The sequence below is a fragment of the Gloeothece verrucosa PCC 7822 genome (assembly GCF_000147335.1).
Taxonomy (GTDB): Bacteria; Cyanobacteriota; Cyanobacteriia; order Cyanobacteriales; family Microcystaceae; genus Gloeothece; species Gloeothece verrucosa.
In genome coordinates this window covers 5,098,783-5,154,980 of sequence record NC_014501.1, presented here as the reverse complement: position 1 = coordinate 5,154,980, position 56,198 = coordinate 5,098,783, and the positions used below count along the sequence as shown (strand labels likewise).

General features: G+C 40.1%; 63 protein-coding genes and 2 pseudogenes (2 of these 65 only partly in view). 27 read left to right on the top strand and 38 right to left on the bottom strand.

The window, feature by feature from the left end; translation table 11 throughout:
* Positions 1-336 carry the final stretch of an AAA family ATPase gene (locus tag CYAN7822_RS23170; RefSeq protein ID WP_013324674.1) on the top strand. It extends 627 nt beyond the left edge of the window, so only the last 336 of its 963 coding nucleotides appear in the window; its start codon lies beyond the left edge, outside the window; the stop codon is at positions 334-336.
* A gap of 163 nt (positions 337-499) precedes the next feature.
* Here the strand turns inward: CYAN7822_RS23170 and CYAN7822_RS23165 are convergent, their stop codons facing one another.
* Together CYAN7822_RS23165 and CYAN7822_RS23160 are read right to left on the bottom strand one after the other, a co-directional pair.
* On the bottom strand, positions 500-766 hold the full coding sequence (locus CYAN7822_RS23165) for a CopG family antitoxin (protein ID WP_013324673.1): 267 nt from the start codon (positions 764-766) through the stop codon (positions 500-502).
* Between the two features lie 166 nt (positions 767-932).
* The gene (locus tag CYAN7822_RS23160; RefSeq protein ID WP_013324672.1) at positions 933-1,169 is read right to left on the bottom strand and encodes a hypothetical protein; all 237 of its coding nucleotides are present in this window, start codon (positions 1,167-1,169) and stop codon (positions 933-935) included.
* Between the two features lie 97 nt (positions 1,170-1,266).
* Here CYAN7822_RS23160 and hflX point away from each other — a divergent pair, with 97 nt between their 5' ends.
* From hflX to darG, 3 genes are read left to right on the top strand one after another with little or no spacing between them, the layout of a single operon-like run.
* Positions 1,267-2,964 (top strand): GTPase HflX, encoded by a 1,698-nt coding sequence (hflX, locus tag CYAN7822_RS23155; RefSeq protein ID WP_013324671.1) that lies wholly within the window; start codon positions 1,267-1,269, stop codon positions 2,962-2,964.
* 19 nt (positions 2,965-2,983) lie between these two features.
* Entirely contained in the window at positions 2,984-3,616 is a 633-nt protein-coding gene (gene darT / locus CYAN7822_RS23150; RefSeq protein WP_013324670.1) for a type II toxin-antitoxin system toxin DNA ADP-ribosyl transferase DarT, read from the top strand.
* A 46-nt stretch (positions 3,617-3,662) separates the two neighbouring features.
* Complete coding sequence (darG, locus tag CYAN7822_RS23145; protein WP_013324669.1) at positions 3,663-4,712, top strand: type II toxin-antitoxin system antitoxin DNA ADP-ribosyl glycohydrolase DarG; 1,050 nt, start codon at positions 3,663-3,665, stop codon at positions 4,710-4,712.
* An 18-nt stretch (positions 4,713-4,730) separates the two neighbouring features.
* On the opposite strand, the gene CYAN7822_RS23140 is transcribed toward darG, so the two are convergent.
* Both CYAN7822_RS23140 and CYAN7822_RS23135 read right to left on the bottom strand, forming a co-directional pair.
* Positions 4,731-5,219 carry a DUF6803 family protein gene (locus tag CYAN7822_RS23140; RefSeq protein ID WP_013324668.1) on the bottom strand — a complete coding sequence of 163 codons (489 nt, stop codon included), beginning with the start codon at positions 5,217-5,219 and terminating at the stop codon, positions 4,731-4,733.
* Between the two features lie 185 nt (positions 5,220-5,404).
* Complete coding sequence (locus CYAN7822_RS23135; protein WP_013324667.1) at positions 5,405-5,986, bottom strand: TetR/AcrR family transcriptional regulator; 582 nt, start codon at positions 5,984-5,986, stop codon at positions 5,405-5,407.
* Between the two features lie 49 nt (positions 5,987-6,035).
* Between CYAN7822_RS23135 and CYAN7822_RS23130 the strand changes: the two genes are divergently transcribed.
* Positions 6,036-6,545 carry a hypothetical protein gene (locus CYAN7822_RS23130; protein ID WP_013324666.1) on the top strand — a complete coding sequence of 170 codons (510 nt, stop codon included), beginning with the start codon at positions 6,036-6,038 and terminating at the stop codon, positions 6,543-6,545.
* Here CYAN7822_RS23130 and CYAN7822_RS23125 read toward each other — a convergent pair.
* A complete protein-coding gene (locus CYAN7822_RS23125; protein WP_013324665.1) occupies positions 6,542-7,384 on the bottom strand; it encodes a phosphate/phosphite/phosphonate ABC transporter substrate-binding protein in 843 nt (280 codons plus the stop codon). The genes CYAN7822_RS23130 and CYAN7822_RS23125 overlap by 4 nt on opposite strands.
* Before the next feature lie 75 nt (positions 7,385-7,459).
* Between CYAN7822_RS23125 and CYAN7822_RS23120 the strand changes: the two genes are divergently transcribed.
* Positions 7,460-8,365 (top strand): c-type heme family protein, encoded by a 906-nt coding sequence (locus CYAN7822_RS23120; RefSeq protein ID WP_013324664.1) that lies wholly within the window; start codon positions 7,460-7,462, stop codon positions 8,363-8,365.
* Between the two features lie 54 nt (positions 8,366-8,419).
* Here the strand turns inward: CYAN7822_RS23120 and CYAN7822_RS23115 are convergent, their stop codons facing one another.
* Complete coding sequence (locus CYAN7822_RS23115) at positions 8,420-9,487, bottom strand: hypothetical protein (RefSeq protein ID WP_013324663.1); 1,068 nt, start codon at positions 9,485-9,487, stop codon at positions 8,420-8,422.
* A gap of 76 nt (positions 9,488-9,563) precedes the next feature.
* Here CYAN7822_RS23115 and scpB point away from each other — a divergent pair, with 76 nt between their 5' ends.
* Positions 9,564-10,046: an SMC-Scp complex subunit ScpB gene (gene scpB / locus CYAN7822_RS23110; RefSeq protein WP_013324662.1), complete on the top strand. Its 483-nt coding sequence runs from the start codon at positions 9,564-9,566 to the stop codon at positions 10,044-10,046.
* A gap of 92 nt (positions 10,047-10,138) precedes the next feature.
* Complete coding sequence (locus tag CYAN7822_RS23105) at positions 10,139-10,462, top strand: DUF760 domain-containing protein (protein ID WP_013324661.1); 324 nt, start codon at positions 10,139-10,141, stop codon at positions 10,460-10,462.
* A 429-nt stretch (positions 10,463-10,891) separates the two neighbouring features.
* On the opposite strand, the gene CYAN7822_RS23100 is transcribed toward CYAN7822_RS23105, so the two are convergent.
* On the bottom strand, positions 10,892-12,253 hold the full coding sequence (locus tag CYAN7822_RS23100) for a proton extrusion protein PcxA (RefSeq protein ID WP_013324659.1): 1,362 nt from the start codon (positions 12,251-12,253) through the stop codon (positions 10,892-10,894).
* 121 nt (positions 12,254-12,374) lie between these two features.
* Here CYAN7822_RS23100 and CYAN7822_RS23095 point away from each other — a divergent pair, with 121 nt between their 5' ends.
* From CYAN7822_RS23095 to CYAN7822_RS23080, 4 genes are all read left to right on the top strand, one after another.
* Complete coding sequence (locus tag CYAN7822_RS23095; protein WP_013324658.1) at positions 12,375-14,594, top strand: hypothetical protein; 2,220 nt, start codon at positions 12,375-12,377, stop codon at positions 14,592-14,594.
* Positions 14,595-14,856: 262 nt separating this feature from the next.
* Positions 14,857-15,855 carry a cytochrome c oxidase subunit II gene (locus CYAN7822_RS23090; RefSeq protein ID WP_013324657.1) on the top strand — a complete coding sequence of 333 codons (999 nt, stop codon included), beginning with the start codon at positions 14,857-14,859 and terminating at the stop codon, positions 15,853-15,855.
* A 28-nt stretch (positions 15,856-15,883) separates the two neighbouring features.
* The gene (ctaD, locus tag CYAN7822_RS23085; protein ID WP_013324656.1) at positions 15,884-17,569 is read left to right on the top strand and encodes a cytochrome c oxidase subunit I; all 1,686 of its coding nucleotides are present in this window, start codon (positions 15,884-15,886) and stop codon (positions 17,567-17,569) included.
* 110 nt (positions 17,570-17,679) lie between these two features.
* Positions 17,680-18,303, top strand: a complete 624-nt coding sequence (locus CYAN7822_RS23080) for a cytochrome c oxidase subunit 3 (RefSeq protein WP_013324655.1) — start codon at positions 17,680-17,682, stop codon at positions 18,301-18,303.
* A 154-nt stretch (positions 18,304-18,457) separates the two neighbouring features.
* Here the strand turns inward: CYAN7822_RS23080 and CYAN7822_RS23075 are convergent, their stop codons facing one another.
* From CYAN7822_RS23075 to CYAN7822_RS23055, 5 genes are all read right to left on the bottom strand, one after another.
* Entirely contained in the window at positions 18,458-19,396 is a 939-nt protein-coding gene (locus CYAN7822_RS23075) for a coiled-coil domain-containing protein (RefSeq protein ID WP_013324654.1), read from the bottom strand.
* 234 nt (positions 19,397-19,630) lie between these two features.
* Entirely contained in the window at positions 19,631-19,873 is a 243-nt protein-coding gene (locus tag CYAN7822_RS23070; protein WP_013324653.1) for a DUF3134 domain-containing protein, read from the bottom strand.
* Positions 19,874-20,042: 169 nt separating this feature from the next.
* Positions 20,043-20,306, bottom strand: coding sequence for a hypothetical protein (locus tag CYAN7822_RS23065; protein WP_013324652.1), 264 nt, complete (start codon positions 20,304-20,306; stop codon positions 20,043-20,045).
* 179 nt (positions 20,307-20,485) lie between these two features.
* Complete coding sequence (locus tag CYAN7822_RS23060) at positions 20,486-20,935, bottom strand: hypothetical protein (protein ID WP_013324651.1); 450 nt, start codon at positions 20,933-20,935, stop codon at positions 20,486-20,488.
* A gap of 161 nt (positions 20,936-21,096) precedes the next feature.
* Positions 21,097-21,525: a hypothetical protein gene (locus CYAN7822_RS23055; protein WP_013324650.1), complete on the bottom strand. Its 429-nt coding sequence runs from the start codon at positions 21,523-21,525 to the stop codon at positions 21,097-21,099.
* Between the two features lie 247 nt (positions 21,526-21,772).
* Here CYAN7822_RS23055 and yidD point away from each other — a divergent pair, with 247 nt between their 5' ends.
* Positions 21,773-22,003 (top strand): membrane protein insertion efficiency factor YidD, encoded by a 231-nt coding sequence (gene yidD / locus CYAN7822_RS23050; protein WP_013324649.1) that lies wholly within the window; start codon positions 21,773-21,775, stop codon positions 22,001-22,003.
* Between the two features lie 3 nt (positions 22,004-22,006).
* On the opposite strand, the gene CYAN7822_RS23045 is transcribed toward yidD, so the two are convergent.
* The 3 genes from CYAN7822_RS23045 to CYAN7822_RS36940 form a co-directional block, all read right to left on the bottom strand.
* Positions 22,007-22,954: a response regulator gene (locus CYAN7822_RS23045; protein ID WP_013324648.1), complete on the bottom strand. Its 948-nt coding sequence runs from the start codon at positions 22,952-22,954 to the stop codon at positions 22,007-22,009.
* Positions 22,941-25,463, bottom strand: coding sequence for a response regulator (locus CYAN7822_RS23040; protein ID WP_245602622.1), 2,523 nt, complete (start codon positions 25,461-25,463; stop codon positions 22,941-22,943). The genes CYAN7822_RS23045 and CYAN7822_RS23040 overlap by 14 nt, the downstream gene beginning before the upstream one ends.
* A 66-nt stretch (positions 25,464-25,529) precedes the next feature.
* Positions 25,530-26,311, bottom strand: a protein-coding gene (locus CYAN7822_RS36940) for an IS5 family transposase (RefSeq protein ID WP_173362888.1) whose coding sequence is annotated in 2 segments (ribosomal slippage) — positions 25,530-25,984 and positions 25,984-26,311 — 783 coding nt in all. Because the reading frame shifts where the segments join, the coding sequence is not laid out codon by codon here.
* Between the two features lie 100 nt (positions 26,312-26,411).
* On the opposite strand from CYAN7822_RS36940, the pseudogene CYAN7822_RS23025 reads away from it, so the two are divergent.
* Positions 26,412-26,747, top strand: a pseudogene (locus CYAN7822_RS23025) (NF041680 family putative transposase); the annotation flags it as partial.
* 115 nt (positions 26,748-26,862) lie between these two features.
* On the opposite strand, the gene CYAN7822_RS23020 reads toward CYAN7822_RS23025, so the two are convergent.
* The 14 genes from CYAN7822_RS23020 to CYAN7822_RS22965 all read right to left on the bottom strand — a co-directional run bounded on the left by CYAN7822_RS23020 (position 26,863) and on the right by CYAN7822_RS22965 (position 34,422).
* Positions 26,863-27,147: a hypothetical protein gene (locus CYAN7822_RS23020; RefSeq protein WP_013324646.1), complete on the bottom strand. Its 285-nt coding sequence runs from the start codon at positions 27,145-27,147 to the stop codon at positions 26,863-26,865.
* Positions 27,148-27,199: 52 nt separating this feature from the next.
* Positions 27,200-27,454 carry a hypothetical protein gene (locus tag CYAN7822_RS23015; protein WP_013324645.1) on the bottom strand — a complete coding sequence of 85 codons (255 nt, stop codon included), beginning with the start codon at positions 27,452-27,454 and terminating at the stop codon, positions 27,200-27,202.
* A 10-nt stretch (positions 27,455-27,464) separates the two neighbouring features.
* A complete protein-coding gene (locus tag CYAN7822_RS23010; RefSeq protein WP_013324644.1) occupies positions 27,465-28,340 on the bottom strand; it encodes a 3'-5' exonuclease in 876 nt (291 codons plus the stop codon).
* Positions 28,341-28,376: 36 nt separating this feature from the next.
* Entirely contained in the window at positions 28,377-29,102 is a 726-nt protein-coding gene (locus CYAN7822_RS23005) for a hypothetical protein (RefSeq protein WP_013324643.1), read from the bottom strand.
* Positions 29,103-29,124: 22 nt separating this feature from the next.
* On the bottom strand, positions 29,125-29,430 hold the full coding sequence (locus CYAN7822_RS23000) for a hypothetical protein (RefSeq protein ID WP_013324642.1): 306 nt from the start codon (positions 29,428-29,430) through the stop codon (positions 29,125-29,127).
* Between the two features lie 66 nt (positions 29,431-29,496).
* Positions 29,497-30,351 carry a hypothetical protein gene (locus CYAN7822_RS22995; RefSeq protein WP_013324641.1) on the bottom strand — a complete coding sequence of 285 codons (855 nt, stop codon included), beginning with the start codon at positions 30,349-30,351 and terminating at the stop codon, positions 29,497-29,499.
* 55 nt (positions 30,352-30,406) lie between these two features.
* Positions 30,407-31,132 carry a hypothetical protein gene (locus CYAN7822_RS22990; protein WP_013324640.1) on the bottom strand — a complete coding sequence of 242 codons (726 nt, stop codon included), beginning with the start codon at positions 31,130-31,132 and terminating at the stop codon, positions 30,407-30,409.
* Positions 31,133-31,203: 71 nt separating this feature from the next.
* On the bottom strand, positions 31,204-32,016 hold the full coding sequence (locus CYAN7822_RS22985; RefSeq protein WP_013324639.1) for a hypothetical protein: 813 nt from the start codon (positions 32,014-32,016) through the stop codon (positions 31,204-31,206).
* 89 nt (positions 32,017-32,105) lie between these two features.
* Positions 32,106-32,300 carry a hypothetical protein gene (locus CYAN7822_RS37895; RefSeq protein WP_013324638.1) on the bottom strand — a complete coding sequence of 65 codons (195 nt, stop codon included), beginning with the start codon at positions 32,298-32,300 and terminating at the stop codon, positions 32,106-32,108.
* A 58-nt stretch (positions 32,301-32,358) separates the two neighbouring features.
* Complete coding sequence (locus tag CYAN7822_RS22980; RefSeq protein WP_041933359.1) at positions 32,359-32,559, bottom strand: hypothetical protein; 201 nt, start codon at positions 32,557-32,559, stop codon at positions 32,359-32,361.
* A gap of 58 nt (positions 32,560-32,617) precedes the next feature.
* Entirely contained in the window at positions 32,618-33,229 is a 612-nt protein-coding gene (locus CYAN7822_RS34820; RefSeq protein ID WP_013324636.1) for a hypothetical protein, read from the bottom strand.
* Complete coding sequence (locus tag CYAN7822_RS22970; RefSeq protein ID WP_013324635.1) at positions 33,229-33,642, bottom strand: hypothetical protein; 414 nt, start codon at positions 33,640-33,642, stop codon at positions 33,229-33,231. Before CYAN7822_RS22970 ends, CYAN7822_RS34820 begins: the two co-directional genes overlap by 1 nt.
* Before the next feature lie 30 nt (positions 33,643-33,672).
* A complete protein-coding gene (locus tag CYAN7822_RS36935) occupies positions 33,673-33,861 on the bottom strand; it encodes a hypothetical protein (RefSeq protein ID WP_013324634.1) in 189 nt (62 codons plus the stop codon).
* A 138-nt stretch (positions 33,862-33,999) separates the two neighbouring features.
* Positions 34,000-34,422 (bottom strand): hypothetical protein, encoded by a 423-nt coding sequence (locus CYAN7822_RS22965; protein WP_013324633.1) that lies wholly within the window; start codon positions 34,420-34,422, stop codon positions 34,000-34,002.
* A gap of 268 nt (positions 34,423-34,690) precedes the next feature.
* Between CYAN7822_RS22965 and CYAN7822_RS22960 the strand changes: the two genes are divergently transcribed.
* The 5 genes from CYAN7822_RS22960 to CYAN7822_RS22940 all read left to right on the top strand — a co-directional run bounded on the left by CYAN7822_RS22960 (position 34,691) and on the right by CYAN7822_RS22940 (position 39,641).
* Positions 34,691-34,918: a helix-turn-helix transcriptional regulator gene (locus CYAN7822_RS22960; protein ID WP_216701556.1), complete on the top strand. Its 228-nt coding sequence runs from the start codon at positions 34,691-34,693 to the stop codon at positions 34,916-34,918.
* A gap of 32 nt (positions 34,919-34,950) precedes the next feature.
* Complete coding sequence (locus CYAN7822_RS39580; protein ID WP_013324631.1) at positions 34,951-35,829, top strand: DNA-binding domain-containing protein; 879 nt, start codon at positions 34,951-34,953, stop codon at positions 35,827-35,829.
* A 157-nt stretch (positions 35,830-35,986) separates the two neighbouring features.
* A complete protein-coding gene (locus CYAN7822_RS34810) occupies positions 35,987-38,221 on the top strand; it encodes an AAA family ATPase (protein WP_013324630.1) in 2,235 nt (744 codons plus the stop codon).
* Between the two features lie 791 nt (positions 38,222-39,012).
* A complete protein-coding gene (locus tag CYAN7822_RS22945; protein ID WP_013324629.1) occupies positions 39,013-39,231 on the top strand; it encodes a hypothetical protein in 219 nt (72 codons plus the stop codon).
* An 11-nt stretch (positions 39,232-39,242) separates the two neighbouring features.
* Positions 39,243-39,641, top strand: coding sequence for a hypothetical protein (locus tag CYAN7822_RS22940; protein WP_013324628.1), 399 nt, complete (start codon positions 39,243-39,245; stop codon positions 39,639-39,641).
* Positions 39,642-39,985: 344 nt separating this feature from the next.
* Here the strand turns inward: CYAN7822_RS22940 and CYAN7822_RS39575 are convergent, their stop codons facing one another.
* Positions 39,986-40,174 (bottom strand): hypothetical protein, encoded by a 189-nt coding sequence (locus CYAN7822_RS39575; RefSeq protein WP_245602621.1) that lies wholly within the window; start codon positions 40,172-40,174, stop codon positions 39,986-39,988.
* 80 nt (positions 40,175-40,254) lie between these two features.
* On the opposite strand from CYAN7822_RS39575, the pseudogene CYAN7822_RS22930 reads away from it, so the two are divergent.
* Positions 40,255-41,379 (top strand): annotated as a pseudogene (locus tag CYAN7822_RS22930) (transposase); the annotation flags it as partial.
* Positions 41,380-41,389: 10 nt separating this feature from the next.
* Here CYAN7822_RS22930 and CYAN7822_RS36930 read toward each other — a convergent pair.
* Together CYAN7822_RS36930 and CYAN7822_RS22915 are read right to left on the bottom strand one after the other, a co-directional pair.
* A protein-coding gene (locus tag CYAN7822_RS36930; RefSeq protein ID WP_173362888.1) for an IS5 family transposase occupies positions 41,390-42,171 on the bottom strand; the annotation gives its coding sequence in 2 pieces (ribosomal slippage) (positions 41,390-41,844 and positions 41,844-42,171; 783 coding nt in all).
* An 89-nt stretch (positions 42,172-42,260) separates the two neighbouring features.
* Positions 42,261-42,518, bottom strand: a complete 258-nt coding sequence (locus CYAN7822_RS22915; RefSeq protein ID WP_013324626.1) for a hypothetical protein — start codon at positions 42,516-42,518, stop codon at positions 42,261-42,263.
* 467 nt (positions 42,519-42,985) lie between these two features.
* Here CYAN7822_RS22915 and CYAN7822_RS22910 point away from each other — a divergent pair, with 467 nt between their 5' ends.
* From CYAN7822_RS22910 to CYAN7822_RS22900, 3 genes are all read left to right on the top strand, one after another.
* The gene (locus tag CYAN7822_RS22910) at positions 42,986-45,283 is read left to right on the top strand and encodes an NACHT domain-containing protein (RefSeq protein WP_013324625.1); all 2,298 of its coding nucleotides are present in this window, start codon (positions 42,986-42,988) and stop codon (positions 45,281-45,283) included.
* A 76-nt stretch (positions 45,284-45,359) separates the two neighbouring features.
* Complete coding sequence (locus tag CYAN7822_RS22905; protein ID WP_013324624.1) at positions 45,360-46,064, top strand: response regulator; 705 nt, start codon at positions 45,360-45,362, stop codon at positions 46,062-46,064.
* Between the two features lie 19 nt (positions 46,065-46,083).
* The gene (locus CYAN7822_RS22900; protein WP_041933358.1) at positions 46,084-47,178 is read left to right on the top strand and encodes a sensor histidine kinase; all 1,095 of its coding nucleotides are present in this window, start codon (positions 46,084-46,086) and stop codon (positions 47,176-47,178) included.
* 139 nt (positions 47,179-47,317) lie between these two features.
* Here the strand turns inward: CYAN7822_RS22900 and CYAN7822_RS22895 are convergent, their stop codons facing one another.
* Positions 47,318-48,601 carry an RNA-guided endonuclease InsQ/TnpB family protein gene (locus CYAN7822_RS22895; RefSeq protein WP_013324622.1) on the bottom strand — a complete coding sequence of 428 codons (1,284 nt, stop codon included), beginning with the start codon at positions 48,599-48,601 and terminating at the stop codon, positions 47,318-47,320.
* A gap of 185 nt (positions 48,602-48,786) precedes the next feature.
* Between CYAN7822_RS22895 and fabG the strand changes: the two genes are divergently transcribed.
* The 3 genes from fabG to CYAN7822_RS22880 all read left to right on the top strand — a co-directional run bounded on the left by fabG (position 48,787) and on the right by CYAN7822_RS22880 (position 51,744).
* Complete coding sequence (gene fabG, locus CYAN7822_RS22890) at positions 48,787-49,527, top strand: 3-oxoacyl-[acyl-carrier-protein] reductase (protein WP_013324621.1); 741 nt, start codon at positions 48,787-48,789, stop codon at positions 49,525-49,527.
* Between the two features lie 223 nt (positions 49,528-49,750).
* The gene (gene groL / locus CYAN7822_RS22885) at positions 49,751-51,415 is read left to right on the top strand and encodes a chaperonin GroEL (RefSeq protein ID WP_013324620.1); all 1,665 of its coding nucleotides are present in this window, start codon (positions 49,751-49,753) and stop codon (positions 51,413-51,415) included.
* 44 nt (positions 51,416-51,459) lie between these two features.
* Positions 51,460-51,744, top strand: coding sequence for a hypothetical protein (locus tag CYAN7822_RS22880; protein WP_013324619.1), 285 nt, complete (start codon positions 51,460-51,462; stop codon positions 51,742-51,744).
* On the opposite strand, the gene CYAN7822_RS38715 is transcribed toward CYAN7822_RS22880, so the two are convergent.
* From CYAN7822_RS38715 to CYAN7822_RS22860, 5 genes are all read right to left on the bottom strand, one after another.
* On the bottom strand, positions 51,728-51,895 hold the full coding sequence (locus CYAN7822_RS38715; RefSeq protein ID WP_013324618.1) for a hypothetical protein: 168 nt from the start codon (positions 51,893-51,895) through the stop codon (positions 51,728-51,730). The genes CYAN7822_RS22880 and CYAN7822_RS38715 overlap by 17 nt on opposite strands.
* Positions 51,896-52,144: 249 nt before the next feature.
* Positions 52,145-52,441, bottom strand: a complete 297-nt coding sequence (locus CYAN7822_RS22875) for an RNA recognition motif domain-containing protein (RefSeq protein WP_013324617.1) — start codon at positions 52,439-52,441, stop codon at positions 52,145-52,147.
* Between the two features lie 258 nt (positions 52,442-52,699).
* A complete protein-coding gene (locus tag CYAN7822_RS22870; protein WP_013324616.1) occupies positions 52,700-53,383 on the bottom strand; it encodes a PEP-CTERM sorting domain-containing protein in 684 nt (227 codons plus the stop codon).
* 331 nt (positions 53,384-53,714) lie between these two features.
* The gene (locus CYAN7822_RS22865) at positions 53,715-54,545 is read right to left on the bottom strand and encodes a sterol desaturase family protein (RefSeq protein WP_013324615.1); all 831 of its coding nucleotides are present in this window, start codon (positions 54,543-54,545) and stop codon (positions 53,715-53,717) included.
* 131 nt (positions 54,546-54,676) lie between these two features.
* Positions 54,677-55,567 (bottom strand): PEP-CTERM sorting domain-containing protein, encoded by an 891-nt coding sequence (locus CYAN7822_RS22860; protein ID WP_049802618.1) that lies wholly within the window; start codon positions 55,565-55,567, stop codon positions 54,677-54,679.
* A gap of 555 nt (positions 55,568-56,122) precedes the next feature.
* Here CYAN7822_RS22860 and htpG point away from each other — a divergent pair.
* On the top strand, positions 56,123-56,198 hold the 5' portion of the coding sequence (htpG, locus tag CYAN7822_RS22855) for a molecular chaperone HtpG (RefSeq protein WP_013324613.1). Its footprint extends 1,931 nt past the window's final position; the window shows 76 of its 2,007 coding nt (coding positions 1-76); its start codon is at positions 56,123-56,125; the stop codon falls past the right edge of the window.

Genomic DNA, 56,198 nt, shown 5'->3' with positions numbered 1-56,198 from the left:
AAATGTCCCTCATCAGACCGATTGAAAGAAATTGTTATTGCTCGTTTTCCCCAATATAAAAAAGTTCTCAAGCCCAACTTATTAGAAAAAGCCGTCAATAAATTTCTAGAATTAAGAGAGAAAATGGAAGCAGATATTGATGAGAGAACATCTACCAAAGTCATTAGTACCAGTGAATGGATTGATTGGGTTCATTTAATGTGCCATAATCCTAAAGAATTTGAATCAATATTGGATAATGATAAAATTCCTTGTGCAGAAGCCTTACTAAAAAGCCTCGAAGAACGGGCTAAATTTTTTATTATTAATAAATATTTAATATTGAAGCCTGCGTAGGCAGGCTTAGTCCGTAGAGCAAGTCCCTTCAGGGTCAGGGAATTTATAAACATGAAACAGCCCTGCCTTAATAAGGGGGGCTTTAAAGGCAATGAAAGAATTATCAATTATTCAAAAGACTTATGATTTAATTAAATATTATGTTCCTAATTAACCTAAATGTTCAATTATCAATTAGCTGACCCGTGACATATTTATGTAAGATGCTAGAGATTAGTGTTTGATAGGGTATGCCTTCCTCTATGGCTTTAGCTTGAAGCGCTTCCAAATCGAGGGAAGACAACCTCAAAGTTATGTTCTTATCTTTAGCAAGGGTAGCTTTTGCATAAGACTGTAACTGAGTTATTCTCTCTGACGTTTTCACAGAATTCCACTCATCATTTTCATAGGAGTCAAAAATTTCTTGTTCTTCTTGATTAAGCTTAGTCATCGCTCTTTTGGCCTCCTAGATACTTTTGAGTTGCTTTTCTTGACGGAATAATAGTTTGTAAAAATATAGCACTACGCCTTTATGGCGCGGACATCATAAGAGATTCCTCGTTACCTCGGAATGACAATCTAAACTTTTAAAAGTGTCCTAATATATTTTGATATTGCTATAGTTCTGAGGACGAATCGATATAGGGTACTAAAAAAGCATAGTTGCTAATTCTCACAACCATCATTCGTTGATTAGGATATTTACCAAGATTAGGATGTACGAGATCGTCAAGGACATCTCCTCGTTCTATTGCCGCCAGTACCATTTCAAACGTTACTCCCCGCTCTCGTTGAAGCTGCCTATTTTTTTCTTGGCTCCATCGGATTGTTTTTATCCCTTTATTATCTGACATTGTACATACAATATCAATTTTCCGCCTGACTCTTTCCTCTGATTTTTAACGAACTCGCTACAATAGATCCACAAACCTTTATTTCTAAGAAAAGCCTATAGATACTATCTACGGAAACCCACAGGGTTTAAAAGCCAGTCAAATTAAGCAGCTACAAAGGCTGTATCATCAACGCTTACCTGGCGATCGCTTAACGACGGGTGAATTTGCCCAACGCTTAGCTGCCATCAGTACCGACATAAATCAACCGGTTTGCGCCTATATTAACCGTCGCGGACAGGTGATCCGAGTTGGGGTAGGAACCCCCAGACAAACCCAAATACCGCCGCTAGAACTTCCTCGTTATGGGGCAGAACGTTTAAGCGGCATTCGCTGTATTGCCACCAAATTAGAACCGGTTCCCCCGAAAGAATCTAGTTTAACCGCAATGGTGCGGCAAAGATTAGATGCTTTAGTGGTCTTAACCCTCAGTGGAATGGGTATGGTTAGACGGGGAGGCGGCGCGACTGGGTATGTCAAAGAAGCATACATCGCCCATCTCTTACCGCAAAGCGAAACCCACAACGATGATCAACCCTATTGGACCGTTTCAGAACCCTTAAGTTTAGATGACCTCAGTCAACAGGACTTTTTAGAATTAGTCGAGGGACTCGAGGCAGAATTTGAACGGGAATTTATCGCCCAACAGGTTGATATTGATCATGACCGGGTGTTAATAGTTGGGTTGATGACCGAAGACAAAAGTGATCAACAATTTGAAGATGGGTTACTAGAAATTGCGCGGCTGGTGGATACTGCTGGCGGCGAAGTGTTACAGACAACCCGTCAAAAACGTCCTCGTCCTCATCCTCAAACGGTAATAGGTTCAGGAAAAGTTGAAGAAATTGCCCTACAGGTTCAAACATTAGGGGCGAATTTGGTGGTATTTGACCGAGATCTCTCGCCGGCGCAAGTGCGGAATTTAGAAAATCAATTTGGGGTGCGAGTAGTGGATCGCACTGAAGTTATCTTAGATATATTCGCTCAACGCGCTCAATCACAAGCAGGTAAATTACAGGTAGAATTGGCTCAATTAGAATATACCTTACCTCGCTTAACCGGAAGAGGTCAGGCCATGTCTCGGTTAGGGGGAGGTATCGGAACCCGAGGCCCTGGGGAAACCAAGTTAGAAACCGAACGCCGGGCCATCGGGCGGCGTATTGCGCGGCTACAACAGCAAGTGAATGAATTACAGGCCCACCGTTCCCGCTTACGCAAGCAGCGACAAAAGCAAGATGTGCCCTCAGTGGCGATTGTCGGCTATACTAATGCGGGTAAGTCTACTCTGCTGAATGCGCTTACCAGTGCAGAGGTTTACACCGCCGATCAACTTTTTGCGACTCTAGACCCCACGACGCGGCGTTTAGCGATTTTAGACCCAGATACGGGTACAACAGAAACAATTTTATTAACCGATACGGTGGGATTTATTCATGAGTTACCGCCGTCTCTGGTGGATGCTTTTCGCGCTACTCTCGAAGAGGTGACAGAAGCGGATGCTTTATTACATATGGTAGATATCTCTCATGCGGCTTGGGAAAGTCAGATTCAATCGGTAAGCACGATTTTATCAGAAATGTCTATGACTCCGGGTCCTGCGCTGATCGCCTTTAATAAGATCGATCAGGTGGAAATAGAAGTGTTAGACCTCGCTAAGGAGAAATATCCTCAAGCGGTGTTTATTTCTGCTGGTCAAGGGTTTGGGTTGGAAACGTTAAAGCAAAAGTTAGCGAGTTTAGTGAAAGTTACAATATAGGATTTAATGATGCTAATTTATGCCGCCTTCTATCTATCACATAACCCATCTTAATAATTTAGCCTCTATTCTCCGTGCAGGGGGATTAATTGCTAATAGTAGGCTCAGACAACAACAAATTAATTATACTGACATTGCCCACGAACAAATTCAAGATAGAAGAGCTAGAAAGCGTCTCCCATGTGGAGCCGGTGGAACATTACATGATTATGTTCCCTTCTATTTTGCTCCTCGTTCTCCTATGCTTTATGCAATTCATACAGGTAATGTTAGAGGATACCAAGATGGGCAAGACTCAATTATTCATTTAGTTACTGATATTGAAGCCCCTTTTTTTGAAGAGGAAAATGCTTTTGTCTTTACCGATGGTCATGCTATTATGGATTATTCGGATTTTTATGATGACCTTAATGCTTTAGATTTCGTCATTGATTGGGAACTGATGAAATCTAAATACTGGTTTGATACAGAAGATTATCCAGACCGTAAATGGCGCAGACAAGCAGAATTTTTGGTTTATGAGCGTTGCCCTTGGGATCTAATCACAGAAATAGGTGTAATTAACTCCACGATACAGCTACGGGTTCAAAACATCCTAAAAAATTTTAGTGACTTGACTCCTGTTAGGGTTTATCCTAATTGGTACTATTAATCGAATTAGTCTTATAATATAGTATATATGTACTTAAACCAGTCAAATGATTGAATTCAAGCAAGGCAACTTACTAGAAGCGGATACAGAAGCTCTCGTTAACACCGTTAATACAGTTGGTGTTATGGGTAAAGGAATTGCCTTGCAATTTAAACAGGCATATCCTGAAAACTTCCGCGCTTACAAAAAAGCCTGTGATGCTCAACAAGTCAAACCGGGGCAGATGTTTATTTTTGTTGCTAATAGCTTATTTAACCCTAAATATATTATTAATTTTCCCACAAAAACCCACTGGCGAGGAAAATCTAAACTAGAAGACATTGAAACTGGATTAAAAGCTTTAATAGAAGAAGTCAAACAACTTGAGATCAAATCTATCGCCGTTCCTCCTCTTGGTTGTGGTAATGGTGGGTTAGATTGGGCTGAGGTTAAACCGATGATTGTCGGTGCTTTTGCCCAACTACCAGAGGTAAAAGTCATTATTTTTGAACCAATAGGCACTCCTGTATCTGATAAAATGCAAGTCAATACTGCTAAACCTGAGATGACTCGCGCTCGTGCTTTATTGATTCGATTGTTAGAACTCTACAACATTCCTGGTTATAGCCTGACTAAATTAGAAATTCAAAAACTTGCCTATTTTCTCCAAGAAGCCGGAGAACCTTTAAAACTGCGGTACGTTAAAGATCAATTTGGACCTTATGCCGATAACCTAAACCATGTTTTGCAACGTTTAGATGGGCATTATATTAGGGGTTATGGAGATAGAAGTCAAAAGTCTCAAATGTATGTTTTACCTGAAGGAAGTGAAGCAGCACACCAGTTTTTAGAACAAGATCCCGATGCTAATATCCGGCTCGAAAGAGTTAGTAATCTTATATTTGGCTTTGAAACTCCCTACGGAATGGAGATGTTAGCAACAGTTCACTGGGTAGCAATCCAAGAAGATACTCAAGCCGCCATAGATCCAGAATGCGCTATTTGTAGAGTACAGCAGTGGAGTGAACGCAAACGTAACATCTTTAAACCGAATCATCTTCGTAAAGCTTGGGAACGCCTACACCAACAAAACTGGTTAAGTAATAGCAACGACTAAACTAGGATTTGATGATGCTCACATCGGCATAGAAGAATGACCCCCCAAAAGCGCAGGACTAAGCATACCAAAAATCATGGCAATATGAGCCACAATTAAAAATATAGCCACAAAAGTTGCATGAAGTTGTAACTTCGATTCTTCTTTTTTTAAGTTGGGAATTAATCCTAACTCAAGTAAACTAATCCCGAATAAAGGAACAACCCCTAACAAATAAAAACCTACAGCAATCACATCAATAATTGTGCGCCATTCTCCCGCTAACGTAATGGGAATAACTGCCTTAAATAGCAAATAGAAAAAAACAATTAAAAAATAAAACCCCACCGTAATACCCGCAATTTTATTGATAGCCCTAACACGACCTTTAAGGTCGCGAGTAAATAAAATATACAATTCAGAAACAGCAATTGTTTCCGCCAAAATCACCGGAATAGCCATAAAAATTAGAAGATTCCAAGGCTGATTATCTGCCAACAACTGCATATAATGAGTCATTTCCATCATCAATCACTCCTGATAAGTAATAAACTTTTGCGTCTATGCGCTAAACAAAAAATAATACTTTTAAAAGCCGCCTAATATAATCTCTGAAAAACTGAGGCTCTATATTCTTAGAATAAATTTTAAAAATGAAATTAGGATGAAATTTTCAAAAATCTCATACCCAAGAGCCACAGAATAGCTAAAAATTAACCTTTAAACAACAAATGTAAAGCACGTCGGACATATTGTGACCAAGATTCAGTAGTAGGCGGAAAAATAAGAGCATAAAGCATAATCCCACTCATAACATCAAACACCAACCCCGAATCTACATCAGCCTGAATTTCATTTCTTGCCTTAGCTCGCTCAATGACAACCGCAAAAGCTTGTCGCCTCGGTTGTAAATATTTCGTCCAATAAATCTCGGCAAACTGAGAATTACTAGAAGCACTGCTGATAATCATCGCAACCGTTTGCCGCCCTAAAGGACTCAGACTAATTTGTGCCGCATTTTCAATAAGCTCATCAATATCGCTCCAAAAACTTCCCGTATCCGGAATGACCACATCTTGTCTAATGCTTTCAATTGCGTCAGCGACTAATTCCTCTTTGCTGCTGTAGCGTCGATAAATCGTGGTTTTGCCTACTCCAGCACGAGCCGCAATAGCTTCGATACTGATAGCTTCAAAGCCGACTTCTCCTAACAATTCCAAGGTAGCTCCTAACATCGCTTGATGAGATTGAACGCTGCGAGGTCTTCCTGGTGTTTTCTTTGTGGTATCACTCATGAGGGTTATAATAAATACGAAACATTAGCGTATCGAAACACAGAGAACAATGGGTCAACGTTTTCGGCCTTGTTATACCCACAAACATAGCACCCAAACTCTTCAGCAAGGATTAGAAGAGTATTATCAGGTAAATTCTCATATCACTGACGTTAGAGAATTGCCAAAAGAATTTGCTCATATTTTAATGGCACACGATGTCTCTCATGTTGTTCTCGGTTGTGAGACGACCATGTATGACGAACTTAAACTATTGCCCTTAACTTTTTGGACCAGCGATTTTAAGTTTAGGGATTATATACGCACCAATCAAGACCCGAAAATCAAGCCAGCAATAGATATTATGTATAATGACTTAATCAAACAATACGGGTTATTAGGGCTATATAGCTCAATTTTGTTGGTATTACCGCCACTGCTACCAGAATTGTTAACCATCTGGTTTAAAAACCGTGTTAGAAGAAAATATTACCCTTTTCTAGATTACGAATCTTTCCTTAACCGCTCTCTTTTAGAAATACGTCAAGAGTACGATTTATTGCCATTGATCAAAATTTAATACAAAGGTGCTGGTTCTTGTTTCACCCGTTCAGAAATTTGCCGCACACGCCCTACTACTTGGATTAAATAGTCATAATTAGGAGGAGCCGCATTAGGAATATAACCGGACGAAGAAGCGATGGCCGAAGACACATCAGCTAAAGCCGCGCGAATTTGTTCTTGTTGTTGAGGAGTTAGGTTAGGCGAGATTAAAACCGCGCCGCTAGGCACTTCGTGAGAGTCAGTAAAGAGAACGCGAAAGCGAGTATTAGCAAAACTGGGGCGATAGCGGTTAAACTCAGCTAAAGACATCGCTCCGGCGTTCACTTCACCATTGCTGATCAACTCTAAAACTCGTTTCGGGGTAGAAGCAAAGCTAATTTTAGCTAAAGTGAGTCCATATAAGTTAAAAATAGGTAAATAATAGCCAGTCGCAGAACCCATTTGTCCTAAAGCAAGAGTCTTTCCCGCTAAATCGGCTAATTTTTTCATCGGACTCTCTTCAAGCACAATAATCACTGAGCGAGTTTCTAGAGTTCCTTCTAGAGGAAAAACCGGGGTATATTTAGACTCGGAAATAGCGATCGCAGCTAACCCAGGAGGGGCAAACACAATATCCCAGGTTTTTCGCTCAATTTGAACAATAGCTTGCACTTCATTGTAAGTGGGTTCCAATTCAATCAAGCTTTTAAGCTCTTGTCCCAAATAATCCTTAAATTCAGCATATTGCTCTACAGATCGCACACTTTCTCCATAACTGACTACTCCCACGCTCAGTTGACCTGGCGGGGAACTGACTTGCTTACATCCTCCTAAAATTAAAATAATTGCCACTACAAAGAAGCGTCTTGTTAACATATTAAAAGAAAGCTTAAGCGTCTAAGATTTTGCATCAATTTATCTTAAGCTAAATTGGTGGGCAGAGGTTAAGAAATGCTAAGAAACTTAAAGTTAGGTGCCAAACTCAATTTACTGTTATTATCAATTTTTATTATCATTGTTTTTTTGAGTGGGCTGTTGATCTCAAAAATTTTAGAGAAAAATGCCGAACAAGTCATCACAGACAAAGCATTCCTACTCATTGAAACGATGGGATCGGTACGCAATTATACCAGCAATGAAGTCAATCCCGAATTAGCTCCTCGATTAGAAACAGAAGCACAGTTTTTGCCGCAAACAGTTCCCGGTTATTCAGCGCGACAAGTTTTTGAAGATTTAAGAAATCGTCCCGAATATCGAGATTTTTTCTATAAAGAGGCCACTCTAAATCCTACCAATCTGAGAGATAAAGCTGATGAGTTTGAAGGAAACATTGTCGAAGAATTTCGCCAGAATGCCAGCCTAAAAGAAAAAGTCGGTTTTCGCTCTCTTCCTGGAGGAGATATTTTTTATATTGCCCGTCCTATATCTGTGTCTAAAGAAAGCTGTTTAAGGTGTCACAGCACTCCTGAAGCCGCTCCGAAAAGTCAACTTGCTACTTATGGAGATCAAAATGGTTTTGGTTGGAAAATGAACGAAATTGTCGGAGCCAAAATGGTTTCTGTGCCGGCTACTAACGTCTTTGAGCGAGCTAGACAGTTACAGATTGTCGTGATTGGGGTTCTGAGTGTATTTTTATTAATAGCTATTTTGTTAATTAATCTTTTCCTCAGACTGACCATTACTAATCCTTTAACAAAAATGGCTCAGTTAGCTAAAAAAGTCAGTACAGGCGATATGTCAGTGGAATTTAAACACAATTCCCAGGACGAAATTGGAATTTTAGCCGCTTCTCTCAATCGCATGAAAGTTAGCTTACAAATTGCCATGAATATGATTGAATCTGAGTCAGAAAATTAACTTAGTTCTTAGTCATTAGTCATTAGTCATTATTGCCTGTTGGCGGTTCCTTAATTAATGGTTAGAATATTCTTGCACCGAAGGTTGAATTTGAGCAGGAGCGGGCGAATAAGGATTAGCCGGAACCGAATTTCCTTGGGGGATAGTCTGATTAAATTGTCCAGAAACGTTAGAGGTTTGAGATTGAGTTGGATAATTATTATAAGGTACTTTAAAAGAATTAGCTTGAGGGGGTGTTGACTGTAGTTGCTGTTGGGGTTGAGTGGAGTAATTATAATTATTATAAGGAGCTTGATAAGGCGCTTGAAAAGAATTATTTTGAGGGGTCGTTGGCTGTAGTTGCTGTTGGGGTTGAGGTTGAGTGGAGTAATTATAATTATTATAAGGAGCTTGATAAGGTTGAGAAGAAGGTTGGACAGGTTGCGCTAAAGAATTATTTTGAGGTAAGACTCTAGATGAATTAAAAGATGTCGTGTTAGATGTAGCATTAGAAGAATAAGCACTATTATTGCTATTTGATTGAGGTAAGCCTGCCGATGAATTAGCCGAATTCAAATTAGAATTATTTAAAGGTGGATTGCTTTGTGATTGCTGATTGAGGGCTTGTTGTAAATGATTTTCTATGACCATAGGAGAAGGCTTAACTGGTACAATGGGCGAATCTCCTAGAGAAATCCCATTAGACTTGGCTTCAGGGATCATGGGGTCAAATAAGGAAGATTTTTGAGGAGAATTTTTATTAGCCGCACTAGATTCACCTGTGGCTTGACGATTAGTGCTATTTTTGTTGGGTAACAAATAATAAGGAAGATCTGTATTACGAGTGAGCGTTTTTGGGTCGCTAGATTCTAGGTTTTTTTCGTCGAGTTGCTCAACCGAGGAAGGAGTCTGAGATTGAGGAGGGGTAGTAAAATCGATTTGACTTTCGGCCCAACTATCTTCTAATGTAGGAGGTTGTTCCTCAAAGCGGCTTAACCATTCAGGATTACTGTTATATTGCCAAACCCCAAAACAGAGCAATCCTACTACAGCTAACGGACCCCAAAAAATTAACTTACCAAAAGGTTGCAGTCCTGCTAGAAAATAGCGATAAGAGGAAGAATTTGTTTTAGAAAATTTCATGACAGTAGAGTTGAACAACTTTTAAATCTATACTAGCTCAATGAACTCGAAATCACCAAATAGCGATCCGACACAGATGACCCAGGTTAAGTTAGCCACAAAAATAGAAGCTATTTTATATCTAAAAGGACAACCTTTATCTTTAGCCGAATTAGCCGATTATGCTCACTGTGAGCGTGAACAAGTCGAAGAAGCGCTCATTGAACTGATGTCAGACTACGCCCATCGCGATAGTGCTTTAGAGGTAGTAGAAACCCCAACCGGTTATAGTCTACAGTTACGGTCGCTATTCGATAATTTAATGTCGGATCTAATCCCCGCAGAATTGGGAACAGGTGCATTACGCACTTTAGCCGCTATCGCCCTCAAAAATCCTATTCTCCAGACGGATCTGATCAATTTACGGGGAAGCAGCGCCTATCAACAAGTCCAGGAGTTGGTAGAATTGGGATTTGTGCGTAAACGCCGTCAAAATGACGGTCGATCTTATTGGTTAGAAGTTACTGACAAATTTCATCAATACTTTGAAATAGAGCAATTATCCCAATTGAGAGAATAATTTTCCCGAGTTGACCCTCTTTAGGAAGGTAGCGATTATACTAAAGAATATGTAACAGTAGAAAGTGAGACGATCTCGCTTTTGGAGTTCTAATGGTATTTAACTTTGACTTTTTGGCTTCTGACCCAGAAGAACAAGACAACAACAGTTTGATGGAGTACCTTCAGCAGCAAAATCCAGAAATCTTGGCGCGAGTGGCTCAGTCAGCAAGTCCAGAAATTAAGGAAATTATTACTCAAAACGTGCAAGGACTGGTAGGAATGCTTCCGACGGGAGATTTTAGCGTTCAAATCACCACTGATCGGGAAAATTTAGCTAATCTTCTGGCATCAGCCATGATGACAGGCTATTTTTTAGGCCAGATGGAACAACGTCGAAATTTAGATGTAACTATCTCGAAAACTGATTCACCGTAGGCAATAAGGTAGCTTGGTATGCTTCCATCTTTCAAGAGGAAGCCCAAGACGCTTAGGTTAACAAGCGTTATTTTATGGTGAAAATTGGTAAATTATTGCACAATAATTTGAATTTAGGGCACAAATAACCGGTAATGGGGAATTAGTTGCTCTTGTTGGCCCATTACCTGATTATTAGTTTGTCAATAATTAGCCGCCTTTGGCAAAAGAAGCCATAACAAGAACAGATAATAAAATTCCCGGAAATAATAAGGCCACTAATAAACCAAACTCATTCATAGGTATTCCCATAGTTGTAAGCTCCTAATAATTTTCCTGTCCTTTTAAACTAAACTCAAATATTGGGAAGTAGAGCGAATTTCATCTTATTTTAATGAAGGCCCCACCCTAAGTAACTAGCCAAAGATGCGGGTGGCGATGGCAGAATTTTTACTCATTCATATTGCGATAAGTTGCCACAGCAGAGGGAGAAATTCGGTTAAGATAACGGAAAATCCAATATTTCAAAACCGTATCTAAAATAACCGGAAAAGTAGCAATAAACAAAAAATTAAAATCGCGATTTTCCGGCAGTCCAAAATGACGAGCGACTCCTTCTAATATGACTTCCCATCCATGAGGAGAATGAAAACCAACAAACATATCAGTAAAGAGAATAATTAAAAAAGCTTTAGCTGAATCACTTAAGCTATACAAAATACTGTCCATGAAAGATTTAACAATTTCAATTTCTTTGCGGCTGCTAACAAGAACTCCGACAAAAGCCAGAAAAGAAAAAAGATCAGCAAAGATATTCGCAATGGCATCAATACCTTGATAACGGTAAGCTTCAGATATTTCTTTAGCTTGATTTTTTACCTGTTCTTCAATTTCTTCTTCGGTCAATTTGGGAATTAAACCGATCATACTTTTAAAATGTAAGGACTCTTCAAAAGTTTTTAATTCTGCGAAAGCTTCTTCTTCTAAATCCTTGTTAATAAAAACCACTTGTTCATGATTCCCAAAATAATTGTGGACAATGGGAGTCAGCAGAAAAGTTTTAGTGATTTGATGAGTGAGAAGAGGAACAATAATCAACAGAAGAATAAATTTAATAGAAATAGCGGTTTGATAACGAGAACTACGGAAGCGTTTAAGCACTGCTTCTTCGCTTTCTTCGGACTTGGGATCAATCTCTTGCTTAATGCGGTTAAGAGTATTAAGAAACGACCGAGGCAAAGCACCTGTTTTATCCACTGCTGAATCAAGTTTTCGGTTAGGGTTATCCACCTTGATATTGGTTAATGGAGTCGAAGATTTTTGAATTTGAGGGGATTTTCCATTAGCCGCTATTAAAGCTTGTTCAGATGACCATTGCTCTGAACTTAAATTAGCATTTTTAGAAGCATTTAACCTAATAAAATCATTGTCTTTATATTTGGACGTTACCTCATCAATAAACTGTAGTTTTTGCAATAATAAAGAGGCGTGAGCTTGTTCTAACTCTAGCTGCTGATCTCGGTTAGCCGGGCTAGAATCGCTCATTTCTGATAAAGTCATAAAGAGACGACTCGCTTTAAATACACTGAGTCTGACTCGAATGGTTTGGAGATACCCTTGAACTTCGTTGAGAAAATAGGACATCACGCTGTCACCGTATTGAGCGGAGTCAACAGAGACTTTTTTCCCCTGAAAATGTTTATTTTCAATTTCTCTAATTTTAAATGCGGCTCGATAAGCTTGATCTAAGGCTCTTTCTGGCGTTTTTGAGAGCCATTGATTTGCACCCCTTACAATCCGACTAAGTTTCATAGAACCCGTAACGTCCAACGAACAAAAATAATGATAGTCTTGTACCCTTAACAGACTGCCAATCTGAATCTAATTGTATGTGGTATCTTAGCAGATTAGCAAAAGGAGTTGACTGTAAACCGTGTTCTTATTATCAATTTGGATCACAGGACCTACTCGCAGTGGTAAAACCACTCGTCTAGTTAACCATTTCCGTGCTTGGGTAAAAGAAAAGCTGTTTGTGAGTATCAGCCATGATCAAACCCCAAAGCCGCCTCAACCATCAGCCTCTTCAGTGTTAATTTTGGCCGCTAATGATGATAACTCTCGAAATTTATCGGAGCAACTCTCTGTGGCGGTATCTGGGAGTTTTCCAGTTAATAGTAAAACACCTTTAGGGTTTATTCGAGATGAAGTCATCTTATTTTGGCCCTTATTATTTGAGATGCTCAACCTAAAAGCCCAGTTTCCCATCTGGTTACGTCCAGAAACCGAACTCGAGTTAGCGACTCGTCTATGGCGGCCTTACTTAGAACAAAGTTATCTTAAAGGTGCTGCTGTCAGTGAGTCTCGTTTTGTGGAAAAAACTCTAGATTTATTACACTTAGCCGGCGCGGCAACTATTGCGGCAGAACAGATTCCTGCTATTTTAGAACAAGGGTTAGAAGAATCTGTCATTAGACATCAATGGCCGGGGGTTATTCGTCCCGAACAGTTGAGCGATCTTTACTCTCGTTCCTCTAATGGCGAAGACAATGAAGCCAAGCGGCTAGGAAAGTTAATTTTAGAGTGGGTACAGTGGACATTAGAACGGGGTCTGATCAGTTATGGCACGGTTTATGAGTTGTATTGGCGTTATTTGTTGCCTAACCCTAAATATCAATATCATTTAACCCGGCGTTATCAAGCTATTTTTGCTGATGATGTGGATGATTATCCGGCCATTACTAGAGAATTATTTCAATTTTTATTGAATAAGGGCGCGTTTGGGGTCTTTACCTATAACCCGGATGGACAAGTAAGACTCGGGTTAGGTGCTGATCCCAACTACTTAGCCGGGTTAGCTTCTGGCTGTGAAATCGAGGAGTTATCTTCTTTGGGGGAATTGGCCGACTTATCGGCAACTTTAGTACAGATGGTCACAGAAACCTTTTATATAACCAGTTTTCCCCATGCTATACAGTCAATTCAAACCACCTCTAGGGCGCAAATGCTACGAAAGACAGCAGAGGTGATTATTGATCTCGTTAAAGGGGGGAAAGCTAAACCCTCTGAGATTGCGATTATTGCACCTGGATTAGATGAAATTGGCCGTTATGTTCTTAAAGAAATTCTAACGGCTGGCGGTGTTCCCGTTGAACTGCTCAATGAACAACGTCCTTTAATTGCTTCTCCTTTGATACGTGCTTTGTTAACCTTATTAGGGTTAGTGTATCAGGGTTTAGGGCGGCTGGTGTTGCGAGATGATATAGCGGAGATGTTGGTGATCCTTTCTCGTAAACCCCAAGAAGGAGAAACCCCGACAGACAGAAAATTAATGCCGCATATTGATCCAGTCAGAGCCGGGTTAATTGCCGATTTTTGTTATCATATTGACCCAGAAAAACCGTATTTGTTAACAGTAGAAACTTTTCCCCGTTGGGATCGTTTGGGACTAAAAGCGACTTCGGCTTATAATATGATTCGAGAGTGGATAGAAAACACCAAAATTCTCCTACAACAACAACGAACTCCTCCGATTTCAGTATTAGACCAAGCGATTAAAAAGTTTGTTGGTAATGGAAGTTATTTACCCTATAATCAATTGTCTGAGTTACGGGAATTGATGGAAACTGCCCAACATTTTTGGGAAATAGAGCGGCGAGTCAGACAGTATGAACCGGTGGCGGAATTTCCTTCTAATGCCATTGCTCAGTTTATTCAATTATTGCGGCGAGGAACCATCACTGCTAACCCTAGTCCTCTGCGTTATTTTGGTAATAAACCCGAGGCGGTTAGTATTGCTAATATCTTTCAATATCGCTCTTTACGCAGTTTTCACCCTTGGCAATTTTGGCTAGATGCGGGTTCAAATTTGTGGGAAAAGGGAGGGGCGGCTACCCTATTTGCAGCGCCTTTATTTCTACAAGAATGGTCAGGGCGGCAGATTTCTTCTGAAGATGATTTAGACATCAATCAGGCGCGTTTAGTGCGTATTTTGAAGGATTTATTAGGAAGAGTTGGAGAGGGGATTTTTTTATGTCATAGTGATTTGGGCGTAACCGGAACAGAACAGACCGGTCCTTTGTTGCCTTTGGTTCATAGTTCAAAACAGATTGTTCTTGATACCGAGCAAAACAAGTTAAGTGAAATTAACGCTTGACACATAGATAAAAATGCTTAGTATTTGGGGTTTTTCACCCTAAATTTAAAGGCTTATATCATAGCAAAAAAAATTAGAAAAATACAAAAAAAAAGATTAAGAAAATATTGAGAAATAAATTTTTAAGACTGGGTAAAAATAAGGTTTATCTGCATAATTCTAAAGAAAAGCCAAAGATCCGTCCAGATTGATACCTATAATTCAATCATTTCTGAAAGGATATCATACCCTTAGATAATAGTCGTAGATCGAGAAGAGAACCGTGAAAATTCCAAGTACGATCATCACCCTTATTCTTGGGATTGCCTTAACGTTGGTCAGCCTTTGGTATGGCCAGAATCATGGATTAATGCCGGTGGCGGCATCAGAAGATGCAAAACAAATAGACAGTGTTTTCAACCTGATGATGACCATTGCCACAGCGTTATTTTTCATCGTCGAAGGAGCCTTAATCTATAGCCTGTTCGCTTTTCGCCGCCGCAAAGGCGATCAAACTGACGGGCCTCCTATCGAAGGAAATGTGCCTCTAGAAATTCTCTGGACAGCCATCCCAACCGTAATTGTGTTTATTCTGGCTGTATATAGCTTCGAGGTTTACACCAATATAGGCGGCTTAAATCCCAAAACTGCCGGCGATGCCAAGCCAGGACTGATGGCTCATTATCATGGCGGACACCTCTCGGGTGGACAAGCTATGATGGCTATGGGAGATCAACCCGAAAGAATCGCCTTGGGAATTGGTCCATCTTTAGCTGAAGATGAGACAGTAGCTCCCGTCGTAGTAGATGTAAAAGGAATCCAATTTGCTTGGATTTTCACCTATCCTGAAACCGGTATAGTATCAGGAGAACTCCACATTCCCGTTAATCGGCCAGTTCAACTCAATATAAGTGCTAGTGACGTACTTCATGCCGTGTGGATTCCTGAATTACGTCTCAAACAAGATGCTATTCCCGGCCGAGACTCCACCTTAGCCTTCATCTCTAACCGAGTAGGAGAATATCCCATCATCTGCGCGGAACTCTGTGGTTCTTATCATGGAGGAATGAAAGCGATGGCCTATGTCCAAACCGAGGAAGATTTCAACAAATGGGTTCAAGAGAATACCCTCGCGCAAAGCGAGCAACCCGAAAAAACTGTCGCCTTTAATGCTGCGACGGCTTCAGAAGGAGAATTTTTAGCTCCCTATGCTCAAGAAATGGGTATTAATAGCGAAATGCTTGCCGAGATCAATTCCTTAGCTCATCATCACGGAATGTAAAATTTTACGTCCCAGTTCATCTTTAATTATGACTACATCAGCAGAAATTACTGCCACAAAGCCAACTCCTCCTTCCGAACCGAAACACCAGCAACGGAAGTGGACAGACTATTTTACCTTTAGTACCGATCACAAGGTGATTGGGATTCAATACCTAACTACCTCTTTCCTGTTTTTCTTTGTCGGTGGTTCTTTTGCCGAAATTATGCGAACGGAGTTAGCGACTCCGGATCCGGATTTTATCTCTCCGGAAATGTATAACCAATTCATGACCATGCACGGAACGATTATGATCTTTTTGTGGATCGTTCCGGCAGGAGCCGCTTTTGCCAACTATCTGATCCCCTTGATGATTGGGACAGAAGACATGGCCTTTCCTCGCCTTAATGCGGTAGCCTTCTGGCTATTTCCGGTGGGGGGATTATTGCTGATGTCGAGTTTCTTTGTCGGCGCTCCTCAAGCAGGATGGACCTCTTACCCTCCCCTGAGTCTGGTATCCGGCAAGTGGGGTGAGGAAATTTGGATTTTGAGTATCTTGTTGGTAGGAACCTCTTCGATTTTGGGGGCGATCAACTTTATCACCACGATCCTGAAAATGCGAATTCCTGAGATGGATTTGCATAGTATGCCCCTGTTCTGTTGGGCGATGCTCGCTACCTCCGCTCTGATTCTTCTTTCCACCCCTGTTTTAGCCGGTGCTTTGGTGCTGCTGTCTTTTGACTTAATTGCCGGCACGGCCTTTTTTAACCCTACAGGCGGGGGAGATCCCGTCGTCTACCAGCACTTATTTTGGTTTTACTCCCACCCGGCAGTTTATATTATGATTCTGCCGTTCTTTGGGGTGATTTCTGAAGTTTTACCCGTTCATGCCCGTAAACCGATTTTCGGTTATCGAGCGATCGCTTACTCGAGTTTAGCCATTAGTTTCTTGGGCTTAATCGTTTGGGCGCACCATATGTTTACCAGTGGAACCCCCGGCTGGTTACGGATGTTCTTCATGGCAACTACCATGTTGATTGCTGTACCGACAGGAATTAAGGTCTTTAGCTGGTGTGCTACCATTTGGGGCGGCAAACTGAGCTTAAACACGGCCATGTTGTTTGGTATAGGCTTTGTCTCTTCTTTCTTATTAGGTGGGTTAACCGGTGTAATGGTGTCTTCGGTTCCCTTTGATATTCATGTTCATGACACCTATTTTATCGTTGGACATTTCCACTATGTTCTGTTTGGGGGTGCGGCTTTAGGGCTGTTTGCCGGCTTCTATCATTGGTTCCCGAAAATGACCGGACGGATGATCAATGAACCGTTAGGTCGTCTTCACTTTATCCTCACGTTCATTGGGCTAAATCTAACCTTTATGCCCATGCACGAGTTAGGATTATTGGGAATGAATCGCCGTGTCGCCCTCTATGATGCCCAATTCCAAGGTTTAAACTCCCTGAGTACCATTGGGGCTTACCTGATGGGAGTTTCTACCATTCCTTTTCTCATTACGGTTTTCTGGAGTCTTTTTAAAGGTGAAAAAGCGGGCCGCAATCCTTGGCGGGCACTAACCTTAGAATGGCAAACCTCTTCTCCTCCCATTATCGAAAACTTCGAGGAAGAACCTGTGTTATGGGCAGGACCCTATGATTACGGGATTGATCGAACCACCTTTGAGGGAGAGGAATCTGTTGACCAGATCTTGGCCGAAGTTGGTGCGGAATCGAATTAATTTTCAGTAATTAGTCATTAGTTGTTAACCTAAAAGAAAAGCTAATGACTATTTACTAACGATTAATAACAAACAACCAACATCTAATTACTCATAACCCATTAGGAATTATGCAAGGTTCAACACTAGAAGAGTCTAAACTAGCTCTAGACTATCACCAGTCAGCCGAAGCACATCATCATGGTGGACATCCCGATCATCGGATGTTTGGATTAGTGCTGTTCCTGATCGCTGAAGGAATGATTTTCTTCGGGCTGTTTGCTGCTTTTGTCATTTACAGCAGTATCTTGCCACAATGGCCACCTGAAGGCACACCAGAATTAGAACTGTTACTGCCTGGTATTAATACCTTCATTCTGATTTCCAGCAGTTTTGTTATGCATCTGGGACAAAATGCTATTAAAAAGAATGATGAAAAGGGTTTGCGGCTGTGGTTTGGCATTACAGCTATTATGGGGGTCTTGTTCCTGGTGGGACAGGGTTATGAATATACCCATACCGGCTTTGGTTTAACCACGAATTTGTTTACCAGTTCTTTTTATGCTTTGACCGGTTTTCATGGTCTGCACGTGACTTTCGGACTGTTATTGATCCTGGCGGTTTTATGGCGCTCTCGTAGTCAGGGACATTATTCGAGTCAATCTCATTTTGGCGTAGAAGCGGCTGAACTTTATTGGCACTTTGTAGATGTCATTTGGATCATCCTATTTATCCTTGTTTATCTGCTCTCCTAGTCCGATTTTCAAGTGAGCAGATGGAGGGACAGAGATTTTTTACTGTCCCTTTTTCTACTATGATATAAACCCCGCCCTTAAGGGCGGGGTCTGGATTAAGTGATTATTCTCGGATTAATTATGATTAATTATTGGCTTAGACAAAAATTTTAAGTCAATTAGAAAAAGTCCGAAAGCGCCATTTATTAAGCTGCTTATTGCCAATTTCTGCTACAGTTTCTAATTGTGCTATTTTAATTTGTAATTGCTCTATTGTTTGCGATTTTTGCTCATTTTCTTGTTCAAGACTCCAGAGGTTTTTAGCTTTTTCAGCTAGTTGGGCCTGAGTGGCTGTTATTTGATGGTTTAATTGAGTTATTTGATACTCTTGGGCCGATAATTGTTCTTCAAGTAATTTAACCGGCTTCAATTCAGATGAATCCTCATCTATTTCTTTCTTAGATAAGCCGCTTTGGGATTGTTCTAAATGATTTTCTAATTCGTCTATTCTAGCTTTTAATTGCTCAATTATTTGAGATTGTTTTTTATTTTCTTGTTCAAGAAAATGGTTCACATCTAGTTTATCTTCTTTTGAAGATAATGGCTTTTCAGTGCGGAACTCGTTCCGCACCCCAACCAATTGAACCTGTGGTAACAGTTCATAGGAGCGTACAGCCGTCTCTTGCTTAGATAATTCGATGGGATGATTCGGTAAATTATGGGTTTGAGAATTTTTAATATTTTCTTCAGCATTACTCGCGGGTTTTTGGTGTAATGAAAAGTTTTCCAGTTGATGAGCAATTTCCGATATTTTTTGCGGAGCCTCTTCAGAATTTGAGTTAAGTAAAATATTAGCTAACTTCACCCATAACGCTTCAAGCCGTTGCCAATCTTCTCGATTTTCTGATTTTTCAGTTTTTTCAACTAATTTTCGGATTAAATCCTCAATATTGTCAGTCAATAGCTCAGGAGAATGCTCACAATGATTGTCCGTATCGGTTGAATTGAAACCCGTTAAAACAAGCCAATTTTTCCAGGCCGCCGTGCTAGATGCCGCCCAAATTTTTAGCCATTGGTTTGTGACTTGACTCCAAGGATCTAAGCTTTCTTTCATGGCTCAATTTTTCGATGTTATAATCTGATAGTTTAGCTCCTTCTGAAGAGGCAAAAAATCTTTCTTATACAATCTTTGAAAATCAGTCTTTTGAGGGTTGTGGTCTGGCAAAAGGGACGCTTGTCTAGTTTTAGAGTTAAATCAAATTATTATCCCCACTCTTAAAATCAGTGGAGTGGGGTGAAATCAAGCCTAGTCTAGCCGACTCAAACGAGGGCATACTGTCAGACAATTTTAGGTGTCATCATCTTCTATTTCAAAATCATCATCATCTGTGTCATCTGTATCGTAATAATCCCCTTCTATTTCTAGTAAATCTATATCTTGGGGTTCAAGAGACACTTGTTTCTCATCTGGATCGCGTTTGATAATTCTTCCTTGCGCTGTCAACCACTCAATCATGGATGGTTCATCAGGCAGAGGAACAACTTTTGCCGGCTCATAACGAGGTTCTTGCTGTAATGAGGGATTATACATAGTAATTTTTGCAGTTCTTAGATACTGATCAAATTGAGATCCAATTAAATTTTAGCTTGGGTTCAGTTTTAACCTGTCTATTGTTACAGAGACGGTTAGGCTATTTCTCAGATGTCTATTTTAGCGATTTTATGTAGCCTTTGGAAGAGAAAACCTGAGACTTGCCTGACTAGGTCTCCAATATTCGGCTGATCTGTTCAGGAGCTATGGGTCTAGGTTCTATTTTCTGAAAATGCTCAATTAATTGAAGATGAGAACGGGCCGTCTTTAAGTCGTTGAGATGAAGTAAAACCATATCTTTATAAATTGGATCATTAGGCACAATGGTTTCTAAAAATAAGTCTTGTAGCTGATTTTTTTCAATAGCAATCGCTAAATATTTTAAAAATAATTCACGTTTATTAGGGCGGAGACTGACTAAATACCAATTCACTTGATACGTATCCTTAATAATTTCATCCAAAAAGTTTTTTTGCGATTGTTGTCAGTTGGTCGCTGACTGGTTAAAAATTTTTTCGCCACTTATTATATCATGAAGCCGCCTTCTCAGTTTCAACGCCCTCAAGGACAACACAAGTTAACAGAACTATTTAAGCTCTCACTCTCAGCTTCTTAAGGTCCAAACAATTTTTCTTTTGCGCCCGGAGCAAAAGTGAGTTGACCCTTAAAGGTACAAGTGCTACGAGTGCTAACCATCATAGAAATGGAAAAATAGCCATCGCGATCAATAGAAACTGGAGTCGGGCTACTATAATAACCTACCAAATTCCACATAGCAGGTTCATCGCTTCCTAGTGTTTGGGCTTCTTGAATAATTAATTTATTGTTCAATTCTAAAAGATAGTCGCCCATCTCATCACTAAAGTTTAAATTAAATCCTGTTCGAGTGGCACTCAAACTAGCCGCGCTCATGGTTCGTTTGTTAGCTTTTCCATTGCTTACGCTACATTTGACTGTCCCCACTTTCTGAGCGGTTGCTGGTAGCGATAGTGAAAAAAGGGATAATATTTGTATTAGAACCATTGCAACAAAGGCAAATTGATTTTTCTTTGCAGTTTTCATGTTCTAATTTTTTACACTTATTCAATATCTATATATTAAAGTTTTTCCCCTCAAACAAGCTCTAGATGTTAAAAAATGTAACAATTTTCCTTTGCCGCTTTAAAGCCAAGCTATTGGGGAAAAAAGCGGAGATTTCCGACACTCCTCAGTTGAGATCTTTTTTATAAGCTACGGCAGGACTCTATAGAATTCTTTAATGTAAATTCTTTTCCGGTTCGATAATTGATCACCTTGTAAACTTTTCCACGATGGTCATTAAGGCTACAATTTTGGGGGACTGAATCTAGGCACAGTTTAACTTTATCGTTCGGTTTTGAGGCTAGGACTTCGGCCAGGGAATTAGAGGACACCAACAAAATCCCATTATTGAGATAGAGCGATACTCCAGAATTAACAATTGGCTCACCAGTTGCCCCATCTATTAAACGGGTGCCAATATTTGTAATATAAGTTTCACTACATTGTCCGATATCTGAGGGAGCGCCAGTAGCTTGCGCTTGTGAAACGAGGGAAAAATTTAAGCCGGCTGATGTGGCTAAACAAGTAAGCCCTATTGTAGGAACTTTGAGGAAAGATGTCAGTTTAAGCATATTATTTAACAATTTTTTTTGATCATAGACAGACTCTGGTTAATGGGCTGTGATCCCCATCACTGGAGTCTGCTCAAGGGTTAGATCAAGAATAAACGATAAATATTAAATTAATGTGACAATTTTATGAAAATTCATGAACATGAGCTATGGGGTAATTAAACTTAATGGTCTAGATAGATTTCCCAAAGCTCTCAAGCATTACAGATAAAATTAAAATAATAGTTAAATAAATAGGATAACTGAGATGAAAGTGGTTTTAATTGGGTTAATTCGAGCTTATAGAACTTTTATTTCGCCGTTGTTTCCTCCTTCTTGTCGTTTTCAGCCGACTTGCTCTCAATATACGATGGAAGCGATTGAGCGTTTTGGTGGACTCAAGGGCAGTTGGTTGGGGATCAAACGAATTTTGCGGTGTCATCCTTTTCACCCTGGAGGTTATGATCCGGTTCCTCCAGTCAAGGATAAAAAGCGATAAGGATTAACTGTTAACCCTTAACCGTTCACTGTTAAGAGAGAGTGCTACTAAATTAGCCAAACTCTCAAACTGTTCAATTTCTGCCGCCTCCCAGCAATGCAATGTTTCAAAATAATTGACACATAGCACGCCCCACACCTGTTCTTGAATCAAAATCGGGACGATTAAAATGGATCTAAGGTGATGGTTGAGCAAAGTAGAGGTCACTGTTTCAGGTAAATTGGGTGTGCTATATAAATCTTGAATAGCGATGGCTTTTCCCTGTTGATAAGGAGTTTTGTAGAAAGCCGCTAACTCTAAGAACTCAGCCGATAAATCGTCTCTACAAGGATATCCGGTTCTAGTCGATTGTAGACGCATCTGTCCATTTTTTTGATAGAGACTCACTTGTTGAACTGGAAAAGTTAGAATGAGGCGATCAAGAATTTCTTGTAAAAAAGTTTCTGGAACAAAAGGCCTTGATAAACGTTTGCTAATCATGCCTAAAAAGCGCATCCACTTTTGAGCGGCATGAAGCTGCTGTTGGACTTGTTCAAGTTGTACTAAAGCTTTGCTAGTAGTTAGGAGTCGTTTAACCCGTTGAGCCAGCACTGCCCAATGAATCGGTTTAGTGATATAATCCACAGCACCACAGGCAAAAGCCTGATCTATGGAGTCTTGATCATCAAGAGCGGTAATCATTAAAATCGGAATATTATGCCCCTGTGATATTTCAGTTAAGCGTTTACAACAACTAAAACCATCCATTTCAGGCATAACCGCATCTAGTAACACCATATCCGGCTGACAACGATTATACTCATTCAAGCATTCCTCGCCATCTTTGGCAGTAACTACGCGATAACCTTCTTCTTCCATAGCGACTTTAAGCAACGTTCTGGTGGAACGGTCATCGTCCACTACTAAAATTAAAGGAATGTCTGCTGAAGAAGTAACTTCAGTTATGGTCATTGATGATAAGCAGGGAATTTTTACTAACATTATTATTATTGACGTTTAAGGGCAATTGAGCTTGAGTAATTTCCTCATCTAAAGCTTGACAAACTCTTTGATATTCTGTAGTAATCCCCGATAATTTCTCGGTAGTCCCTAGCACAGTTCCGGCTCTGGCCAAAGTTTCCAATTCTTGACACAGATAAGCCAATGGGGTTGCCCCTAACTGAAGACTCGCAGAACGCAGAGCATGGGCGGCTTGACGTAGGGCTTCAGGATTTTTGTTTTCAATAGCGATGGCTATTGCTGTTAGCCGCTCAGGAGCATCTTCTAAATAACTTTTGACTAATTCAGCTAAGACTTTAGATGCTCGTTGTCCGGCCATTTGTTTTAAATCATTTAAGATTTTAGCATCGATCGCGGGGGGTTTATCCGGAATCGGCTGACATTTACTGATTGCTCTACGTAGCTCCTCTAGGCGAACCGGTTTAGAAATATAATCATCCATTCCTATGTCTAAGCATTTTTCCCGGTCTCCTCGCATCGCATCCGCCGTCATCGCAATAATCTGAGGCCGTACAGCCGGCAGCCATTCTTCTTTAATATGAGTCGTTGCGGTTAATCCGTCCATTTCTGGCATACGGATATCCATTAAGATGACATCATAGGGTTGACGACGTAAGGCTTCTAACACTTCAATGCCATTACTAACGATATCTGGGATATAACCGAGTTTTTCTAATTGTAGTCGGATAACTTCTTGATTAACCGTGATATCTTCAGCCACCAAAATTCGCAACGGGATAGTATCAGCTAATCTTTTCTGTTCTGCATCTGTTAAGGTATGGTTTACGATGATGGGTTTTTCTCGTAGCACGCGCACCAGCACTTCATACAGTTGAGATTGTTGAATAGGTTTCGTTAAGATGGCAGCAAATTCTATTTTTTCAATTTGTTCGGTGACTTCGGGTTTACCCAGAGAACTTAATAACACTAACGGTAATCTTTTGCATTGAGGGAGTTTGCGGATCTCTTGAGCTAAAGTTAACCCATCAATCTGAGGCATATTCATGTCTAAAATTACCACATCAAAAGCCCATTTCTGTTTGAGCCATTCTAAAGCTTTTGTGGCTGATTCCACCGTACAAGTCAACATTCCCCAATTATTAGCTTGATGGGTCAGAATTTTTTGATTGGTGATCACATCATCCACGATCAGCATTCGCTTTCCGCCTAAAATTTCTTCGGCGGTGGGGGAATTAGCCGGACTCGAGCTAGGAGCCGCAGGAGCAATGACGGTAAAGTAAAAGGTAGAGCCTTTGCCTTCCACTGAGTGAAACCACATTTTTCCTCCCATCATTTCGGTTAAGCGCTTGCTGATGGCTAAACCGAGTCCTGTTCCGCCGTATTTGCGAGAGGTAGAGGCATCAATTTGACTAAAGGATTTAAATAAACGATCAATCCTATCTCGGGGAATGCCAATGCCGGTATCTTTAACCGCAAAGCGAATCTCATACAGAGGCGGATTTCCCTCAGATGAATTCGCCACAGGACTAGCATTAACATAGACCACCACTTCCCCTGATTCAGTAAATTTAACCGCATTACTGAGCAAATTGACCACGATTTGCTTGAGACGAGTCAGGTCTCCGATGATCGCATTGGGGGTATGGGGTTCAATTAAATAGGCTAATTCTAATTTTTTTTCGGCGGCTTGGGGCACAAACAGCCGCAAGGCATCTTCTAAGCACTCTCCTAATTCAAAGGGGGTTTCTTCGAGTTCTAATTTGTTAGCTTCTATTTTGGCAAAATCGAGAATGTTATTAATCATTGTCAGGAGGGTTTCCCCACTGTTGCGAATGATATTGATAAATTCTCGTTGTTGGCTGGTTAATTTGGTATCTAGCAATAGTCCGGTCATGCCGGTGACCGCATTGAGGGGAGTGCGTAACTCATGCCCCACCATCGCTAGAAAATGACTTTTAGCTGGATTTTCGTATTGTAAGTAAGGTTGGGGAGTTTCTAGAGGATAGGATGATGATTGAGCTTGTTCTGAGCTTAATTTCTGTTGTTCCAATAATTTTTCAATGACTCGTTTGAGGATTTCCAATTCCTCGAGTTGCTGACCATCCTCTTGTAGGTCCGCTTGTTCGGGTAATTGCTGTTTAGCCCATTTGATTAAAGTTTTTAGGGGAAAATGTATTTCGTGAGAAAATAATAAATAAACAATAGCGATTAAAATACCGCTTAGACATATAGAAGTGATCAGGGTGGTTTCTGCTTGGTTAAAAATATCCTGATGGATCTTCGAGGGCACATAACCGATGCGAATTTGAGCTATTTTCCCCATTTTTGAGTTGTTGCTCCAAATCGGTTGGCGAATTTCCCGAACATTTTCCTTGTTTTTAAGGATATTGATGATTTCTTGTAGGTTTAGATTGGGGTTAGATTCATCTTCTAAGATTTGAGAAAGTAGGGGGGTTTGTTTATTGAGGAAAATGCCGATGGGCTTTCCTTGATCATTCAAGACAATCCCATAAACCAGTTCATCCTCTAAATTAATTTGGTTGAGAGGCTATTTATAAAGTCAATCTTAAGAAACGAGGCGACGCAACATTATCCTTGTCATAACTGCATAAATAGCGGCTTCACTCATTTCTGATAATTTTTCATAATCTTTACTCAAACGACGATACCAGTTAAACCAGCCGAACGTTCGTTCCACAATCCATCTTTTCGGTAAAACTTTAAATTTTTTGTCTGAACGCTTTATTACTTCTACTCTTGCTTGAATCATCAACCAAATAGCCAGAGCAAATTTATCACCACTATAACCAGCATCTACCCACATTAAAGCCACTTTTTCAAGCAGTTTGGGATTTTCTTCTAATAGTTCCATTACCGCCGTCGCCGCTAAGACTCTTTCTTGACCATGAGCTTCAGCTACAATTACTTTCAAGATTAATCCTAAACTATCAACTAATAATTGCCTTTTTCGGCCTTTGACTTTTTTTCCACCGTCAAAGCCATACACATCCCCCTTTTTTCGGTTGTTTCCACCGATTGGCTGTCTGCTATGATTACACTACTTTGCGGAGATTTCCCTACCTGTTGACGAACCATCTGCCGGAGGGTGTGATTGATTTTTTCCCAAACCCCCTTTTTGACCCATTTGCGATAATAACTATAGACTGTGGAGGGAGGAGGAAAATTTTTGGGTAAATATCTCCATTGGCATCCGGTCTTCAAATGATAATATATCGCATTACAGACTTGTCTAATATCTGTAGTACGCGGATGTCCCCCGGATTTAGCGGCTGGAATAAGTGGGGCAAGCAATTCCCATTCGGCATCAGATAAATCACTTGGATACAAGCAGATCGCTCCTCACTTTTGATTGCGAACAATTACCCAGATTAGATTAATCGTTTTTGGCCTATTTTTTTCTTGTCTTTAGATTTACTTTATAAACACCCTCTTAATGACAGCCTATTCTACTCCCGATGTAAGGCACGAAGAAAACTGGTTCAAATTAACACTATTGGCTTATGTAAATTTATGGGCGGCTAGAAAATTAGCTGTTGTTTTGCCCCGCCCTTGGGAACAGTATTTAAAAACCAATGAATTAATTAAAATTTCTCCTAGTTTAGTTCAAAGAGATTTTGAGCGAATAATTTCAACATTGGGCACATTTGCCTCTTCTCCCAAACGTCGGGGTTATTCCTCTGGACGTATTAAAGGTTATAAACAAGTCCCACGAACTCGCCATCAAGTTATCAAAAAAAGACAAAAAAATAAACTGAACAAGTAAAAGCGGACTTTCAAATCGCCAAGTAAGCTGTTCTTTTTCCGATTACTCAGCAATTTTTACCGGCTGAGGTAGAGGGAATATTGTCAATTTTATATTAGCGTAATATTTACGCTAATTATTTTTTTCTTTTGTCCAAAGTCCAAATCTTTTTAATATCAGCAACTAAATCATCAATAGCCTCTGGCGGGTAAATTCCACAGATATCCTTGAACAGTTTCTCCAAAGATTTTAAAGCTTTGCTGACTTCAACTTGGGAGGTTTTTTGTGCTTGGTTGACCTGTTGCTGTACCCGAACCTGTTGGTTAAGCTCGTTTAGCTGTTGTTGGAGGTCGGCGATCGCAGCTAAGTTCTGTTCAATTTGAGTCGCTTGGATGTCGATATATTTTTGCAGTGAATTCATGATTTTTCTCTTTTTTAATTAAAATTAATCAAGGCCGTCAAAAAAGTGGAAACTAAATTTTTTGATGGGTCGGTTGAACCAGGGATGATAGTTTTTGTTTAAGTTTTGAATTCTCGGTCTGCAATTGGTTAATCCTGAATTGAGCAGAATCGGGAATTTTAGCTGAACGAAATTGTTCTAATTCTTGAACAAGTTTTTTATTCTCTTCCTGTAATTGGCTTATAAAGAAGATAACTTTTAAAGGAAGTCTCTTTTTTAGCTTCCGTCCTAGGGGCAAATTGAGTAAAAGTTTTTGATGTGGTTTCATAAACAAATTCCTATGCAGAAATTAAACTTTCTTGTTCTGGGTCAGGATGCAGTTCGGCAACCGGGAAGGGGAAGAAATCTATGGCGTATGGGTTGGCGAAGCGCCACCAAGTCTTTGTTTCCCCTTTCCAGACAAATCCCCAATCAGCAGCTTTTTGTCTGTCATCGAAGCTTACCAGTGCTTTAAACTTCTTTCTTTCTGATGAATAGGGAATGACCGGAAAATCAAAGGTTTCGCTTCTATCCTTTTTCACGAGCGCGTGTGTGTCTTTATCCCATTTAAAACCATGACTCAAGACCGCTTCATTATCGGACCCTTCTATTTTTCTGGGTGCGATCGCTTCCACTAATGGCAGTTGCGCGATCCGAAAATGTTCGGGTAAATTTTGGACTCGGTTAAAAACCTCTTTTAAGAGTAAGCAATCATCTATGGCTCGGTGAGTGCAACTGATTCCAATCCCGTAGAATTGAGAGAGACTAATTAAGTCTCTTTTGCCGTTATATTGTTCAGGAAATAGTTCAAAATCTTTATAAGTACATAGCCAAAGTTTATCCCATTTTTTTGCCCATGTCAAGGCTGTAATTAATTCTTTATCAAAGTTAGCATTATGGGCAATAATAGCATCAGCAGAAACATAAGCGGCCTGTAACCAATTGAGGAAATAATTTTGCTGCTGTGGGCAAAGATGAGTCGCTTCAATAGGAATTTTATTAATCCAATACGCTTGGTTGATATCTGCATCCGTGGTTATTAGCGAGGAGCCACAACTGAGCATACATTGTCCCGTTACCGAGTACAAAACCGCCCCGACTTCTATTACCTTTGGATGGTCTTTATCTCCATCGGTTTCTGTATCTATTATTAGGCAAATTTCAATTTGTGACATAAGTTTCTTTCAATTTTAATGACAGTAAATTATTTATTAATGAACCGTATTACAGACTCTAGGTGAACCCCAAGGGCATTTACTTAAAATGTTAATGGCTAGAGTTAAGCAAGGATCGTACTCGCTATCAAGGCGCTGACTCCACTCAACTAACCATGCTGGATAGTTTTCTTCTTCTAAAACAATTTCTTTCTCTTCTTTGTAGAGTTCGAGTATTTTTTTTGAGAAATCCCGACAAGATGAGATTCTTCGCCGATTTAACCAAGTTAAAAATTTAGGGGGAGAAATTAAACAGCAATAATTAACTAGATTAGAAATAGGTTCTACCCGCAAGATGTAAGAGAAGTTTTCCGACTTGGGAAAAATCTCGGCTCCAATTTGAGCGACAGAAATTGTTTGTCCTGATAAGGAAACCCACTCGTAAAAGATTTCTTTCTCTTGTTCAGTTCCCACCAGATAATAAATTTCTCCATCAGTTTTCTGTACTATTACAGGGATTGTTGGTTCAACACTGAGCCAACCCTCTCCAGGAAAACAATACTCTAAGATAGCGGTTGAATTTACCCAATAGCGCTCACCGGTTTCCAGTTCTACTAAAACTATCTGGTCTAGTTTGTTAAGAATAGGGCTATTTTTCGCATCAGTTCCTATCCGCATTTCTCTTAATTGTTTAGCTTTCCGTTTTTTACCCTCTAACATCACTGTGCAAGGAATGGGTACGGGAAAAGTATTGTCGTTAACAATGAAATTATCTTCGGTCATTCTTTTTTCTCCTTATTTGCCATTAAAAGTCAGCTTTAAAAGGCCGGTAATTTTTAACGGTTTCAAAAAATTCTTGAGGGACTTCCTGATCAAAGCTATCCGTATCTACGGGAACGGTAGCTATTCGATTACCGTAGCCGGAAAGAAGAAGAAAATATTTAACTTTTCCTTCACGAAAACCTTTCTCAACTGCCGCTTCTAGTCCGGCTTCCAGGTCGGTATATAATTTTTCAAGTTCTTCGTCGGTTACGGAGGGAATATCTGTGATTGTGTAACCAACCTCTATGTAAAAAGGATAATACTCTTCATTAAAAGTGTCAAGGTTCATGATGTAGATTTAGAAAAATTTACCGTTATTTTTCAAGGACAGTAAAAGCCATTAGCTCATAATAAATTAGGCATCTGTCAACTGAGATTGAATAATTTTTAAAACCGTTTCATGCCACCGTACAATCATGATAGTCTTACCATGATTGGCAGCGCTATCCAACTGCAACTGTCCATATTTTTCTCCAGTATCAGTTAATTTGTACTGAATCTTTTTCTGCCCTTTTTTATTAATAATCGTTTCGGCAGTTTGTAGTCCAGCTTCAGTTAAAGCTTCATTAATACGTCGAGGTGAGATGGGTTCGGGCAAACCCAACTTGGCCGCCAAGATTTTCCCTAATTCTGTAGGGGACATTGGCAGTTGGGGGATCGTCATTTGTGATGAGAGTAATTTTTTACCTTCCTCTGCGGCTGATCGCAAATGGGGTAATGTTTTGGCGATCGCTGTAAGTTTAGCTGATTCGACTAACTCAGGTTTAATTGACAGTTTTTGCAGTCCGGCAAATATAATATTAATCTCGTCCAGGGTTGAGAGCGATGAGTTAGGGGGCGACGGCTGCTGTGAACCAAGCTGAGTATGCAACCAAGTTCTTATTCCCACAGCACTAAAAGCTAATGCAGTCAGTTGTGCAGTTTCGTTACCTTTAAAGGCATAATGCTGAATAATAGCCGCGACTATTACATCGGGCAAGAAATTTCCATCACCCCTAAAGTCTCTCCCCGTAAAAGGTTCAAGTACCTTAGACAGGTTTTTTCCATCAACTAAATTTTTTAGTAATCCCGTATCACGGGAGGCATGATACAACTGCGTCGGATCGACTCCGGCTAATCTGGCAGTAGCCCGGCGTGTAGCGGTTACTGTTCCATCAGGATTGATGACAAATTCGCTTCGGTATTCTGATGGTAGAATTACTTGGCTCATAATGGTAGGATCTCCACTGAAATTATTGCGCGGGTTTTGTTGAGGTGGCCTAAGCTTAAGCCACTTCTATTTCAATTTTTGGGGCATAAAACTTTTCTAGTCTTGCGATCGCTTCGCTGTAACAATGACTCCACAAATCTCCTCTCAGTGGGATAACCTGATAATTCGCCTTTGTTAAAACCACGATCCAAATCTCCGAAATAGATATATCGTGATATTCAGCTAACATCTTGTAAAAAGTTGACTGAATCCAAGCCCGCTTGAGATAGGGATTGGCATTATCCCAGGTGAGAAATCTAGGCGGTGTTTCTGATGGGTCTAATTGTCGGTATTCGTTCCAGTATGGGGTATAGCTGCGGGTTTTCGTTTTTTTATCGTAGCTCCATGACCCCTCGGTAGATTTTAAGTCAATTAAAGTAGTTGTGTTGGATGGCCATTGAAGAATCAGGTCAGGAGTCCCCCCATATCTCAAAATCGGATGAACAAGAGGCTTTTCACTGAGTAGTATTTTGGCTTCCCCTTTGACTACAGCCCCAACAAAACCACTGATACTGGCCCACCAGGGTAAAATTACTTCATCAATCACTGGCGTAGTCCCGGTTAAGAGATCAGCGATCGCCGCATGACAGCAACTACCTCGGTACATTCGTTCTTGTCTTTTTTTCTCTTCTGAGGGAGTTCTTGTCTTGGATGGGGTTTCATCGGTAGCATCTAAGATCTGATTGACTGAGGGCAATATAGACCCGTCTGGATGAATGTATGGAGGTTTATCCTTCTTCATTAGTTTCTTTCCTCGTCTATTGGTACAGTAACAGAGCAGCAGGAGAAAAACCCCTACTGCTGTAATGGTTATTATTTAGTTGCTGTAGCTGGTAGTGAATTGGTTGCCAGTCCTGGGCGCAGTCCGGGTACTGATGGAGCAGCAGATTCACCCGATATGGCTTTTAAATAACCCTTTTCGGCTACGGGATTGACGAGGTAATGGGAGCAAATTTCGGGATCGCTGGAAATTTTGTTGCCGATTTCGAGCAATTCTTTTTCAGTCTCGTTTATGGGGTCGCGGTAGCTCCAAGTGAGATACCAATGTGCTTTCACTCCTTTGTTAGTGTGAGTGAAGACAAAGCTGAATATTTTCTCGCTGTAAATCGTATTAGCTTTAGCTGCAACGTAAGATTCTATCGTGGGATAGTCGGGTTTTAACTCGGAAACTTTGGCTATGTATTCCTGAAACAACGACACTTCAAACGGTGTCACCATTTTGGCGTACTCGTCAAGACTTCTGCCCCTCAAGAGAAATGTACATAAAACATTCTCTTCCAAGCGATTAGGTTCGCGCCGGGTTTTCTCCACAAACTGTTTATCTTTGAGAATCCAGCCAGATACGGGAATGGCAAAAATCTCTCTGAATAGTTCCCCCTTATAAAAATCTCCCAGAGTTAAGGGGCGAACGGGAGAGTAATTGGGACGCGAAGGATTAATTAAAACTAAATCGGCTTTCTGGGCGACAATATGAGCGTCGAATTCCCCCGAACGGAAGGCTTCGCTCAAATCCGAATCGAATTGTCGGTTAACGATCGCACCCCCATCCAGTCTCGTGTACAGTTGGGTTAGTTGCGTTGGCAGTAAAACTGATGTTTTTTGTGAATCAGAAGTAATGATTTTCATGGTTGGTTTTAAGTAAAGTGCAATAAAAATTTCCAAAAAGCGTGTTGGTTGGATGCGCTTCCCCCATCTGTGTTACAGGAGATGAAAATTCATTTGTCTCCTGCTACTACACAAAAGTCACACAGAGAAAAATTTTCATCATCTGCCCCGTAGCACCACCAACGTTGTTGATTACATCCGCTACAGATGAAGGTATGGGGATAGCCGTCTTCTATTTCCAATTGCTGACACTGCCCACACTGGCATCTGGATATGGGTAAGTTAGTTCTTCGTTGCTGTTTCATGATTAAAAAAATGTGCAATTTATCAGTTTTAAACTCAACTAGAGGAGAATTTGGCTCTTTACTCAGTCCGTAGCCCGATAGACCGAAATTCTGGGGTGATGTGAAGCGACCAATGTTGCTGCTGACTCTTCATCCCACCCAAATTATTGATAAGAGCGTATTCTGCCTGTTTAAACCACCAAGCCAACTTTACTGACATAGGTTTAGAGGTTGCTCTTTTCAAGGCCGCGATTAATCCTGGTTGGGTTTTGTAATTCATCGGATTGTTCATAAAAAATGATTTTTATGGTAATTAAGGCTAAAATTTTCCAGTTCTGCTAATTGGGAGTCATGTTTAATTGGAGTCCGTAGCTGTACCCCTGTTGATAGGCATCATTAGCATCGGCTATCTTAGATACTCCGTTTTTGGCATCGGCTAACCCTGCCTCAAAATCCATTCGTTGCTGTTCGTATGGTGTTACTAGCCGCACAACGGGCAAATTAAATTCCCCATCCATTGACAGAGAATGGCCAATCATTTTACGGGCAGCATCTAAATCCAGATGTTTCCAACGGGGATGGAAATAATAACCGTTTTTAGTGCAATAAAAGACTTGACTGACATCCTCAGTAAGCTTATTAATTTTCAAATCAATCTCGGAACGGTTATGACGGGGGTAATGTTCTAGCCATGTTATCGGTTCAGTTAACTTGTAGTGCAGCTTCACCAACGTGGCAAGGTTTTCTGAGCAATTCGTAATTGAGCATCCCGTATCGAGTCCGTCTAAATCCGAGAACACTACTATTACGGGAGTTTTGTTAGTCCAGATTCGTACTCTAGCCGTTGAGTCGAATTGGGCATTTTTACAGTCCGGTTTCCCGAATCCCGGCCAAACGGCAATAATATCTATGTCGGGAGAGTTTAGATTTGTTAAGGTTGAATTATTCATTAGTTTTCTATCCTCTCAATTGCTACTGATAAAGCATCTGCGTCTTGTTTCCAATCGCCATCAGGATCGTTTTTATGAGCCTGATCGCCAATATGCTTTAAAGTCGTCAGAATTCCAATTAAAGAATGCTTATTAATTAGCTGCCTTAAAATTACTTCTAATTCCTGATTTATGTCTGGGGTGGAAACAGTTTGGCTGTTTCCTTCTAGCTGCTCAAAAGTGTTACACCACCGAGCTTGTACGTCAAAAGCATCTCCCTTGGGATTTAAAAATTCCGAACAAGCTCCACCATCAGATAAAGCATTGGCAAGAACAATTAATAAATCTAAAATTCCGTTTTTATTGCCTTTGATCAAGGTGGGTTCCACGACCAAAACTGAGTATTGTTCAGGAATTGGTGAATTGTTAATCATAACGCTGCCTCGATTGTTGTTGTAAAGGATTTAAAAATTCGGCCCTTGCCGCTTTAACCGGCTCTGTGCCGATCTAGCCGTCGTTAAAGTTAAATACCGTTTCGCTTTGTACCTATCCGTCGTCCAATTGTTACCTTCCCAGTAACAGTTATTGGCGTTAACTAAGAGGTAATATTCTTTGCATACCTGAGATAATTGGCTTTTCCATCGGTTTCTCATGGCTTTAATCTCCTTTTTTCTCGTTGGGAGAGTTACAAGCCCTCTCCCGTTGCGATGGCTAATTAAGTGCAAGTAAAACCTAGTTAGAGACTATAGTGGGTGAAAGAGGAGGGATTGCCCCCTCTTTCTCAGATATTTTTAGAATGGTTCGATTTCGACTTCTAGCTCTCGTTTATGAAGTAATTCATCCTCACTCAGCCAGCGTAGCCCACGCTCGTAGCGTGAATCACCGACAGCATAGAGCCAGTACGGTTCGTCGAATAGCCGCTCTTTTGCGTTGGTTTTGACGAGCGGCTCCACCAATTCTATTGCTCGGATGCGGTAAAACTTCAGTTCCGAAGCCGCTTCGGTTCCCTGTACCTTCTCCCATTCTGCGGCTATTGCCACTTCAGTACCCCAAACAAACTTAGGTTCGGAGTAAGCGTATTCGTCGTGAGGGTAAGTCGGGGTGAAATGGATGCAGATAGCTGTCTTTTCTTCGGGTTGTGGGCGGTACTCTATACGAGGGATACCTGCGGCTTCTACAGTTTGGGTTTGTTGTAATACTTGAGTATGTGACATGATAAAAGAATAAGAAATTGAATGAATTTGTTAGGAGAGCGAGGCAATAAACTTCGTTCTCCTCTTTGCCTTATTTGAAATAGGGAATAATTTGCATCATGCCCCTCTAAGAGCATTGATGACAAACTGTTTTACAGTTTTGTCGGATTGGTTGTGCTTTGAGCAACTGTAAATAGTTTAGCGTAAAACTATTTATGCTGTCAATACTTTTATGTAAAGACTTTTGCGTTATAATTTTGCTATAAACCTTTTTATGGGAAAAATACCAGTGAGTAAAATAGCTATACTTCGTGAAAAAGCGGGGCTAACTCAGCGAGAGTTAGCCGATAAAGTTGGTGTAACTGAAACCACCATTAGAAATTATGAAAAAGGCCGTAGCGTTCTTGAATGGATAGAAAGAGTAATTCGTTTATGTGATGCTCTTGAATGCGCCCCTAATGAGTTAATTGAGTATCTTGAAGCCGATCAAACTGGAGACAACGGTAACTCACATTAATCAAAGATATTTAAAGTTTTAAGGCTAACATCATGAATTTACTCAGTGAAAACGTACTCATTGAGTCAGCAACGGCTCGGAACAATCAACTCGGCTTAATTTCGCCTGAACGTGCCCAATCAATTTTACTCAACGTTAAGTCTTTATACTTTTCTCTTTGGCGAGGCACAGGCATAAGCACTACTGAACAGTTAGCTGATTTTTTTGAGGTTCAATCTACTGCCACTATCCGAAAAGTCTATCAGCGTCACAAAGATGAATTTGATGCAGATGGGGTAAAGACTATACGGGGTAAAGATTTAAAGGATGTGCGTGACAGAGTGTCACTCACTTCAACATCTTCTAATGTAACTTTATGGACACCTCGCGGTGCGTTAAGATTGGCGATGTTGCTTACCGATTCAGAAGTAGCTAAACTTGTCCGAACATCTTTATTGAATGCTGTTGAAAAAGTCATTCCCGCCCAAACCCAAGAAATTGAAAAACTAAAGCTAGAACTAGAGTTAGCGAAAACTCAGGAACGGTTACTCATGACCACTCAAGCTATAGCTACTCTACACGGAAGTGAAATGGTCGCTTTAATCTTAGGCAAACCTGAAGCCATCATCACCAAAACCGAAAGGGTCGAAACCTTAATACCAGTTGATCAATATGGTAGAGCGGTTTCTAAATATGAGGGAGTAGGAATTACTTATTTGGCCAAGCGATATGGTTTTGGAAAGAACACAAAGGCTTGCTATCACTGGTTGGCCACCATAGGCGTTAGTGACGAGCAATGGTTAATCGAACCAGCTTTAGTTAAATCCAAAAAATTGCCTCGTGATCTTCTGCCCTGGCTCGATAAACAGTATGCCAATAAAAAAGGAACTAGACAAATGCTTTTGGGGGAATTGGACAACCCCAACGATTAAACACAGAAAATAGCCGGGGTTCCCCTGGTGGCAAAACTGGAGTTTTAACCAGAGGCTTGCCCATGCCTCTCAATCCTGTATTACTTTTATTGTCTCTTACTCCTTCAGGTTTTGCCACTGTTTATGGGAACTCCAGCAATTCAAAAACTGGAGAATTATGACAACAGCAACCATTGATAAAACAACAGAGCATAAATTTTTAGCAAATCCCGAAGCCGAAGAACTAATATTAGGTGGAATTTTGTTCGACCATCGCGCGATCGCCAAAGTCGAAAATATTTTATCACCAGAACATTTTTACGTTCGCGCCCACGCTACTATTTACGAAACAGCATTAGAACTTTACAGGTCGGGCTTACCAACAGATTTGATGACTGTTGAGCATCGGTTACGGGAAAAGGGCGTTTTAGAACAAATTGGCGGAATTTCTCGGTTAGCAACGTTAATTGAGCGAACCGTATCGGCAGCTAACATAGACAGCTATGCTCGAAATATTGTCAGAAAGCATTGGGAAAAGCGGGAATTACAATCACTCTCTCACAAAATTAATGACTGGGTAGAAGACCCTAATTATTCCCCCGCTCAGATCGCTGAACTGATTATTCATCAAGCCCAGGCTCTTACCATTGCTTCAGGGGACAAGTCACTCATATCAAGAGCGATCGCACGAATCAAACAGATCCTCAAGATCCCTGATTTAACTGAACTTGAGCAGAATGGAAAGCTCGAACAACTCAGGGAAGAACTAAAGATCAACCCCTACCAATGGCAAAAGAACTTTGTCGAAGCCGCTAAAAAAGAGCTTCGGGGTGAGACTGAGAAAGCTCGGCTTCGGCTAGAAATTTTGGCTTATATCCAAACCCTGGACCCGTATGAGAAAATGTTGCTCAAGGGGCACATCTGTAGCCACTACCGCCTCTCTAAAGCTGACCTAAACCATCTGGTACAACAAACCGAAAAAGAATTAGAGACAACTGAGCAATTTGATTTCAGTTTTGAGGAGTTCTTGAATACTGGGACATCCGCCCTAAATTGGGTGGTTCCGGGCATATTACCGGCAGGGGAAACCGTTATCTTAGCCGCTCTAGCCAAAACCGGCAAAACTCTATTAGCCACTGATATAGCCTATTCCGTCCTAAGTGGCGATCGTGTCTTGGGAGAGTATCCCGGCGTTAAGGGTAAAGTCCTGTTGGTAACTTCTGACGAGTCGCCGAACTCGACAAGAAGACGCTTGAGAGCCAAAGGCTTTGACTTACTGGCTAACTGTAACGATCTGCGGATTCTAACAAAGCTAGACATCAATGACTTATCGCCCCTGGACAAAGCACTGGGAGAGCATCAACCGGTGTTGGTAATTATTGATTCATTGACTAGCATTACCGATAATTTAGGAGTATCGGAAAAAGACCCAGAGTTTGCTCGTTCGATTTATCATTTGAAAAACTTAATCGGTAGCTATGGAGCATCAGGAATATTAGTACATCATGAGAACAAGTGTCCGGATGCTAAGGGAATCAACCAAGTTTCAGGAAGTGCGAGAATTGTAGCGGCGACTTGGGGCGTGTGGCAATTGAAAGCCGTTAACCCTGACGATGAACAAGATCCTCGTCGTTGGCTGAAGGTTAAGCCGCGTGAAGGTCAAGCGGTTTGTCATATTCTCAAGCTTAATCCCAAGGATTTATGGGCATCTAGCACCATATTTGATTATGTTGGCGAATTCGGTGACGAGAACGGCGAGAAACGAACTCAGGGTCAGCGAGTGCTTGATTTACTAGCTCGGTTTGCGCCGCATGGGTTGGATTACAGTGAGATAGATGGTTATCTCAATATTGGGCGATCCCTTTATACAGTCCTGGATCGTTTAGAGGATCGTCAATTGATCACTAAACAGCGTTCTCAACTTAACCCCAGGCGTTGGCTGTATTGTTTGCCGACTACTGGGGATGATGATAACGGTGGTGGTACTCCTCCGGTACCGGATACTCCGCCCTTTACTGAATGCCTCTGTGATCATGAGGCGATCTCTGTTGAACACTCAGAACCACATATTACCAGCAGCGCTGGCACAACTAATAATGGTAATGTGGCACCCTATGCAGCTAATTTATCTCAGGAGGCTCCTAACGATCAAGTTGAAGAAACTAATTCAAATGAATTAGATGATAACCAGACAGTAGAAACCCAACCATCTAAACCGGCTCCCCTGTTTGAAATTGGTCAAAAAGTGGAGCGTTACATTCCGACTTATGATTTAACACAAAAAGGGCTAACAATTGAGGGGCGAGTCTTTCGGGTTTTTGAATGGGTTTACTTGCTTAATGATCTAGCCGCTACTTGGGTTTATGAACGGTATTTAAAGCCAACTTTAGTTGATGATAATAAAGGTGGTTAAACTCGCTTTAAAGGGTGATCGACAGCAAAAAAAACTGAATAACCTGCTTTAAACACCACTGTTATTGATTAATAGCTTGAGTGACTAAAGTATATTGGTTTGTTAAAAATAATTATAACAAACTTAATTTAAGTTGCTTAAAAATTGAGATAATGCTATTTTTAATACCCTTAAATCTACATTTAACCAGTAGATGAATCATGCTCATATAAATGTGCTTGTTAAGGGGAGCATTTGATTAAAAATTAGGTGTGGAAAGTGGAGGTAAAAAAGCCTTACCGGATTGACAAATAGTAATGGAAAAGTTCGTATTACTATTTTTAGGTGCTATCTTCACTTAAATGAAATATATTCTCATTAACTTGAACGTTAAGTTTTGTGAAGAGGTCAGATAACACCCCTCCTCTACAAGGTGTATCGTATGGGAGTTTAATTAATCGTTATAAGTATTGATATATATACATTACATTTTATTCAACAGATTATAAACAGTTAGTCAACAAGTCGTCAACAAAGATTTGACAAGCACAAGTGTTGAAATCGTTAAATGCTTATTTGGTAAGGTTTTAGGGTTAGTCAACACTTAGAAGGCGTTTAAGGGGGGAGTAAAAATTTTGAGTTGGTTGATGTCAATAAGAGCAATAACTATCAGATAACGCTTTTAAGCTCGACATTAAGACAAAATTTTGGGAAATAGAGAATTTTGGTTAAATATTAAATAATGTAAAACGAATACTGACGAGTTCGCATTTCAGCAACTATATTATGTATGGCAATTATTAAAAAGGAAAATGCCTAATAGCATACAAATGGCGCTGCGAGTTCCTCCTTCCTTGTTTGAAAAGTTGAAGCTTCATGCTCAAAATGTCAATGTCACTAAAACCGAAGTGGTTTTAAGTGCTTTGGCTCAATACCTCAACAGTACAGAAGATGTACCTACATCAGTAAAAGTGGCTCAACTCGAAAAACGAGTCGGTGAGCTAGAAGTATTGGTTAAAGGTCAGTGGTGAGGATCTCGTAGATGAGTGCTACAAGTTCTCCTCAAATCTTTATTTGTTACGCTCACAATGATAACGAGAGTCTAGATCCATCTAAGCGCTGGTTAGATCGTCTGCTAGAACAATTAGAACCCTTACAGCTAAATGATCAAGCCGATATTTGGTCGGACCAAAGGATTGAATTAGGCACTGACTGGCACGACGAGATACAAATTACTCTACAGAAAGTATCTGCGGCTGTGCTACGGGTGCGCTCAAAACCTGTTGGTCATCCCGTCAAGCGATCGCCAGAAAACCCCTGGGTGAAGTTCCTTTCTGCCAAATATGGTTGCGCGCATAGCTACTCTGAGATACGCGCGCTACGAAGCGGTACGCTTAGGAGACAAGGTGTAAAAAGCTTGTCACTCCGTCAATCAAACTAGATTTTGCTCTCAATTGGACTTTGGACAAAGGAGAAAATTAATTAGCGTAAAAAATACGCTAATTAAAAAGTTTTTTTTGAGAAGCGGCAAAAAAATCAATCATCTTTTAATTCTTCTGTACAATAGGAAGAGTCGGTTTCTACTTCTCCTCCAAAATAAATATCCAAGTAGCTTTCACAGAAGAGAATTAATAACCCTTTCTAACTCATCAATAAGATCTCTTCTTGTTAATTTCTCTATTGCATCAATATGAGCTTCACTGCCAGCTTTACCTAAATATACATCTAAGCGTTTTTTTTTGGCTGTCAGTGGCTCGTGTAAAGATAGGTTCGGCGGCTTGTAGTTTATAATACCAATAGATTTTTTGATGAAAGGGTAACTTGGTAACGAATAATATGACAATTAGGGGGAGCGACTTCTCCTTCGTTTTGAATCTTCTGAATTTTTTGCTTAAATTTGCGGATTAGGTTTTTAATTTGTCTAGCTCTTCGGGTCGGGTCTTGATTGGTTTTCAGACAATTTTGGGAATCCATTTGACATCTTGAGAAACTATTGACCTCCCTTTATATTAGCGTATATATTACGCTAATATTTGAAAAAGTTAGTAATGACCATGAAAAATCAAGAAACTGAAAAGGCAATTAAAGAGTTTCGTCGTTGGAGGGAAAATCTTTTTAATGGGCTTAAAGCCAGAAAAGAGTCTCTCATAGAGTTGATAGATGCACTCTCCAGTAATCAACAAGCAACATCAGTAGTGGAATTATCTCTTAATCCCTTGTTTAGACGAAATTATAACAGTTTATATAAAGGAATTCAAGAATTTTTTCCTTATCAAACTGAGGATACTGAGGATGAATACTTAAAACAAATTAAAGATTTACTCAAGGCAGTTTCTCTTACTATACCATTATCTCAATCCCGACATTTTAACTTATTTGCAATAGATACAACTCCTTATCAACGACCGTATTCACCGGTATTAGCTGATAAAAAATTTATCCATTATCCTAATCCTATTAAAGGAAATAAACCCATAAATATTGGACATACTTACTCAGTTATCTGCGCTTTACCTGACCCAACAATAACAGGTAATAAGCCTTGGGCAGTTCCTTTATCAGGAGAAAGAGTACCGAGTAACGATAAAGCAGCGAATGTGGGCAATAAACAACTTAAAGAAATTTTTGAAAGCTCTTCGTTTTCAAGACAAGAGTTATCAGTTTTAGTCGCTGATAATTTTTATAGTCAACGAGATTTTATCGGCGAACAAGTCAATTATAAAAACTTAGTTACTATTACGCGAGTCAGAAGTAATCGGGTTTTTTATAGACAATTTATTGAGAAAATAACTACTCAAAAAAAGTCGGGACATCCCCGTTGGTACGGGGATAAATTTGACCTAAAAGATGAGAACACTTGGACTCAACCCAATGAAGTTACTCAATGCGTCTTTACTACTAAAACAGGTCGTCAACTGACCACTACAATTTCCGCATGGAAACAGATGTTAATGAGAGGAAATAAAAATTATAAAATGAACAGTTATCCTTTTACTTTACTACAAATTCTCATCACTGATGAAGTTAATAATGCTGTTTGGCAGCCTATGTGGCTTATAGTCATCGGTTCTCGCCGTGAAGAGTTAAGTCTGATTGATTGCTATCAATCTTACCGACAACGTTATGATATTGAACATTTTTTCAGATTTAGTAAACAGAAATTATTAGAGGCTATTTATAAAGTCAATCTTAAGAAACGAGGCGACGCAACATTATCCTTGTCATAACTGCATAAATAGCGGCTTCACTCATTTCTGATAATTTTTCATAATCTTTACTCAAACGACGATACCAGTTAAACCAGCCGAACGTTCGTTCCACAATCCATCTTTTCGGTAAAACTTTAAATTTTTTGTCTGAACGCTTTATTACTTCTACTCTTGCTTGAATCATCAACCAAATAGCCAGAGCAAATTTATCACCACTATAACCAGCATCTACCCACATTAAAGCCACTTTTTCAAGCAGTTTGGGATTTTCTTCTAATAGTTCCATTACCGCCGTCGCCGCTAAGACTCTTTCTTGACCATGAGCTTCAGCTACAATTACTTTCAAGATTAATCCTAAACTATCAACTAATAATTGCCTTTTTCGGCCTTTGACTTTTTTTCCACCGTCAAAGCCATACACATCCCCCTTTTTTCGGTTGTTTCCACCGATTGGCTGTCTGCTATGATTACACTACTTTGCGGAGATTTCCCTACCTGTTGACGAACCATCTGCCGGAGGGTGTGATTGATTTTTTCCCAAACCCCCTTTTTGACCCATTTGCGATAATAACTATAGACTGTGGAGGGAGGAGGAAAATTTTTGGGTAAATATCTCCATTGGCATCCGGTCTTCAAATGATAATATATCGCATTACAGACTTGTCTAATATCTGTAGTACGCGGATGTCCCCCGGATTTAGCGGCTGGAATAAGTGGGGCAAGCAATTCCCATTCGGCATCAGATAAATCACTTGGATACAAGCAGATCGCTCCTCACTTTTGATTGCGAACAATTACCCAGATTAGATTAATCGTTTTTGGCCTATTTTTTTCTTGTCTTTAGATTTACTTTATAAACACCCTCTGAGTAGCCTCCCTAGAGTATTATCATTTAAAGTTAAAGCCGGTTCTTGTCCAATAGCTCCTAGCAAATTTCCAATATCTTTGACTCTTTGATCTAAGCTATCTAATTTTTGTTGGTAGGTCCAGCGTACCTGACCTACAGCTAATAACGTCTGAATTCCGACTATAAAAACGCTAGTCAGCCCCAGATAGCGAAAGGTCATACTAGATTGTAATTTGCCCAATTTTCTTTTAATTTCTCTCATGAGCGGTTTCCTTCCTATCTGGCCTTTTAGGCAGTTTCCTCGACTCCAACCCAGCTGATGCACATTTTAGCTTAAAATTAAAGATTTTTAAGATTTTTTATAGAATATATTGGGGATCAGATGGTATACGCTTTAAGCTAGAAAATTTAAGTAAAATAGCTCAATTGAACGAGGGACTTGGTTAAGATATAGCAAAATTCCTCTTAAGGATTCTCCTCCCCAGGAGAGATAGACAAAGGGTATTTTCTAGCTACATCACCGGCTTAACCTTTAAAAATCTAACTAAAACACCATGATAAGCATTTTGCCTAAACATAATCTTTATTCTTTAGTATGTCTTTGTACCTCCCCGAAGGCAGTGAACTTCATCAACATTTGAATGTGATCTTGATCAACATACTGATTGGATAATAAAGATATGTCAACCTCAATCAGTCTATACCATCAACAGTAGGTAAAATCGGAGCATGGGAAAGCGATCGCTGAAAGCCTCAACCCGAGGAACACAAATAGCCAAAGAAGCCTTTGAAAAAAAAGGATGGACTCAAGAGCAACTCGCTGAAGCGGTCGGACTCTCCAGTCGCCAGTCCGTCTGGAAATTTTTTACCGGTAGGCCCATCGAACGTCATTTGTTTAAGGAAATGTGTTTTCAATTAGACCTCACTTGGGAAGAAATTGCTGATTTACCCCAAGGAGAAAAGCCCTCTACTCAAGAAGATCAAAGCATCAATGACTTGGGTGTAGAAGGCTGTGTCAATCTTTTGCGCTTACAGCTTCATGAACAAATTCAAACCCAATGCAATACGCTACAATCTCCGATTGCTCTAACCCAACCCTTATTAGAACAAATTTACATTCTGACCAGAATTATTCCACAGCCGTCTAATCAGCGATGGTTGGAAGTCTCCGATTTTCAAGATTCGAATGCGAGTTTTGAACGACCAATCTTGAGCCATCTCAATCAAGAGGCTGTCTCGGGCATGGATATTATTGCTCAATATGAACGACTGATGATTTTAGGAAAACCCGGAGCCGGGAAAACGACGTTTGTGCAATATATAGCCCTTCAATCCATCGGCGGCTACTATAGACCCGATTTAGTGCCTTTTTTCTTTCAATTGCGAACCTGGTCCGCAGAAATCCCCGAAGAAGATAACTTTAATTTGCTCACTATCATTCTTCGTTTGGGCAGGCGCTACAATCTGAGCGATGAACAAACCATGACTTTACTCGAAGAGGGAAAATTTTTGCTCCTGTTGGATGGCTTAGATGAAGTTTCTGAGGAAGAAACTGAGATGATTTTCCAAGAAGTCAATCAATTTTTGCTGACTTATTATAAAAATCCCATTATTATTACTTCTAGAACGGGATTTCAAAAATATTATTTCCAAGGATTTACTTATGTAGAATTAGCCGATTTTAATCAGAATCAGATTGAAAATTTTGTTCATAAATGGTTCGTCGCTACAGCCAATGAACTATCAGAAGGACAAAAAAAAGCTCAACAATTTCTTGAACAATTAGCTCTCCCTTATAATCAACCGATCAGAGAATTATGTGTCACGCCAATTTTACTCAATTTGCTTTGTTCAGTGTTTAAAGAAAGAGCAAATTTCCCGACAAAACGAGCCAAACTTTATCAAGCAGGTTTAGACATTTTACTGCTCCGTTGGGACCAAGCGAGAGGGATTCATAGAGATCAAATTTATCGCTATCTGGCTTTATCAGATAAAATAAAATTGCTCAGTCAAATAGCGGCTAAGACTTTTGAAGAAGGCAATTATTTTTTTGAAAGCAGTGAACTTTTACCCATCATTGAAGATTATTTAAGAAATTTACCTAATGCTAATCTGGATGTGGAAATCCTATGGTTAAATAGCGAGGCAGTGCTAAAATCGATTGAATTTCAGCATGGCTTGTTAATAGAACGAGCCAGAGATGTTTATTCTTTTTCCCATTTAAGTTTTCAAGAGTATCTAACCGCGAGAAAAATTACTCTAACCTCACCGGGCGAATGTTTAAAACAAGAATTAGAAAAACTGGCTAATCATACCACTGATTATCGGTGGCGAGAAGTGATTTTATTAACCGCTAGTATGCTTCCTAAAGCAGATTTTTTAATAGAAAAAATGAAAGAAAAAATTAATTGTATGTTACAAAAAAATGCCGGTTTACAAGAATTTTTAAGCATCATTCAAGAAAAAGTTCAAAATCTTAATTTACCCTATGGATTATCAGCCACTCGAGCTTTTTATTTTACCTTGCTGCAAAATCGAGATTTTAATTTAGCGATTTCCCTAGATAAAAAGTTCGTGAGCTTAAAAAATTTTGATGCCTCTTTAGACTTAGATTATAGCCTCGCTCGTGCTTTTACTGATAGTATTAATCTCGTTAACCAACCTGATAGAAAAAAATTTATTAATCTGAGTTTGAGCTTAGATTTAGAAAGTAAATTTGCTTTAGAGCCAAATTTTAAACAGTCTTTAAAGCAACTGAAAGAGCTATTACCCGATCCCGAACAAGGTAAAGAAAACATTCAAATGTGGTGGCAAACAGAGGGAAAAAACTGGGTTCAACAGTTCCGTCAAATTCTTTTCAAATACCGTCAAATAGGCTATGATTGGCAATTAAGTGCGGAACAAAAAGAAGCCGCTCAACAGTATTATCGTGCTAATGAGTTTCTCATTGAATGTCTCAACAGTGATTGCCAGGTGAGTTCTACACTTCGGAAAAATATTGAAGAAAATATCTTGTTGCCAATTTGAACAAAATTGATGATTAATGAGCCGGACATAAGCGGATGCTCGGTAAAATTTTTATTGTCTATTCCCTATTAGTATTATGAATATTCTGATTGTAGAAGATGAACCCGAAATTGCTCAACTGATCCGAGAAACTCTAGAAAGAGAAAATTTTACCTGTCACATCGCTAGGACCGGATTACAAGCTTTAGAATTTTTCGGACAACTACAACCCGATGTGATCGTTTTAGATATTATGCTACCGGAATTAGACGGGTTAGAAGTTTGTACCCGCATCCGTCAAAAACCTGGGACAAAAGACCCTTATATTTTAATGCTAACAGCCAGAGGAGAAGAGATTGATCGCATTATTGGATTATCAACCGGTGCCGATGATTATCTCGTTAAACCCTTTAGTCCTATCGAATTAGTGGCAAGAGTTAGGGCATTACTACGCCGCAGCTTACGTCATGGAGGACAACCTAATCAAGTTTATCGAACCAACCATTTTAGCGTTGATTTAGATCAGCATCTTGCCACTCGACAGCTAGACAATGAAGAATCAGAACTTTTAGACTTAACAACCCTAGAATTTAATCTACTTTCTACATTTATGAGTTATCCTGGAAGAGTCTGGAGCCGTACTCAGTTAATTGATAAACTCTGGGGAAATGATTTTTTTGGGGATGAAAGAGTGGTAGATACTCATATTCGTCGATTACGCAAAAAAATTGAGCCTGATCCAGCCAATCCAAGTTTTATAAAAACAGTTATTGGTGTTGGATACAAATTTGAAGATGACTAAGCTAGTAAGTTCTTCTCCTATGTTTAAATTCAGTTTAGGAACTCGCTTATTTTTTTCTCATCTATTAGTGATGACGGTGGGATTAGGCAGTTTTATTATTATGGCTAAAGTCTTCTCACCTAGAATGTTTATCGTCCGTCTTGAACAGATGGAAAGAAACGGATTAGTTCGTGGTATTACTAGCCGCACTTTCCTCATTAAAGGATTTGAGACAGCCTGGAATAGTAGTGCTTTTTGGTCAGTTATTTTCGGGGCAACAACCGCAGGAGGATTAAGTTATTTGGTATCCAAACGCATTGTTAAACCCTTAAAACAGATGAAAACCATTACCAAAAAATTTGCCTCGGGCGATTTAAATGAAAGAGTGCCGGAAAGCGATATTCCCGAATTAAATCAATTAGCTATTAGTTTTAATCGCATGGCGAATGGATTAGAAGATGTGGAAAAACGCCGCCGAGAATTAATTAGCGACCTCACTCATGAATTACGAACCCCTTTAACCGTAGTCAGAGGCTATTTAGAACAATTATCAGATTACTCCATTGAACCCTCAACAGAACTTTATTTAAAGTTGGTTAAAGAAACGCGAAGATTAGAAAGATTAACCTATGATTTACAAGAACTTTCCAAAGCCGAAGCCGGCTATTTAGTTATTAATATTCAACCCCTATATCTCTACACTTTATTACAATCTTTGATCGAAAAATTTTCCGATCAATTAATGGATGAAGGACCGGTTTTAGCCCTAGACTGTCCGGCTGATTTACCACCGGTTTTAGCCGATATAGACCGCACAGAACAAATTTTAGTAAACTTATTAGGAAATGCCCTACGCTACACCGAAAAAGGCAATATTCTCCTCAAAGCTTGGTTAGAAAAAGACAGAATTTGGATAGCCGTTATCGATACCGGTATAGGCATTTCACAAGAAGATTTACCGTTTGTTTTTGAACGCTTTTGGCGGGCAGATCGCTCTCGAAGTCGATACTCTGGCGGCAGTGGCATAGGACTGGCGATCGTGCGGCGTTTAGTAGAATTACAAAATGGTCAGATCGAAGTAGAAAGCGAATTAGGTAAGGGCACTATTTTTCGTTTTTGTCTGCCAGTTGCTTAATTCAGTTAATAAGTCAGTTTCAGATTATGATGAAATGTTGTTGACTTCTCCCCGCGATAAACCAACGGGGATTCTAAGCGGATGCTACGCAACGCGACGGGGCGTATAAAGTGGCGAGGCAACCTTGCCACACAGCCCCTTATAAATCGACGTTGCTTCGCGTCTTTTTAGCTGACCAGAATTTTAATTTCTGGGGCTGAGTCAAAACAGCCCTAGACACTCGACTCAAATCAAAATTGAGTATTGTGCTTACTTGTTGAAGCTTACGGATTACGTTAGCAGCACCATTACAATCTGCATTAATATATTGATTGTTAGAGGTACGAAACAAGCCTCTTTTTACTCTTTTTCCTGATGACTTCCATTCGTTGGGTTTCTCACCATAAGTCGGGATAAAATCACCATCTAAAAAGCTTGATTTAGAAGTGTAGCTCTCGTCCTGTTGTATGAATTTAATTTTATACAATTCACATAATTGAGCTATTCTATTTTTTAATTTAGCAGTAGGGATTGAGACAAAGGATTGATGGTTTTTCTTGCCTAGGTTAACCCCTTTTTTGACTTCGTCATTCCAACCAAAAACAATAACACCAATGTTATTGTCAAGACAGTGATTAATTACTATTCTCGCTGCTTTGTTAACAGCATCTCTCATCTGCCTGTTGCGCCTCTCGGTTATTTTCGCTAACCTATTAGACCAGAATCCTTGTGATTTTCCTTCCTTAATTGTCGATACTTGCTTGTTGTACCAACGGTTAACAGATTTTAGGTGCTTCCCATCAATAATAAATGATGTACCTACATTAGAAACAGCAGTAATCCAGTTGTTAATTCCTGGGTCTAAACCGAGTACGTTGTCTTGATTTAAACTTTTATCTTGTGTTTCTAATTCATAAACAAACTCGACATAAAAGCACTGGTTACGAGGTAGTATTCTCAGTTCTTTAATATCTTCAAATTTAAAATTTGATGGCATTAGCAAAGAAAAACTATCGATGCTAAACCATCTTTTAACGGTTTTACCTAGTGGAATACGAATCTGGTTATCTACTAATTTTAATGCTTGTTTTGGATAAGTTATAAGTGCTAGACCTCCTTTCTTACGATACTTTGGGAGTTTTGATTTATCCTTTAATTCTCCTTTCTTATATTTCTTGTTTAACTCTTGGAAGGACTTAAAAGACTCAGCAACACTTCTAAGTATTTGCTGTGCAGCCTGGGAATATAAAACCTGAAAATGTTTGTTAGTTTTATATTCTTTTTCTAAGTCGAATTTCCCCAGAATTTTTCGAGTCTTAAAGTATAACTGACGAGCGTAATAAATACCGCAGTTAGTTAACTTATGAGACTCCGAGCAAATAAACTCTAGAATGGCTTTTAGTTCTGAGCTAGTAGTTATCAGGTTTTGTTGGCATCCGTACATAAAGTTGACTTTACACTTGTTGATCATTATAGTACAGACATAATTAACAAGTACATTGAAAATCAAAAAAGCAAATAGACACATCGGACTAAAGTCCGTATCCTCGGGCTTCATCCTTTGAATGAATTACAAAGGCTTTCGCGAGAACCGTGTTATTTTGGTAAAAAGCTATAAATTTTGATGATATGAAACAATTACAAGAACAAGTTGCTATTGTAACAGGGGCATCTAGAGGAATTGGCCGGGCTATTGCCATCGCTTTAGCCGCACAAGGAGCAAAAGTGGTGGTCAATTATGCGCGTTCAAGCGGGGCGGCTGATGAAGTGGTTACAGACATCACCAGCGCCGGAGGAGAAGCACTGGCAATAGGCGCGGATGTTTCCAAAGCCGAAGAAGTGGATCAACTAATCAAACAAACTCTCGAAAAATTTGGACGTATTGATATTTTAGTCAATAACGCCGGTATTACCAAAGATACCCTGATGATGCGGATGAAACTCGAAGACTGGCAAGCGGTGATCGATCTCAACCTAAGCGGGGTATTTTTGTGTACTCGGGCAGTGACTAAAACGATGTTAAAACAAAAAAGCGGCAGAATTATTAATATTTCCTCGGTATCCGGACTGATGGGCAACCCCGGACAAGCTAATTACAGCGCGGCTAAAGCCGGAGTGATTGGTTTTACCAAAACTGTCGCTAAAGAATTAGCTTCTCGTGGCATTACCGTCAATGCTGTCGCCCCAGGTTTTATTGCCACTGATATGACTCATGACCTCAAGTCTGAAGATATTATAAAACTCATTCCCCTCGGACGCTTTGGACAACCCGAAGAGATAGCGGGAATGGTTCGCTTTCTAGCAGGGGATCCGGCGGCGGCTTATATCACCGGTCAAGTTTTTAACGTCGATGGGGGAATGGTAATGTAGTCAAGAGTCAAGAGTTAAGGGTTTTTTGGCTCGCTCAACAAGACATTAAATAGAACCTAACCTACCCTCAACCCGTTGCACAATAGCAACCGAACCGGTGGGCTACTGATGACTAATGACTGATGACTAATGACTGATGACTAATAACTGATAACAAAGTTAGCACTCTCGCCCTAAGAGTGCTAAATTTACTAATGGAGAGACAACACAACAAAGGAAAAAAATGGCCAAAATTGTTTCCTTCAAAGATGAATCTAGAAGAGCCTTAGAAAGGGGAATTAATGCCCTTGCTGATGCTGTAAAGATCACCTTAGGCCCAAGAGGGCGCAATGTCCTGTTAGAGAAAAAATTTGGGGCCCCCCAAATTGTCAATGATGGGATCACCGTTGCTAAAGAAATTGAACTAGAAGATCCTTTAGAAAACACAGGCGCAAAACTGATCCAAGAAGTAGCCGCCAAAACCAAAGATGTGGCAGGAGATGGCACCACCACCGCTACAGTCATCGCTCAAGCCCTGATTAGAGAAGGGTTAAGAAATGTTACCGCCGGGGCTAACCCAGTGGCTTTGCGCCGAGGGCTAGAAAAAGTGACTCAATTCTTGGTTAGTGAAATTGAAGGCATTGCCCAACCTGTGGAAGTCGGGGAAGCCATCGCTCAAGTAGCCAGCGTTTCGGCGGGTAATGATGAAGAAATTGGGGCGATGATCGCTCAGGCAATGGAAAAAGTCACTAAAGATGGCGTGATCACGGTGGAGGAATCTAAGTCTCTGTCTACTGAACTAGATGTAGTAGAAGGGATGCAAATTGATCGCGGCTATATTTCTCCTTATTTTATTACCGATCAAGAACGTCAATTGGTAGACTTTGATCACCCCTACATTCTGCTCACTGATAAGAAAATTAGCGCCATCGCTGATTTGGTTCCGGTCCTGGAAACGGTCGCCCGTCAAGGTAAGGCACTGTTAATTATTGCTGAAGATATCGAAGGGGAAGCTTTAGCAACCTTAGTGGTGAATAAGGCCAGAGGGGTTTTAAATGTTGCTGCTATTAAAGCTCCCAGTTTTGGTGAACGCCGCAAAGCCGCTTTACAGGATATTGCGATCCTAACCGGCGGGCGTGTGATTTCTGAAGATATCGGCTTAAGTTTAGAAACAGTCACCCCAGACCTGCTCGGTCAAGCGGTTAAAATTACCATTGATAAAGAAAATACCACCATTGTCGCGGGTGGTGATAATAAAGAAGATGTGCAAAAACGCATCGCCCAACTGCGCCGGGAATTAGCCGCTACCGACTCGGAATACGATAGCGAAAAACTGCAAGAACGCATTGCTAAATTAGCTGGTGGCGTAGCTGTGATTAAAGTTGGGGCAGCCACCGAAACCGAACTTAAAGACAAGAAACTTCGCATTGAAGATGCTCTTAATGCCACTAAAGCGGCTGTTGCTGAAGGCATTGTTCCCGGTGGTGGGACAACTTTAATACACTTGTCCGGTAAGCTGAGTGAGTTCAAAAATACTCTGAGCAATGACGAGGAAAAAGTCGCGGCTGATATCATGGCTAAGGCTTTAGAAGCGCCCTTACGTCAACTGGCTGATAATGCGGGTTTAGAAGGCTCTGTTATTGTTGAAGGGGTACGCAAAACCGATTTTAACGTGGGTTACAATGCGTTAACCGGCGAGTTTGAAGACTTGATCGCCGCCGGTATTATTGACCCGGCTAAAGTGGTACGTTCTGCCCTCCAAAATGCGGCTTCTATTGCAGGGATGGTTCTGACTACTGAAGCTTTGGTAGTAGAAAAACCTGAAAAAAACCCGCCGGCTGCGCCTGATATGGGCGGTATGGGCGGCATGGGTGGCATGGGCGGCATGGGCGGCATGGGCATGATGTAAGCCTAGTCCTTGTTATACCCGATTTTTAACCCCTCTTCTTGAACGTGAACGGAGAGGGGTTTGATCATGATCAAAGTATTTTGTTAAATAAACTAGAATTTGAAGCGGCTAAAACTAATGAAGAGGTTTACGGGAAATATAAAGGAGTATATTTATATATCAAGCTAGGCACTGAAGAAGAATATAAAGAAAACCCAAAAGACGACCCCAAAACAGAATACAAGTTTTTTCGTGGATGTACTATTGAATACTCTGAAACTGAGGAACAAGCAGAGCAGGGCATTTATCAGTATAAAGATACTAATGTCAATATCAAGTTGTACTGGTAATTTCTACTGAGGAAGAATCAGATCTTTTAATTGGCCGTTTTCTAGGTGAGTAACGCTGTTGAATAGAGTCCCGATTTTTTTCTAGGAAAGACAGCATTTGATCGTCAGGGACTTCTAGCAATTCCCCATTTTTCATTAAAACTGTTGGCATGGGATTACTATCTTTGATACCTACTTTAACTATAGAGTAGCACACTCATTGATTTTCAATCGCCTACCATACATAAGCTTTACAAATGAGTAGATCAACTTCTATAAATAGTAAGGTGGGCAAAACTTTAAAAGGTGCAAACCTCTTTTGAGAGATTATTACCAACCCTTCGCTACTGCTCAGGGCAAGCTTTGCCCACCTGACAAATTAAATTATTCAGTTAATCTTTACAATTAACCATCGTTAAGTTTAGTAACGATTATTGCGACGATAATTGCCGCCACCACCGCCGGAGTTACGGTTTTCGCGTTCTCTGGCTTTGTTAACTTTTAATTCTCGTCCCATCCATTCTGCACCATCGAGGGTGGAAATAGCCGCATCTTCCATTTCAGGGGTTTCCATTTCTACGAACGCGAAACCGCGACGAAGACCTGTTTCTCGGTCAGTGGGGAGATAAACTCGATTGACTTTACCGTAATCGCTGAAAACTTCTGAAAGGTGCTTATCTTCTACTTCATGGGGTAGATTTCCAACATAAATTGACATGGGATGTCTCCTGATAAAATCAATGTGTAGCGAGAATAAATTTCGGAGACTGACCTGTCAAATAATAACGCGCGTGATTGTCCGACGACTATCATAATCAAAGAAAGTTCAACGATTTTTTGTCTCTATAGACAGTTTAGCATAAATTTAAAATTAGTGAAATTAATTAACCTGACGTGGTGATCGCTAATTTTTTGAGCATAAATACTTACTTTTATAAATAATTAGGGTGGGCATTGCCCACCTTTGTGATTGAACTTAATTTTTTTGCTTCATTTTTTTAAACAAAAGACTAAAGCCGATCGCTGTTCCTGTGCCTAAAATCGTAAGAGGTTCAGGAACTGGTTCAACAGGGACAATAGTTTCAAAAGTGATAGTTCCGTAAGCTCCGGTCGCACTGATGTCGTTGGTGTATTCAAAAAATTCATCATTATTGTAATCGTATCCAGCCGAATACTCTGTTCCTGAATAACTTTCTAAGAAAGTTTTTCCTTCAAAGGCTAATTTATAATCTATATTAATCTCATAAATTATACTTCCACCATAACCTCCTCTAGTATAATTCTGATATTCGTTAAAAAATAAACCGCTCAATTCTCCGTTATTAAATTCCAAATCAATATCCGAGTTATAAGCTAAGTCTAGGTCAGATGTTATCCATCTCCCGTAATATAGAACATCTCCCAAATATCCCTTACTGGTTAAAAAATAATTAAAGTTAACATTTTTTAATTCAGTAATATTAACAGTCTCTTTGCCAAACCCTTGTAAACTAGAATCATCAAAAGATAACTCACCAGAACCATAAGAAAATAAAGGATCTTCATAAGAGACAAAATTAAATTTAAAGGAAGCGGCTTGCACTGGCTGTAGAGCAATCATATTTATGGGAATGATTGTACAAGCCGTCAGGGTTGTCCATTTTAACCAAGAAGGAATCATAAATCTATTCTCTAGAATTAGTTACACCTCATTATAAGTAGATAGACAAGTTTTTCACAAGTAGCGAACGATGCGCGTTCGCCAGTTAAAAAATTAACTTCTAAGCGTAATTGTTTTACTTTGTTGGCCTGTTGGCCTGACCACACTTTTCAAGATCTGCCCCTAAAATCGATTTTAAACCCCTTTACCCCTCAAAATATTAAGACTTACGTACTCCCGATTAAAAAGAACGATTTTATCTCATTCTTCGCTCTCCGCTTGGAATCTCAAACCTTTATGATTTGGTTACAGTACGTAAGTTCTAGAAAGCTTCATCGATGATATCTTCATGTTATTGTTGTCTAAAAAATAAAATATTTTCTAACGGTTGCAGCAGTTGTCCAGTGATTTCTGAAGCGACAGGCATATCAATACCATATTTCTTAGGCCATCGATTTTTAGGGAGGTAAAATGTTCCAAAGATTTGGTCAACCCAAGGAAAAATCGCAGCATAATTTTTATCAATATACTCGGCTCCGTCATTGGTATGATGCCAATGGTGAAAAGCGGGAGTAACGATCAACTTTTCGAGAAAACCGAAACGCCAGCACATATTGGCATGAATAAAAAAGCTCCAGATAGTCCCAAAAACGACGTAAAGTAAGGGGACTATATCGGCAGTTTTTCCGGTGGGTTGCGCCAAACCTAGTAAATAGATAGGTACTAAACCACAGAGTCGGGTCAAAAACATATCCAAAGGGTGAGCGCGGGTATTGACTAGCCAATCCATTTCTTTGGCACTATGGTGAATAGCGTGAAATCGCCATAGTAAGGGAATTTCGTGCATCCAGCGATGACCCCAATAAGCGCCGAATTCTCCCACAATAATGGCTAGGAGAAGGCGTGTTCCCACCGGCAGACTAGCGACCCAAGTATAAAAACCAATGGGTTCAAGGCGATGAACCGTCCAGGCAAGGATTGACAGGGGTAGGACGAGAAGCAATTTAGGCACAATACTGTTGAGAAAATAATAGAGCAAATCTATCAGAAATTCCCGACGAAATACTTTTTGTTTGTGCCGAGGACTAAGCCTTTCTAGGGGAACGAAAATGAGCATCAGAAGGACTAACCAAACTGATAATCTCAAAAGATCTAGCACAAGTGAGGCGATAAAGTGGTGCATAGGTTGGTGCTTCTAGAAATCCAGACTACAATGGAAGTACCTATGCTGTAACAATAGCCAGCATAGGTAGTTTACTCTTTTTCAAATTACCCCCCATTTTTGTGGGGGTAAGTTTTTAACATTTAATTGCATTAGACCTTATCGCTTTTAGCTTTCTTACCTATTTTGGATTTGAACCCAGCACCGAGACCTAAAGCGGCAGCAGAACCGAGGATGGTGAAGGGTTCGGGTACGGGGGCAGTATCAACCAGAGAGACTCCATCCAAAAGGGATACAGGTGGAGCGCCTGATGGACCTCCCAAAGCTACGAATTGAAGCAATTGTGATGTAGAAGTTGCGGTGAATGTTGTTGTTTGTTTTTGCCATCCAGAAAAACCCTGATTGGGTAGATTGAAAAGAGTTGATGTAAATGTTTGGTTTCCAAAACCAACATACCATCTTGTAACTGGATTCAATTGTGCAGTCGCTTCCTGGGCAGCACCTTCATAAAAACTTAACTCGTATGTATGCCCTACAATAAGACCCGTTATCACCTGTTGAAGGGGGCCTGAGTAGGTAGGATCGCTGTCTGAAGCGATATAATTTCCGCCAGCAGGACTCTCAGTCAAACCATTGTTATGTCCATTATAAGGACCAGCTAAAGGGAAAGCAGAGTAGCCAGGCACGCCGGGGCCAGATGTTTGGTTTGATGAATTAGGCAGCAAAAGAAAATTTAAGGCTGGTTGATTAGGCGCGATCAATGTTGGGTTACTCCAATCGTTGACAGTAACAGACTGATCCAATGCTCCTCCATTACCATAACCGATCACTGTGGACGGATTACTATAGTACGCTTTGGGCGCATTTTGAGTATAGTTTTCAAAACCCCCATTCTTAACTAAATTGATACTGGCTGCTTGGGCAGAAGAACCCAATGCGGAAATGCTGAGCGCAGACAGGCCGATGATTGTTTTTTTTATCGCTAAATTCATTTTTAACATCCCCCAAAAGAGAGATTTTAAACGACGCTCAAATTCTAACAAAATTATTTAAATTAGCAAATAGCTCTCCCGTACTTATAAAAAATTTAATCAGAAGGTTTTATCGTTGTCGCTCCTAGTCAGTACATGGACAAGTTTTTCACAAGTAGTGAACGATGCGCGTTCGCCAGTTAAAAAATTAACTTCTAAGCGTAATATTTTTAATACTAATGTCCTAAAAAAGCTTTATTAATATAAGTTCTAATCAAACATATCTTTAATAACTCTTTAAAAAAGGGAAAAAGTTCTAGGAACTTTTACTTTGCGGCTTTCCCCTTATTCTTTTTTGAGCCACTCCGCGCCTTGAAATGGTGCGGACTCGGGCTAGAAACTTGTGATCGGGTTTTCTTTCAATAAAATTATTACTCTGTCGAACTGACGTTATAGAGTACGGTTATCCGAAATATTGAGGGTGGGCAATCCCAGAAACACTCCTTAAGCATAATCAGGCAAAATCAAGAGATAGAATCAGTAATACCCTCCTGCTCTAATCTGCTCCTCAAGGAGAAGAAAGGAGGTATTTATACCCAAAGTTCAACCTAAAACAATTAAAAGCTTATGACCGTACTAGAAAAAGGCAATATTACGATTCATACAGAGAATATCTTTCCCATTATCAAAAAGTCTCTCTACA

Bases quoted from the DNA above. Each gene is read 5' to 3' on its own strand.
- CYAN7822_RS23165 (WP_013324673.1), bottom strand. From the start codon at position 766: ATGACTAAGCTTAATCAAGAAGAACAAGAAATTTTTGACTCCTATGAA.
- CYAN7822_RS23160 (WP_013324672.1), bottom strand. From the start codon at position 1,169: ATGTCAGATAATAAAGGGATAAAAACAATCCGATGGAGCCAAGAAAAA.
- darT (WP_013324670.1), top strand. From the start codon at position 2,984: ATGCCGCCTTCTATCTATCACATAACCCATCTTAATAATTTAGCCTCT.
- darG (WP_013324669.1), top strand. From the start codon at position 3,663: ATGATTGAATTCAAGCAAGGCAACTTACTAGAAGCGGATACAGAAGCT.
- CYAN7822_RS23140 (WP_013324668.1), bottom strand. From the start codon at position 5,219: ATGATGGAAATGACTCATTATATGCAGTTGTTGGCAGATAATCAGCCT.
- CYAN7822_RS23135 (WP_013324667.1), bottom strand. From the start codon at position 5,986: ATGAGTGATACCACAAAGAAAACACCAGGAAGACCTCGCAGCGTTCAA.
- CYAN7822_RS23130 (WP_013324666.1), top strand. From the start codon at position 6,036: ATGGGTCAACGTTTTCGGCCTTGTTATACCCACAAACATAGCACCCAA.
- CYAN7822_RS23125 (WP_013324665.1), bottom strand. From the start codon at position 7,384: ATGTTAACAAGACGCTTCTTTGTAGTGGCAATTATTTTAATTTTAGGA.
- CYAN7822_RS23120 (WP_013324664.1), top strand. From the start codon at position 7,460: ATGCTAAGAAACTTAAAGTTAGGTGCCAAACTCAATTTACTGTTATTA.
- CYAN7822_RS23115 (WP_013324663.1), bottom strand. From the start codon at position 9,487: ATGAAATTTTCTAAAACAAATTCTTCCTCTTATCGCTATTTTCTAGCA.
- scpB (WP_013324662.1), top strand. From the start codon at position 9,564: ATGACCCAGGTTAAGTTAGCCACAAAAATAGAAGCTATTTTATATCTA.
- CYAN7822_RS23105 (WP_013324661.1), top strand. From the start codon at position 10,139: ATGGTATTTAACTTTGACTTTTTGGCTTCTGACCCAGAAGAACAAGAC.
- CYAN7822_RS23100 (WP_013324659.1), bottom strand. From the start codon at position 12,253: ATGAAACTTAGTCGGATTGTAAGGGGTGCAAATCAATGGCTCTCAAAA.
- ctaD (WP_013324656.1), top strand. From the start codon at position 15,884: ATGACTACATCAGCAGAAATTACTGCCACAAAGCCAACTCCTCCTTCC.
- CYAN7822_RS23080 (WP_013324655.1), top strand. From the start codon at position 17,680: ATGCAAGGTTCAACACTAGAAGAGTCTAAACTAGCTCTAGACTATCAC.
- CYAN7822_RS23075 (WP_013324654.1), bottom strand. From the start codon at position 19,396: ATGAAAGAAAGCTTAGATCCTTGGAGTCAAGTCACAAACCAATGGCTA.
- CYAN7822_RS23070 (WP_013324653.1), bottom strand. From the start codon at position 19,873: ATGTATAATCCCTCATTACAGCAAGAACCTCGTTATGAGCCGGCAAAA.
- CYAN7822_RS23060 (WP_013324651.1), bottom strand. From the start codon at position 20,935: ATGAAAACTGCAAAGAAAAATCAATTTGCCTTTGTTGCAATGGTTCTA.
- CYAN7822_RS23055 (WP_013324650.1), bottom strand. From the start codon at position 21,525: ATGCTTAAACTGACATCTTTCCTCAAAGTTCCTACAATAGGGCTTACT.
- yidD (WP_013324649.1), top strand. From the start codon at position 21,773: ATGAAAGTGGTTTTAATTGGGTTAATTCGAGCTTATAGAACTTTTATT.
- CYAN7822_RS23045 (WP_013324648.1), bottom strand. From the start codon at position 22,954: ATGACCATAACTGAAGTTACTTCTTCAGCAGACATTCCTTTAATTTTA.
- CYAN7822_RS23020 (WP_013324646.1), bottom strand. From the start codon at position 27,147: ATGAATTCACTGCAAAAATATATCGACATCCAAGCGACTCAAATTGAA.
- CYAN7822_RS23015 (WP_013324645.1), bottom strand. From the start codon at position 27,454: ATGAAACCACATCAAAAACTTTTACTCAATTTGCCCCTAGGACGGAAG.
- CYAN7822_RS23010 (WP_013324644.1), bottom strand. From the start codon at position 28,340: ATGTCACAAATTGAAATTTGCCTAATAATAGATACAGAAACCGATGGA.
- CYAN7822_RS23005 (WP_013324643.1), bottom strand. From the start codon at position 29,102: ATGACCGAAGATAATTTCATTGTTAACGACAATACTTTTCCCGTACCC.
- CYAN7822_RS23000 (WP_013324642.1), bottom strand. From the start codon at position 29,430: ATGAACCTTGACACTTTTAATGAAGAGTATTATCCTTTTTACATAGAG.
- CYAN7822_RS22995 (WP_013324641.1), bottom strand. From the start codon at position 30,351: ATGAGCCAAGTAATTCTACCATCAGAATACCGAAGCGAATTTGTCATC.
- CYAN7822_RS22990 (WP_013324640.1), bottom strand. From the start codon at position 31,132: ATGAAGAAGGATAAACCTCCATACATTCATCCAGACGGGTCTATATTG.
- CYAN7822_RS22985 (WP_013324639.1), bottom strand. From the start codon at position 32,016: ATGAAAATCATTACTTCTGATTCACAAAAAACATCAGTTTTACTGCCA.
- CYAN7822_RS37895 (WP_013324638.1), bottom strand. From the start codon at position 32,300: ATGAAACAGCAACGAAGAACTAACTTACCCATATCCAGATGCCAGTGT.
- CYAN7822_RS22980 (WP_041933359.1), bottom strand. From the start codon at position 32,559: ATGAATTACAAAACCCAACCAGGATTAATCGCGGCCTTGAAAAGAGCA.
- CYAN7822_RS34820 (WP_013324636.1), bottom strand. From the start codon at position 33,229: ATGAATAATTCAACCTTAACAAATCTAAACTCTCCCGACATAGATATT.
- CYAN7822_RS22970 (WP_013324635.1), bottom strand. From the start codon at position 33,642: ATGATTAACAATTCACCAATTCCTGAACAATACTCAGTTTTGGTCGTG.
- CYAN7822_RS36935 (WP_013324634.1), bottom strand. From the start codon at position 33,861: ATGAGAAACCGATGGAAAAGCCAATTATCTCAGGTATGCAAAGAATAT.
- CYAN7822_RS22965 (WP_013324633.1), bottom strand. From the start codon at position 34,422: ATGTCACATACTCAAGTATTACAACAAACCCAAACTGTAGAAGCCGCA.
- CYAN7822_RS39580 (WP_013324631.1), top strand. From the start codon at position 34,951: ATGAATTTACTCAGTGAAAACGTACTCATTGAGTCAGCAACGGCTCGG.
- CYAN7822_RS34810 (WP_013324630.1), top strand. From the start codon at position 35,987: ATGACAACAGCAACCATTGATAAAACAACAGAGCATAAATTTTTAGCA.
- CYAN7822_RS22945 (WP_013324629.1), top strand. From the start codon at position 39,013: ATGCCTAATAGCATACAAATGGCGCTGCGAGTTCCTCCTTCCTTGTTT.
- CYAN7822_RS22940 (WP_013324628.1), top strand. From the start codon at position 39,243: ATGAGTGCTACAAGTTCTCCTCAAATCTTTATTTGTTACGCTCACAAT.
- CYAN7822_RS39575 (WP_245602621.1), bottom strand. From the start codon at position 40,174: ATGGATTCCCAAAATTGTCTGAAAACCAATCAAGACCCGACCCGAAGA.
- CYAN7822_RS22915 (WP_013324626.1), bottom strand. From the start codon at position 42,518: ATGAGAGAAATTAAAAGAAAATTGGGCAAATTACAATCTAGTATGACC.
- CYAN7822_RS22910 (WP_013324625.1), top strand. From the start codon at position 42,986: ATGGGAAAGCGATCGCTGAAAGCCTCAACCCGAGGAACACAAATAGCC.
- CYAN7822_RS22905 (WP_013324624.1), top strand. From the start codon at position 45,360: ATGAATATTCTGATTGTAGAAGATGAACCCGAAATTGCTCAACTGATC.
- CYAN7822_RS22900 (WP_041933358.1), top strand. From the start codon at position 46,084: ATGTTTAAATTCAGTTTAGGAACTCGCTTATTTTTTTCTCATCTATTA.
- CYAN7822_RS22895 (WP_013324622.1), bottom strand. From the start codon at position 48,601: ATGTACGGATGCCAACAAAACCTGATAACTACTAGCTCAGAACTAAAA.
- fabG (WP_013324621.1), top strand. From the start codon at position 48,787: ATGAAACAATTACAAGAACAAGTTGCTATTGTAACAGGGGCATCTAGA.
- groL (WP_013324620.1), top strand. From the start codon at position 49,751: ATGGCCAAAATTGTTTCCTTCAAAGATGAATCTAGAAGAGCCTTAGAA.
- CYAN7822_RS38715 (WP_013324618.1), bottom strand. From the start codon at position 51,895: ATGCCAACAGTTTTAATGAAAAATGGGGAATTGCTAGAAGTCCCTGAC.
- CYAN7822_RS22875 (WP_013324617.1), bottom strand. From the start codon at position 52,441: ATGTCAATTTATGTTGGAAATCTACCCCATGAAGTAGAAGATAAGCAC.
- CYAN7822_RS22870 (WP_013324616.1), bottom strand. From the start codon at position 53,383: ATGATTCCTTCTTGGTTAAAATGGACAACCCTGACGGCTTGTACAATC.
- CYAN7822_RS22865 (WP_013324615.1), bottom strand. From the start codon at position 54,545: ATGCACCACTTTATCGCCTCACTTGTGCTAGATCTTTTGAGATTATCA.